This window comes from Terribacillus sp. DMT04 (assembly GCF_019056395.1).
Lineage (GTDB): Bacteria > Bacillota > Bacilli > Bacillales > Amphibacillaceae > Terribacillus > Terribacillus aidingensis_A.
Window position 1 is genome coordinate 1 of sequence record NZ_CP077640.1, and the last position, 57,671, is coordinate 57,671.

Annotated in this window: 59 protein-coding genes and 1 pseudogene (1 of these 60 running past the window's edge); 28 read left to right on the top strand and 32 right to left on the bottom strand. The window is 35.8% G+C overall.

Annotation, left to right across the window (positions count from 1 at the left end; all coding sequences use genetic code 11):
• From KS242_RS17400 to KS242_RS17420, 5 genes are all read left to right on the top strand, one after another.
• Positions 1-570, top strand: a complete 570-nt coding sequence (locus KS242_RS17400) for a hypothetical protein (RefSeq protein ID WP_217324269.1) — start codon at positions 1-3, stop codon at positions 568-570.
• Between the two features lie 67 nt (positions 571-637).
• Positions 638-1,066, top strand: a complete 429-nt coding sequence (locus KS242_RS17405; protein WP_217324270.1) for a hypothetical protein — start codon at positions 638-640, stop codon at positions 1,064-1,066.
• A gap of 43 nt (positions 1,067-1,109) precedes the next feature.
• Positions 1,110-1,406 carry a DUF2325 domain-containing protein gene (locus KS242_RS17410; RefSeq protein ID WP_217324271.1) on the top strand — a complete coding sequence of 99 codons (297 nt, stop codon included), beginning with the start codon at positions 1,110-1,112 and terminating at the stop codon, positions 1,404-1,406.
• A 12-nt stretch (positions 1,407-1,418) separates the two neighbouring features.
• Positions 1,419-2,180, top strand: coding sequence for a hypothetical protein (locus tag KS242_RS17415; protein WP_217324272.1), 762 nt, complete (start codon positions 1,419-1,421; stop codon positions 2,178-2,180).
• Positions 2,181-2,272: 92 nt separating this feature from the next.
• Entirely contained in the window at positions 2,273-2,536 is a 264-nt protein-coding gene (locus KS242_RS17420) for a hypothetical protein (RefSeq protein ID WP_217324273.1), read from the top strand.
• A 303-nt stretch (positions 2,537-2,839) separates the two neighbouring features.
• On the opposite strand, the gene KS242_RS17425 is transcribed toward KS242_RS17420, so the two are convergent.
• Positions 2,840-3,469, bottom strand: coding sequence for a hypothetical protein (locus tag KS242_RS17425; protein ID WP_217324274.1), 630 nt, complete (start codon positions 3,467-3,469; stop codon positions 2,840-2,842).
• A 92-nt stretch (positions 3,470-3,561) separates the two neighbouring features.
• Here KS242_RS17425 and KS242_RS17430 point away from each other — a divergent pair, with 92 nt between their 5' ends.
• Positions 3,562-3,720 (top strand): hypothetical protein, encoded by a 159-nt coding sequence (locus KS242_RS17430; protein WP_217324275.1) that lies wholly within the window; start codon positions 3,562-3,564, stop codon positions 3,718-3,720.
• A 149-nt stretch (positions 3,721-3,869) separates the two neighbouring features.
• Positions 3,870-4,337, top strand: a complete 468-nt coding sequence (locus tag KS242_RS17435; RefSeq protein ID WP_217324276.1) for a hypothetical protein — start codon at positions 3,870-3,872, stop codon at positions 4,335-4,337.
• A 176-nt stretch (positions 4,338-4,513) separates the two neighbouring features.
• Here KS242_RS17435 and KS242_RS17440 read toward each other — a convergent pair whose 3' ends face one another.
• Positions 4,514-5,008, bottom strand: coding sequence for a hypothetical protein (locus tag KS242_RS17440; protein WP_217324277.1), 495 nt, complete (start codon positions 5,006-5,008; stop codon positions 4,514-4,516).
• An 831-nt stretch (positions 5,009-5,839) separates the two neighbouring features.
• Between KS242_RS17440 and KS242_RS17445 the strand changes: the two genes are divergently transcribed.
• Positions 5,840-6,322, top strand: a complete 483-nt coding sequence (locus KS242_RS17445) for a hypothetical protein (RefSeq protein ID WP_217324278.1) — start codon at positions 5,840-5,842, stop codon at positions 6,320-6,322.
• Between the two features lie 69 nt (positions 6,323-6,391).
• On the opposite strand, the gene KS242_RS17450 is transcribed toward KS242_RS17445, so the two are convergent.
• Positions 6,392-6,913, bottom strand: a complete 522-nt coding sequence (locus KS242_RS17450) for a hypothetical protein (protein WP_093880079.1) — start codon at positions 6,911-6,913, stop codon at positions 6,392-6,394.
• A 210-nt stretch (positions 6,914-7,123) separates the two neighbouring features.
• Between KS242_RS17450 and KS242_RS17455 the strand changes: the two are divergent.
• Positions 7,124-7,355 (top strand): annotated as a pseudogene (locus KS242_RS17455) (ferredoxin family protein).
• Between the two features lie 591 nt (positions 7,356-7,946).
• Here the strand turns inward: KS242_RS17455 and KS242_RS17460 are convergent.
• Positions 7,947-8,741 carry an STAS domain-containing protein gene (locus tag KS242_RS17460; protein ID WP_217324279.1) on the bottom strand — a complete coding sequence of 265 codons (795 nt, stop codon included), beginning with the start codon at positions 8,739-8,741 and terminating at the stop codon, positions 7,947-7,949.
• Between the two features lie 481 nt (positions 8,742-9,222).
• The gene (locus KS242_RS17465; RefSeq protein ID WP_246823412.1) at positions 9,223-9,312 is read right to left on the bottom strand and encodes a YjcZ family sporulation protein; all 90 of its coding nucleotides are present in this window, start codon (positions 9,310-9,312) and stop codon (positions 9,223-9,225) included.
• Between the two features lie 609 nt (positions 9,313-9,921).
• On the opposite strand from KS242_RS17465, the gene KS242_RS17470 reads away from it, so the two are divergent.
• Positions 9,922-10,815, top strand: a complete 894-nt coding sequence (locus tag KS242_RS17470) for a cation diffusion facilitator family transporter (protein WP_217324280.1) — start codon at positions 9,922-9,924, stop codon at positions 10,813-10,815.
• Positions 10,816-10,899: 84 nt separating this feature from the next.
• The gene (locus tag KS242_RS17475; RefSeq protein ID WP_093880075.1) at positions 10,900-11,451 is read left to right on the top strand and encodes a cupin domain-containing protein; all 552 of its coding nucleotides are present in this window, start codon (positions 10,900-10,902) and stop codon (positions 11,449-11,451) included.
• A gap of 136 nt (positions 11,452-11,587) precedes the next feature.
• Here KS242_RS17475 and KS242_RS17480 read toward each other — a convergent pair whose 3' ends face one another.
• Positions 11,588-12,796, bottom strand: a complete 1,209-nt coding sequence (locus tag KS242_RS17480; RefSeq protein ID WP_371747650.1) for a Ger(x)C family spore germination protein — start codon at positions 12,794-12,796, stop codon at positions 11,588-11,590.
• A gap of 71 nt (positions 12,797-12,867) precedes the next feature.
• Between KS242_RS17480 and KS242_RS17485 the strand changes: the two genes are divergently transcribed.
• Positions 12,868-13,596 (top strand): polysaccharide deacetylase family protein, encoded by a 729-nt coding sequence (locus tag KS242_RS17485; protein WP_217324282.1) that lies wholly within the window; start codon positions 12,868-12,870, stop codon positions 13,594-13,596.
• Between the two features lie 61 nt (positions 13,597-13,657).
• Here KS242_RS17485 and KS242_RS17490 read toward each other — a convergent pair whose 3' ends face one another.
• The 5 genes from KS242_RS17490 to KS242_RS17510 form a co-directional block, all read right to left on the bottom strand.
• Entirely contained in the window at positions 13,658-13,807 is a 150-nt protein-coding gene (locus KS242_RS17490) for a hypothetical protein (RefSeq protein WP_164493409.1), read from the bottom strand.
• A 276-nt stretch (positions 13,808-14,083) separates the two neighbouring features.
• Positions 14,084-14,395 carry a hypothetical protein gene (locus KS242_RS18140; protein ID WP_371747653.1) on the bottom strand — a complete coding sequence of 104 codons (312 nt, stop codon included), beginning with the start codon at positions 14,393-14,395 and terminating at the stop codon, positions 14,084-14,086.
• A 301-nt stretch (positions 14,396-14,696) separates the two neighbouring features.
• Positions 14,697-15,440, bottom strand: a complete 744-nt coding sequence (locus tag KS242_RS18145; protein ID WP_371747654.1) for an NO-inducible flavohemoprotein — start codon at positions 15,438-15,440, stop codon at positions 14,697-14,699.
• Positions 15,441-15,461: 21 nt separating this feature from the next.
• The gene (locus KS242_RS18150) at positions 15,462-15,719 is read right to left on the bottom strand and encodes a globin domain-containing protein (protein ID WP_254391900.1); all 258 of its coding nucleotides are present in this window, start codon (positions 15,717-15,719) and stop codon (positions 15,462-15,464) included.
• Between the two features lie 1,162 nt (positions 15,720-16,881).
• A complete protein-coding gene (locus KS242_RS17510) occupies positions 16,882-17,298 on the bottom strand; it encodes a DUF421 domain-containing protein (protein ID WP_217324283.1) in 417 nt (138 codons plus the stop codon).
• 250 nt (positions 17,299-17,548) lie between these two features.
• Between KS242_RS17510 and KS242_RS17515 the strand changes: the two genes are divergently transcribed.
• Positions 17,549-18,253: a DUF421 domain-containing protein gene (locus tag KS242_RS17515; RefSeq protein WP_170061622.1), complete on the top strand. Its 705-nt coding sequence runs from the start codon at positions 17,549-17,551 to the stop codon at positions 18,251-18,253.
• A 167-nt stretch (positions 18,254-18,420) separates the two neighbouring features.
• On the opposite strand, the gene KS242_RS17520 is transcribed toward KS242_RS17515, so the two are convergent.
• Positions 18,421-18,714 carry a hypothetical protein gene (locus KS242_RS17520; RefSeq protein ID WP_093880069.1) on the bottom strand — a complete coding sequence of 98 codons (294 nt, stop codon included), beginning with the start codon at positions 18,712-18,714 and terminating at the stop codon, positions 18,421-18,423.
• Positions 18,715-18,853: 139 nt separating this feature from the next.
• Between KS242_RS17520 and KS242_RS18160 the strand changes: the two genes are divergently transcribed.
• Both KS242_RS18160 and KS242_RS17525 read left to right on the top strand, forming a co-directional pair.
• Positions 18,854-19,174: a hypothetical protein gene (locus KS242_RS18160; protein WP_093880068.1), complete on the top strand. Its 321-nt coding sequence runs from the start codon at positions 18,854-18,856 to the stop codon at positions 19,172-19,174.
• A gap of 613 nt (positions 19,175-19,787) precedes the next feature.
• A complete protein-coding gene (locus KS242_RS17525; protein ID WP_217324284.1) occupies positions 19,788-20,327 on the top strand; it encodes a DUF421 domain-containing protein in 540 nt (179 codons plus the stop codon).
• Positions 20,328-20,712: 385 nt separating this feature from the next.
• Here the strand turns inward: KS242_RS17525 and KS242_RS17530 are convergent, their stop codons facing one another.
• The 3 genes from KS242_RS17530 to KS242_RS17540 form a co-directional block, all read right to left on the bottom strand.
• Positions 20,713-21,699, bottom strand: coding sequence for a polysaccharide biosynthesis protein (locus KS242_RS17530; protein ID WP_217324285.1), 987 nt, complete (start codon positions 21,697-21,699; stop codon positions 20,713-20,715).
• A gap of 326 nt (positions 21,700-22,025) precedes the next feature.
• A complete protein-coding gene (wecB, locus tag KS242_RS17535) occupies positions 22,026-23,123 on the bottom strand; it encodes a non-hydrolyzing UDP-N-acetylglucosamine 2-epimerase (protein ID WP_217324286.1) in 1,098 nt (365 codons plus the stop codon).
• Between the two features lie 16 nt (positions 23,124-23,139).
• Entirely contained in the window at positions 23,140-24,639 is a 1,500-nt protein-coding gene (locus tag KS242_RS17540) for a glycosyltransferase family 2 protein (protein WP_217324287.1), read from the bottom strand.
• Between the two features lie 118 nt (positions 24,640-24,757).
• On the opposite strand from KS242_RS17540, the gene KS242_RS17545 reads away from it, so the two are divergent.
• On the top strand, positions 24,758-25,444 hold the full coding sequence (locus KS242_RS17545) for a DUF1796 family putative cysteine peptidase (protein ID WP_217324288.1): 687 nt from the start codon (positions 24,758-24,760) through the stop codon (positions 25,442-25,444).
• Between the two features lie 772 nt (positions 25,445-26,216).
• Here the strand turns inward: KS242_RS17545 and KS242_RS17550 are convergent.
• The 3 genes from KS242_RS17550 to KS242_RS17555 all read right to left on the bottom strand — a co-directional run bounded on the left by KS242_RS17550 (position 26,217) and on the right by KS242_RS17555 (position 28,192).
• On the bottom strand, positions 26,217-26,861 hold the full coding sequence (locus KS242_RS17550) for an ATP-dependent DNA ligase (RefSeq protein ID WP_254391901.1): 645 nt from the start codon (positions 26,859-26,861) through the stop codon (positions 26,217-26,219).
• A 108-nt stretch (positions 26,862-26,969) separates the two neighbouring features.
• Positions 26,970-27,104, bottom strand: coding sequence for a hypothetical protein (locus KS242_RS18230; RefSeq protein WP_256444553.1), 135 nt, complete (start codon positions 27,102-27,104; stop codon positions 26,970-26,972).
• Positions 27,105-27,121: 17 nt separating this feature from the next.
• Positions 27,122-28,192, bottom strand: coding sequence for a tetratricopeptide repeat protein (locus KS242_RS17555; protein ID WP_217324289.1), 1,071 nt, complete (start codon positions 28,190-28,192; stop codon positions 27,122-27,124).
• Positions 28,193-28,407: 215 nt separating this feature from the next.
• Here KS242_RS17555 and KS242_RS17560 point away from each other — a divergent pair, with 215 nt between their 5' ends.
• Both KS242_RS17560 and KS242_RS17565 read left to right on the top strand, forming a co-directional pair.
• Positions 28,408-28,548 carry a hypothetical protein gene (locus KS242_RS17560; protein WP_217324290.1) on the top strand — a complete coding sequence of 47 codons (141 nt, stop codon included), beginning with the start codon at positions 28,408-28,410 and terminating at the stop codon, positions 28,546-28,548.
• 176 nt (positions 28,549-28,724) lie between these two features.
• Complete coding sequence (locus KS242_RS17565) at positions 28,725-30,410, top strand: IS1182 family transposase (RefSeq protein ID WP_217324291.1); 1,686 nt, start codon at positions 28,725-28,727, stop codon at positions 30,408-30,410.
• A 173-nt stretch (positions 30,411-30,583) separates the two neighbouring features.
• Here the strand turns inward: KS242_RS17565 and KS242_RS17570 are convergent, their stop codons facing one another.
• Positions 30,584-31,345: a hypothetical protein gene (locus KS242_RS17570; protein WP_217324292.1), complete on the bottom strand. Its 762-nt coding sequence runs from the start codon at positions 31,343-31,345 to the stop codon at positions 30,584-30,586.
• A gap of 409 nt (positions 31,346-31,754) precedes the next feature.
• Between KS242_RS17570 and KS242_RS17575 the strand changes: the two genes are divergently transcribed.
• From KS242_RS17575 to KS242_RS17595, 5 genes are all read left to right on the top strand, one after another.
• Entirely contained in the window at positions 31,755-32,090 is a 336-nt protein-coding gene (locus KS242_RS17575) for a DUF4257 domain-containing protein (protein ID WP_217324293.1), read from the top strand.
• 505 nt (positions 32,091-32,595) lie between these two features.
• Positions 32,596-33,078, top strand: coding sequence for a hypothetical protein (locus KS242_RS17580; protein ID WP_217324294.1), 483 nt, complete (start codon positions 32,596-32,598; stop codon positions 33,076-33,078).
• Between the two features lie 101 nt (positions 33,079-33,179).
• On the top strand, positions 33,180-33,851 hold the full coding sequence (locus tag KS242_RS17585) for a response regulator transcription factor (protein WP_217324295.1): 672 nt from the start codon (positions 33,180-33,182) through the stop codon (positions 33,849-33,851).
• A gap of 90 nt (positions 33,852-33,941) precedes the next feature.
• The gene (locus KS242_RS17590) at positions 33,942-34,145 is read left to right on the top strand and encodes a hypothetical protein (RefSeq protein ID WP_217324296.1); all 204 of its coding nucleotides are present in this window, start codon (positions 33,942-33,944) and stop codon (positions 34,143-34,145) included.
• Complete coding sequence (locus tag KS242_RS17595; RefSeq protein WP_217324297.1) at positions 34,138-35,448, top strand: hypothetical protein; 1,311 nt, start codon at positions 34,138-34,140, stop codon at positions 35,446-35,448. Before KS242_RS17590 ends, KS242_RS17595 begins: the two co-directional genes overlap by 8 nt.
• Before the next feature lie 268 nt (positions 35,449-35,716).
• On the opposite strand, the gene KS242_RS17600 is transcribed toward KS242_RS17595, so the two are convergent.
• Positions 35,717-35,992: a hypothetical protein gene (locus KS242_RS17600; RefSeq protein WP_217324298.1), complete on the bottom strand. Its 276-nt coding sequence runs from the start codon at positions 35,990-35,992 to the stop codon at positions 35,717-35,719.
• A 26-nt stretch (positions 35,993-36,018) separates the two neighbouring features.
• Complete coding sequence (locus tag KS242_RS17605; protein ID WP_217324299.1) at positions 36,019-36,804, bottom strand: hypothetical protein; 786 nt, start codon at positions 36,802-36,804, stop codon at positions 36,019-36,021.
• A gap of 86 nt (positions 36,805-36,890) precedes the next feature.
• Between KS242_RS17605 and KS242_RS17610 the strand changes: the two genes are divergently transcribed.
• Together KS242_RS17610 and KS242_RS17615 are read left to right on the top strand one after the other, a co-directional pair.
• A complete protein-coding gene (locus KS242_RS17610) occupies positions 36,891-37,922 on the top strand; it encodes a hypothetical protein (RefSeq protein WP_217324300.1) in 1,032 nt (343 codons plus the stop codon).
• A gap of 27 nt (positions 37,923-37,949) precedes the next feature.
• A complete protein-coding gene (locus KS242_RS17615; protein WP_217324301.1) occupies positions 37,950-38,702 on the top strand; it encodes a hypothetical protein in 753 nt (250 codons plus the stop codon).
• Here the strand turns inward: KS242_RS17615 and KS242_RS17620 are convergent.
• The 7 genes from KS242_RS17620 to KS242_RS17650 form a co-directional block, all read right to left on the bottom strand.
• On the bottom strand, positions 38,699-39,337 hold the full coding sequence (locus KS242_RS17620) for a hypothetical protein (protein WP_217324302.1): 639 nt from the start codon (positions 39,335-39,337) through the stop codon (positions 38,699-38,701). The genes KS242_RS17615 and KS242_RS17620 overlap by 4 nt on opposite strands.
• Before the next feature lie 9 nt (positions 39,338-39,346).
• Positions 39,347-41,371 (bottom strand): peptidoglycan DD-metalloendopeptidase family protein, encoded by a 2,025-nt coding sequence (locus KS242_RS18265; protein WP_217324303.1) that lies wholly within the window; start codon positions 41,369-41,371, stop codon positions 39,347-39,349.
• Positions 41,371-45,234: a TrbL/VirB6 family protein gene (locus KS242_RS17630; protein ID WP_217324304.1), complete on the bottom strand. Its 3,864-nt coding sequence runs from the start codon at positions 45,232-45,234 to the stop codon at positions 41,371-41,373. The genes KS242_RS18265 and KS242_RS17630 overlap by 1 nt, the downstream gene beginning before the upstream one ends.
• Position 45,235: 1 nt before the next feature.
• On the bottom strand, positions 45,236-47,329 hold the full coding sequence (locus KS242_RS17635; protein ID WP_217324305.1) for a VirB4 family type IV secretion system protein: 2,094 nt from the start codon (positions 47,327-47,329) through the stop codon (positions 45,236-45,238).
• Entirely contained in the window at positions 47,280-48,182 is a 903-nt protein-coding gene (locus KS242_RS17640; RefSeq protein ID WP_217324306.1) for a TraC-like domain-containing protein, read from the bottom strand. The genes KS242_RS17635 and KS242_RS17640 overlap by 50 nt, the downstream gene beginning before the upstream one ends.
• A 12-nt stretch (positions 48,183-48,194) precedes the next feature.
• Complete coding sequence (locus tag KS242_RS17645; protein WP_217324307.1) at positions 48,195-48,515, bottom strand: PrgI family protein; 321 nt, start codon at positions 48,513-48,515, stop codon at positions 48,195-48,197.
• A gap of 66 nt (positions 48,516-48,581) precedes the next feature.
• Positions 48,582-48,968 carry a hypothetical protein gene (locus KS242_RS17650; protein ID WP_254391902.1) on the bottom strand — a complete coding sequence of 129 codons (387 nt, stop codon included), beginning with the start codon at positions 48,966-48,968 and terminating at the stop codon, positions 48,582-48,584.
• 259 nt (positions 48,969-49,227) lie between these two features.
• Between KS242_RS17650 and KS242_RS17655 the strand changes: the two genes are divergently transcribed.
• From KS242_RS17655 to KS242_RS17665, 3 genes are all read left to right on the top strand, one after another.
• Entirely contained in the window at positions 49,228-50,751 is a 1,524-nt protein-coding gene (locus KS242_RS17655; RefSeq protein ID WP_217324308.1) for a hypothetical protein, read from the top strand.
• A 100-nt stretch (positions 50,752-50,851) separates the two neighbouring features.
• On the top strand, positions 50,852-51,655 hold the full coding sequence (locus KS242_RS17660) for a hypothetical protein (protein ID WP_217324309.1): 804 nt from the start codon (positions 50,852-50,854) through the stop codon (positions 51,653-51,655).
• Between the two features lie 708 nt (positions 51,656-52,363).
• The gene (locus tag KS242_RS17665; RefSeq protein WP_217324310.1) at positions 52,364-53,467 is read left to right on the top strand and encodes a hypothetical protein; all 1,104 of its coding nucleotides are present in this window, start codon (positions 52,364-52,366) and stop codon (positions 53,465-53,467) included.
• 575 nt (positions 53,468-54,042) lie between these two features.
• On the opposite strand, the gene KS242_RS17670 is transcribed toward KS242_RS17665, so the two are convergent.
• From KS242_RS17670 to KS242_RS17685, 4 genes are all read right to left on the bottom strand, one after another.
• Complete coding sequence (locus tag KS242_RS17670; protein WP_217324311.1) at positions 54,043-54,201, bottom strand: hypothetical protein; 159 nt, start codon at positions 54,199-54,201, stop codon at positions 54,043-54,045.
• Positions 54,198-55,205, bottom strand: a complete 1,008-nt coding sequence (locus KS242_RS17675) for a TIR domain-containing protein (RefSeq protein WP_217324312.1) — start codon at positions 55,203-55,205, stop codon at positions 54,198-54,200. The genes KS242_RS17670 and KS242_RS17675 overlap by 4 nt, the downstream gene beginning before the upstream one ends.
• Positions 55,206-55,231: 26 nt before the next feature.
• Positions 55,232-56,515: a DUF3854 domain-containing protein gene (locus KS242_RS17680; protein WP_217324313.1), complete on the bottom strand. Its 1,284-nt coding sequence runs from the start codon at positions 56,513-56,515 to the stop codon at positions 55,232-55,234.
• Positions 56,516-56,741: 226 nt separating this feature from the next.
• Positions 56,742-57,671: the 3' portion of a CpaE/TadZ family protein gene (locus tag KS242_RS17685; RefSeq protein WP_217324314.1), read on the bottom strand. Its footprint extends 426 nt past the window's final position; the window shows 930 of its 1,356 coding nt (coding positions 427-1,356); its start codon lies beyond the right edge, outside the window; it ends in the stop codon at positions 56,742-56,744.

The window sequence follows — 57,671 nt, forward strand, 5'->3', positions numbered from 1 at the left end:
ATGGTACTTAAATTAGTTGTAGACAATACGAAACAAGATCATATTTCATGCAGAAACAGCTGCGAGTTATTTGATCCGGTGACCGCTTCTTGTGGGTTAGGCAAGGATGCTAACCCGTTCAACGATGATGCTTCCAGATGCAGAGATATCTTCTGGACAAAATCTAAGGATATTAAAATTAGGGGCAGATTAATTGAAGATGACTTTGAAGTAAATATTGATCATATCGATGATTTAACAACAATGATTAATCCTTCTAATATTTCGGAAAGTAATTATCCTTTTGTTCCAGGAATTAAGCCTGAACTACCTGGAGCTTATTGGTTTATATCTAATGATAGAGAATATGGCTGCTGGATTATCAATAATTCTAAGCAGCGGCTCAGATTAGTACAAGATATTGAAAATCCAACTGGAAAGACTATCTACAAGAGCCCTGTACCATTACACAACCATAATGCATCTAAAGCAATAGTTAACAGGATGGCTTGGATTGTAGATGCTGAGGGTTATGGCCAATATGGCTTTTTAATTAACGGTAGCATCTCATTTTTAAATAAAAATGACTAGGGACACCCCAAAAGAAGTGCATTGCACTATCTTTTGGGGTTTTTATATTTAAAGGAGCTAATTAATATTGAACATTTATCACCTAGATTCTCAATCTAGTTATAGAGAAGGAATCAAGAACATCTTGGAGATACACTTTACAGGTATTAAGGTAAAATCATTCGACATTTATAATTTTAAAGAACTGGAACCCAACAGTACTGACTTGTTAATAGTGGAGCCCTTCGGAAATCCGGAAATAGCTCAAATTGTAATCGATCGACACTTGAATAAAGAGGGTAAAGTATTCATCTTATCATCTGAACTTCATAAAAAGACAGCACTAGAATATTTAAAGATGGATGTAAAAGGCTATGCAACTAAAAACATCCTTACAATGGATCTAGTCCGAGCAGTTCAAGATATCATTGAGGGAAAGAGATTTTATGTCTCGTCTGTAGCTAGTTACCTACATGAGCAATATTTAGAAAATCCTCCAATAGATACTTGCAATTAGTTCTTTTTATGATATATTTGTTTTATAAATAGGAGGTTTTCTTATGAATAAAACAATTGCAGTTTTCGGTGGATCTCATGAATCTACACTAAAAAAATTAGCTAAACAGCACGGATGTAGTGTCCTTTTCCATAATGGTAAGACGAGAAATGGAGGTAATAAGAAGGAATTTAAGAACATCATTAAAAAATCCGATATTGTTGTCTGCCTCTATGGAGCTTGCGGTCATGTAAGTATGGATTGCGTGAAAGAGGTTTGTAAGAGATTAAATAAAAAACTTCTCTTTCATAAGATGGGGGCTTCTGGAGCAATAAGCTTATGCATTGAAGAATTGAGTTAGGAGATGAATAGTATGAAAACGGCGTACTTAAATAATGGTGAAGTAATAGATGCTCTAGAATATATTGAAAGCATACACGGCAGCGAAGTATATTGTATTGATCGATCTTGTAAAGCACCGGTGATTTATGTATCCGGAACAGAAACAAAATCCCCTTATTTTAAAACCTCAGGAAAACATAATTCAAAGCATAGTCATGATTGCGGCTTTTTTAGAACACTTGATTTTAAGGAATCACTTCTAAAGATAGAAGACTATCAAAAAGATCTCATAGGTACCGGCTTTAAAGAAAACATCATTAGATTAAACTTCAATAAGATGGATCCCGATTACATAAGTAAATCAACTGAGCGAGCAGCAGAAGATAAAAGTAGAGCTGTAGAAAGAGTAAAAGTAAAACCTGATAGCAGCACACCACAAACAGTTACTTCTTTAAAATCAGTATATAAATTATTTATCTCTAATGACCTAGACATTCTAAGCTCAATTATAATTAGTGTTAAGGGATTTAAGATCCCAATATCTGAATTAATCCTTGGCCAAAAGTCTTTACACCACAAGCTTTGGAATGATGAGTTGATCCCACGCATGCCTTATTTTGTTTACGGAAAGATAGAATTTGCTGTAAAAAGAGAAAAGGTCATGTACATAAATTTTGAGAAGATAGATGATACAAAGATAACAGTTGTCCTATTCGATAAATACTTCAAGTACTTCTCCTATGAACCCGAGTCATTAATTTGGAAAAGACGTAATAGTGTGGGGGGATGTTAGAAAAAACAGCTTTAGAGATGTCCATTCTACAGAAGTAATAATAAAATCCGATAAATATATTGAGTTTATTAATTATAAGGGGGATTAATTTTATGAGTAAACAAGTAGTATTTGTATTCAACAACAATGAAAGAAGACTATTCGATTGGGATGGTTCATTACATGGGGATATAACTAAGACATATCAATACAATGAGGGCAAGAGCAGCGAAGAACTAAGGAATGATGTTCTTAAAATAATCAACGATAACACTTATATCTATTTTGATTTTGTTAAGGAAAGAACATATACGACTAATTCCATTCTGAGAATCGAACTAGTAAGTCCACGTCAAAATTGTACGATTTCCTCATAATAGCACCTCAACTCGAATTATCTTTAGAACAGCGTCCTAGTGTCCCAGACTTAATCAGAGGGAGGGAGCCTTTTAAGGCTAACATATAGCTTCGCCACCCTATATTGGAATGTTTTATAAAGAGGGACAAACTCTTTAGAGTTTGTCCTCTTCTCTGTGCACTGGATACTACACGCGACCTTTTCCTGATATTCTCTCATTAACCACTCCTATCCAACCATAACCTTCAGTCATTTCATTTAGCCATATCTTTATTCTTTAGTCCATAAGGGTAGGTATGAAGTTAGTTGTAGCTACCGCTTTTTATTTATGTCTATCAATCCAAGAGGATATTTTAAGCTTAAGGTTCATTGTATTATCCTTTACTTCATCCATGATTAGCGATATTAGGTTCATCCATGAAAGTTCTTCGTTGTATGGATTATTTTCATTTATATATTTAAGTACTTGTTTAAGTTCATTCATTCTACTATTGTCCAACTGTTCGCTTAAATGCAGCTTAATAATGCTATCGGATAGGCTCGTATTTTTCACACTAGCATCTAGCAAGAATGAAGTAGCTTTTGATGGAGTAACATCTAAGGCATAGGCCAAGGCTGTGATGTAATTGTAGGTATCCTGAGGAAATCGTGTTGTTATACGCTCATTTCTTCCAGACTGATATTTCCCTTGCAACGATGCCCCTTCATACTGTCCTAAGTAAAGTGTACTTTTAAACTCATAATCTCTTCTAAAGAACTGAGCTAAATAATCGATTACTTTCCTTGATTGTAATCCCTTGGTACACAGAATTTCAGCTATATCTTTGACGGGTATGTTTGTAATATATGAAAGGCGGTAAATGCAATTCTTCAGATCAAGGGAGATAGTCGGCTTGATATCTCTTTTCTTATCTGATCTGATTTTTCTTTTTTTAACCTCTTCTCCATTCATCTTTGGGGTCCCTCCACTCGAATTAACGTTAGGACAGTGTCTTAGTGTCCCAAACTTAATCTAAATATATGGGGGAGAGAGGGGAGTTATGTATGAGATTAATGAAATTTGGTCATACTTCATGTAAAAGGAATATGGAGTTGTTACCCATCAAAATGACAAAAGAACAAGCAGCAGATATTGCAAAGAAATGTATCGAAAATAGCAAAAAGTACGGCCTACCTTTGAAAACAAAAAAGAAAAGTAAATAATTTAGAGAGACTTATCTTTGTATGGAATTATCAATTCTGCTTATGCTACTCCAAAATGAGTAGCTTTTTTTATCCCTGAATTTGTATTATACTTTAGATAAATACAATCGCACGTTCGCATCACTTAAACCTTTAGGGGGAGAGTACTAATGAAAGATCCTCATACGATTAAATATGTCCTCCGGTATATTGGATTAAGTCTTGCATACAAAAACTGTGAGATTGATCTTAAACTGCTAGGTAAGATGAATCAAGAATCTGGTGATTTTTTACCTTGGCTTATTGATGAGGTAACAGAGATCTTACAGAAGGATATAAAAGCATACAATACCATTAATAATTCTGTAGGATTTGAATCAAAGACAACTAGCAGCTTTTTACTATTGCTTATCGAGGGAGTAATGGATATCCTGCTGGAAGATATGAAAATGTACCGCGGCATAAATATTACAATGAAGCGTGAATCAGTTACTACTAGGGTTTTTCATTGGAGATATAGATCAAACAAAGGTAGTATCCGATTAAGCACGGATCAGCTGCTTAAGCTGACTACTGAAACCTGCAGCAAATATTTCTCCGATCATAGAGTTGAGGTAAAAAGTAAAGCATGGTACTGATTGAATTAAAATTAGATTTTTCTATCGTAAAAAAGGACTTCCTTGTGTTGCTAGGAAGCCCTGTGACGCATTTATAAGTACGTCTAAACATAGTTATTAAGTTATTGTCCAATATATAACATCTACTGTTGGATATTATCTGAAGAAGCTGCAAGTAGCAGCTCCGTATCTATTTATTATTTAATGAGTTCTGATATAGATATCTTTATTTCGTCGTCATCCAAATACGAATCACTGTTATCATCTGTAATGTTAATTAAATATTGCTTTTCATCGTAATTGAAAGTTGCCCTCTTCTCAAGTCCAGCCTCTACTACCTGTAATTCATACCCTGGGGCATCCACAACAAACTCAGCATCATCCATGTTATACGCGCTTTTAACTTTAATAGATACTTGTCCCTCTACCACTGTAAACGTGTCTCCAACCTTATGCCAGGTTTCCTCATAGACAATTAGTTTACCAAGTTCCACTTGTTCTTCATATTCCTCTATCTTTTTTTCTAACTCAACTATTTTTTCTTTCTTTTGATCTAAATCTCCTTGTATAGGATTAACTCTTATATTCTCAGAGACTAACCAGGTAGCTACAACCGAAGCAACAGCTACTCCAACAATGACTATTAAAGCATGGTTCTCTAATGTCTCTCTAAATCTACCCAAATCTTGCACCATCGCCTTCATTTATTTATGAACTACTTATTTATTGTAAACTAAATTACAATCGAATATATCCACTTTAAATAATAAACCTTCATTTGTTTAACTAGCTCTTATTGATGTTTTCAAATACACGTTCAGAAAAGTACACTTTTGTGGATAGTAAAAAGGATTGAATAGTTAACGAGACTAAAGATTAATGGATGTATCTTATGAAGGAGATTGTTCATATAGTGCCACTTGCGTACACCTTAACTTATATTTATTATGTTATCCGTTGTAAACTTCGCATCACATCCTACTCCTTGTAGAAAGGTCGAACCCCTTCTATACTGCCAAAGTGAGGCGATAAAGTAGAGGCCTTTACAAGTACTGATTCCATCTTTTGAAAATTGGATTGCCTAATCCCCTTTTAGGGGAATTTTTGCTTTTATATGTGCCAAAAATGACTTTCCTGAGTTGCTAGAAAGCCCTGAGACGCAATTATTATTAGCATTACCCATTCCATTACTAAATGTAATTGCACCACGTCCTATACTCTCCATATTTTTCATGAAGACTGTTAATGAATTTTGCTATTCCATCAGCATCCAATGGTTTCGTTAAAATCAGGAAAATAGATTTTACTATTTGTAGCTACAATCTAATCACCAGTTCATTATTTGCACTTATTCGTGCTGAAAACTAAGGAATAGTTAAGTATCGAGACCTAAATAGCAAAGGTTACTGTTTTATAATTTTCTATTCATAATGCCTACATTAATTTAAAATTAATTCCAAATAAGGAAGGTTTTTGTAATTATATGTAGAATAAATTTTGTAACCCATATAGGAGGTTTCTTAATGAAGAAATTTTTTGTTAGTGTTTTAGTTTTAATGATGGTCTTGATAGCTTTTATGCCTAGTCATTCACATGCCGAATCAAACGCAGAACATACAGAACATAGTCATTCTCATGAAGAATCAAACACAGAGCATTCAGAACATAGCCATTCTGAAGCCAATGAAGGTGAGGGGGAGTTTACTGTACAGTATATTCCATGCCCTAGGGGTGGAAAGCATACAATGACACCACATTCCCTAGGTGAAATTCGACAAAATGGGAAAGTAATTCTTAAAGTGGGATATGCATTTCAATGTAGCAAATGCTTGGAGACAATGGTAGTTCAGCATAACCCTTCTTGGGGGGCGACTAAACTTGGTACATATGGAACAGATACTCCTGGATTCCGACTTCGTACAGGTTATGTCATGAAATATCCAGATTACGTAGGATACAATTCTTCTTTACGAAATCGTGGATGGGATTCATACATTTGGTATTAATAATTAATACAACTTAACTCATCTTATCAAAAGAACTCTCCTTAACAAGGGAGAGTTCTTTTAATTACTTTACATATTAGGCTGACTTAATTCTGTCATTAGTTTGTCTACTCTAATTAACATGTATTCAAGCAGGTGATCTTCATTCAAATCAGCCTGTCCTGTAATTGTTTCTTCACCTGATGAATCTCCGTCTATATTTTTGTACTCAATTTTCATTGTAAAATCATATACGTTATCTTCTGATTCCGTACTCTCTACCTCTATGTCTGTAACATTTAATTCATAATTATTTCTTACTGGCTCAATCCATAACAATGATCCGTAAGTAGACGTGTATTCTTTATAAAATTCGTCACTTGCAAAATAATCTTTTAATAGTTCTTCTTCGTATTGGACTATTCCCTCAATATTAACGTCATTCATCATTTCTCTTACTTCTTCTTCAGGGCCATTAAAGTTGTTCTCTAGTACTGTTTGGACAACATCTGCATCTTTTTCTTGTATTTTTGATGCTTCTGAACTACAACCAACAACAAAGAGCAGTGTAGTTGTTAAGAAAATTGGAAAAAGTAATTTTTTTAACTTCATATATTTTACACTCCTTCATAACTATACGAATCCTCAAAATAATCATTTCAATTTTTTAACAGTTCTGTTTATTCTAACATGAAAGATTGGGATTTTCATTAATCATTAAGTATTTTAGCCTTGGGAAAGTTACTATATGAGATGGTACAGAAAGTCTAAAAAATGAACGTTATATGTATTTACACATCTAAATCAATAGGAGAGATTATTATGGCTTTTGTTATTACATCACCTTGTAAGATAGAGAAGGCCGGAGAATGTGTAGAAGTATGTCCAGTAGATTGTATAGAAGAAGGCAGGGACATTTTATATAAACTCTGAAATATGTATAGATTGTGGAGCATGTGAAACAGTGTGCCCTGTTGAAGCAATTTATCACGAAGAAGATATCCCAATCCAGGAATTGCAATATATTGAGATTAATAGAAAGTTCTTTTTATAATATCTCATACAAACCAAAATATCCTATATCGTCCTTTTTACACATTCAGTTTATATGATAATAAAAGCCACCTCGAAGGTGGCTTTTATTTATTGATCTAGTTTTGTATTCGTGATTTCTGCATAACTACTCCCAGCTCCTATCCAGTTAACTGATGCACAAATTTTTGAATTTTCGTGACTACAATGAACAATTTATAGCTAATAAGAAAAACATCTCAAAATAAGAGATGTTTTGAAATAGATTTCACTGTGTATTGCTTATTATTCCGAAGTTAGGGAAATGGAAGGGCAAGGGGTGATAGTAATTGCAGCAGTCTGAAATCGTGTTGTTAGAAAGAGAGATAGAACGTATTCAAGAAGACGCAGCCAACTGTCCAAACTCAGCATTAAGGAACTACATGCTATATGAAATTATATTATTATGCTATGTTGTAAAGAAATATCGACCTGCTGATAATAGAATACAAAAGAAACGATTGTAATTTCAGCGTTTCTATCACTACTATTTCTATCTTAAATACAAAAAAGCTTTCCTGTGTTTTAAGAAAGCTCTGTCGCGCATTTGTAGAAGGTAGTAACCTGTTTTAAATTAAGAAAATATCCTACCTTGGCTGATTGCTAAATGTAATGAACTTTTCGATTCTGTTGAACCATTGAGACCCATATACATAGCAGATTTTGCAATATCCGGATGTACTCCAGATATGACTATTTTTGTACCCATTATTTTCAGTGTTTCTGTAAGATTAGATATAAATCGGGAGGCGTCCTTGTTTAAGCTCTTCAATCCAGTTAAATCGACAAATATGTTGTCTAATTGTAGTTCGCCTACTTCGTGTGTAATAGAGGTAATAATCTTCTCAGCACGAGCATTATTAATATGACCGAACAGAGGAACTAAGGCTGAATTTATACTTAAACGTATCAGTGGAGAACCTAGCGATTCGATTACCTTCTCTTGCTCAAGCATGAAATCATTATATGCCTTAAAAGCACTAGTTGTGAGTCTACTAATAAATTGATCGAAAAAGAGAGTGATTAAATTGCATATTCTAAGTCCTTGGTGAAAGCTCAATGCGTTTTCAGTGCAGAAAGATTCTACCAGATTTATATACAACCATTTTACTTCGCTTAGCTTACTTACAATTTCTTCAATAGGAAAGTTAAAGTAATATAGGTCATTTAAATCTTTTGCCCTATCTTCAAGTATCTTAGTTGTAAGATCCTCTTCAGTATTAAATACATCACAGAATCTATCGTTAAAGTTTGATGGTTGTGTTTTATCCTTGATAAACAAATATTGGTCGATATCTTTAAACTTATTATTTACGTTAAAGTTGGTATTTTGAACTAGATAGTTTCTGAAATGGGTGTAATGAACCATATAAACTCCTATAATAATATGACATAGTATTCCCTCTACCCTATTTTGCATGCGAAGTAACTTGTTTAATGATCTTTATATTAATAATACAAAAAAAGACACCTACTTTACTGAGTGTAAACGGTAATGGACAGGTTACAATCGCAGAAGCAAAAACTGCAGGGTTCAGTATGCCCAATAACAAGTGAACATTGGTTGTACAAGTATATGAGGGATAATGATCACGACGGTATGGTAGGCGAGTAAACCGCTATTTAATAGAGATAACAAAAAGGACTAATCACTGCTTCAGCGATTAGTCCTTTTTACTTCTTTAAAGCCCACATTTTGATCAGTCGCTAAATGGGTTTGCGACCCCTCCTTATAACCTGTCAGTAGGGGTAACGGCTCCAAGCGCGTTTTTTTTGCTCTATCATCTAGAACGAGGCACCATTAATTAGTGTAAGGTGCGAGCTCATCTGGAAAGGAATTTTGAATAGAATTAGTAACCATATCCGCCGCCAACATAAGAAGTACCTACAATAATAAGTAGGATGAAAAGTACAACAAGCAATGCAAATCCTGCACTCATACCGTATCCACCTTCGTAGCTGCTCATATAAACCCTCCTTATATTTTATGCATTAATATTATTACTTGCCATGGACAAGCGTGGAATTAATCAACAAAAGAAATTTCGCCTATGATGTACTACTTCCGTTCTGTAAATGGGTTTCACAATGTATCTTGGTACATCTATTACATTTATTCGTCTAACGTGGACAACTGGGCGAATGATTGGTTGGACTCGTTTAACATATTCATTTCTAACACGATTTTCTGGAGGACAAAAATTGGTCTTCTTGTGTGAAACACTTTTAATTCACCCCCTTAATACTTATATTAGATGGATAATATGTACATTTTGAAACGAACAAATGGTGATTCTACTTGAATAATAGGTTTATTAACTAGAATTAAGGCAAAAAAATAATAAGATGCTTTCTTTAGTAAAATAAATCACACAAGGTAATTAGGAAGATAAAGAGGGTAAAATAACCTAGTTATATGCGAATAATTTCGCCGGATGCAAAATTATTTAGAAGGTCTTAGTTTGCTGTATATGCATAAAAAGGTTTGTATAGACCCACTCGATTTAGCCTTGTTAAGCTATCTAGGTACTTAACAAGGAGGAACAATAATGGTTGTAGATGAAAAAGTAAGAAACCTGAAATTAGGTGAAAGGGCAGCCTATCTGAGCATTGTTGCCTATATATTTATGTCAGTTTTGAAATTGTATATTGGTTACACAAGTGACTCACAAGCTCTGCGAGCAGACGGATTGAACAACACCACTGATATTATTGCCTCAATTGCAGTATTAGTCGGGTTGAAAATTGCCCAACGACCGGTAGACAAAAATCACCCTTATGGACATTGGCGTGCTGAAACTGTTGCTTCTATGGTTGCGTCATTTATTATGATGGCTGTGGGACTGCAAGTATTGTTCGAGGCGGTGACTTCCATATTTGAACCACATCAAGAAGCTCCGGACTTAATCGCAGGTTATACAGGAATTTTTGGTGCGATCTTCATGGGAGGGGTTTATTGGTACAATAATCGACTTTTTAAGAAAATCAACAGTCAGGCTGTCCGAGCAGCTGCAAAAGATAACTTGTCTGATGCACTAGTAAGTATCGGAACAGTAGTCGGTATTTTTGGCTCCCAATTAAATATGCCATGGCTAGATCCAGTGGCAGCTGTAATGGTAGGGATTATGATATGTAAAACTGCTTGGGATATTTTCCGGGATGCTTCTCATCAGCTAACAGACGGGATAGATGAAGGTTTATTAATGGATTACACGGCTACTATCGAAAGTACTAGGGTTGTAAAATCAATTAAGACTTTAAAAGCCCGAACATATGGCAATAATGTTGTGATAGATACGGAAATCAGAGTGTCACCTGATCTTGATATCTATAATGCACACGAAATTGCAGATAGAGTAGAATCTGAGTTAATTAAAAAACATGAGGTGTACAACGTTCATGTACATGTAGAACCTGATGAACAACTGAGCAGAATGGAATAATTCTAAGAACCTGATTGAAGAGTGGGCAATAACACTTTTCTTTTCCTTGCATAAAATGCTACGGAAAGAAAGGGAGGGTAAAGTATGTTTAATCAACCTTATAACCATTTAGGTCCATATTTTAATGGATATAACCATAATGAAACACAACAGGATTACAGGTATTTTCAAAATCAAGTGATACCTCAAGAGGGAAACAACCATCCTCATTATACACGCGAACAGATGTATTTTCGCGATCACGGCGGACAACCATTTGTAGTCGATATCAATGTAGCTTCGAAACGCAACAATAATTATAGAAATGCTATATGGACAGGGGAACATTTACAAGTGACTCTTATGAGCATAAATCCAGGAGAAGATATAGGACTTGAAGTTCATCCCAATGTGGATCAGTTTCTCCGTATTGAACAAGGTCAAGGCTTTGTTCAAATGGGGAGTAGCAGAAACAATCTTAACTTCCAAAGAAATGCTAAGGACGACGACGCAATTATAGTCCCAGCCGGTACGTGGCATAATGTAACTAACACTGGAAGTATACCATTAAAACTGTATTCTATTTACGCTCCACCAAATCACCCATTCGGTACTGTACATCACACCAAAGCACAAGCAATGCACATGGAAAGATGAATCAAGTCATTTAAGCTTAAACCAGCATTAGGTTTTTCTAGTGCTGGTTTTTAGTATTAACTATACCTAACGAAGGAAAGCCAACAATTCAGTAGCCTTAATAATATAGATACATAAAAAGATTCCAGCATTAATTTTATTTTTTGTAAATACCTCTCGTTCTAACTTTCACTTCTATATCAGCGTGCATCTGAACTTTACGGAAATCTTCTTTCCAATTTAATTGTTTCCATATGTCATTATGAAAAGCGTGTAAAGTCCTTCCCACGCCAAAAATATCTCCATTGGCTTCTTTAGTTAGTTCAAAAATTTCCTCGGCTTGATGTGTGAGACTTTCTTCAAGCTCTTTTTTAACCTTTGGGATATCATCTAATGTAAAGTCATCAGCAGGATATTCCTCAATATCTACAATCAACTTTGTATTGAAGTAAACATGAATATTTTTTCCATTCGGTGGTACTTTCATAGAGGCCTTTAATTTTTCAACAAATATTGTTGTGTAGTTTTTAGGGTTTTGAGATTCGTTATCCCTTATCTTAGCGGTAATTAGAGCTCTATCTCCTTTTATTCCCCGCATTAATAAAGAAAGCGTACAAAGTCTCGGGGGAATATCGACACCAGAATATTTATTATCTGAAAATATAGCCATGCCTTCATAAGAAACTTCATCATTTTTCTCCGTTTTTTTAAGTATTGGAGTAACAAAATCAATACCTGATTCGTAAATATACTTATTTATTGTATCTACATTTACTTCCTCCAATTCAGTGGTATTTACTAATGACTCCAAAATGCCCTCAACATACTCTGATTTTTCTACTTCGGATTTTGGTGCAGTGCTTATTAGTTTGGCAGCATCCCCTCTAACTAATCCAAGTACTGCATCTAAATGCATGCGTGGATCTCGATAGAATGCATCAAGGTAAGGATATATATTTTGTTTAGCTAACTTCTCACTAAACAGAACAACATCTAATTGAGATGGACCATATGTATTCCTTAATTTATTATCCAGATTTTTTCTTGCCTCGGATGGTGTGTTTCCGTTAGCTGAATAGATAAATGCTGGTGAAGGTTGTGTGGGTCCCGAACCACTTTTTTGTATGTTAGGAATTAAAATGGAATTTTTGTATCTACCATGAACTATGTCGTATGCAGCTAAAATGCCAAGTTGAACATCTTTCATTGGTCTGGCATCCCAGCAACCACACAACATTACTAGAAGTATAAAAATTATGATTACCTTCTGCATTTGTATCCCTCTTTTTAGAAATGAGTTGCTCACAAGTAGTGTATACAGGTAGTATGCGCAAAGCTTGAAAGACATATAAAAGAAAATAATCATCCTTATTTGGGAAAGACTAAACAAGATATTTGCTTAGGAAAGTAAGGATTAAGTAAGAAGGGTGAGTAGGTGTGAAGTTGGCGTATCTTAGTAAATCAGTAATTATGTCAATAACAGTAGTGATTTTATTAGGGTTTCAACATGGACAGCTAAATAAAGAGGAATATGAAAAGTCAGGGGAAATCACCTGGGAAGTGCAGACAAAGAAAAAAGTTATTGCATTGACATTTGACGATGGTCCGAATGGGACCTACACTAATCAAGTATTGGATGTGTTAAAAGAGAACAATGCGAAAGCCACTTTTTTTGTGATCGGGGAAAATGTTAAGAGAGACTCCAGAACGTTGATAAGAACACATACTGAAGGACATGAAATTGGGAATCACACATTCACACATCCAAAATTACAGAATATTGACTTGATTAGTGTAGAAAAAGAAATAAAACAAACTGACGATATTGTGATGAAATATATAGCACAAAAACCTCTATACTTTCGTCCAGTTGGAGGATATTACAATGAAGAAATTGTAAAAGCAGCAGTAGATACGAATCATAAGATAATACTGTGGTCACAGGACACAAGAGACTGGAATCACGAATCGGCGGATCATATTTACAAGCAGGTAATGGATAATATTCACCCAGGAGTTATTATTCTTTTACATGATGGTGGTGGAGATAGAACCGAGACAGTTCAAGCGATCAAAAGGTTAATTCCGGCTTTAAAAAAGAAAGGATACGCATTATTAACGATTTCAGAATTGAAAAATCTAGCCAATGATAAGAGCCCTTCATAATGAAGGGCTCTTATCATTTCTGGAATATTTGCGTCAATTGTAAACAATAATCGCGTACTCATTATACAACTTCATCAGGATCTACAAAAGCGTAGTTGTTATATGCAAAATAAAATGCGAGTATTGCCCCACCAAATAAAATGCCGGTTCCAATTAATGAAAGTATACTTAAAAGCAAGCTTCTTTGCTCTGATGTTAACTCTCCGCCCATTTATAATTACCTCCATTATCATGCTTTAATAGTACCCGTACCACATATAATGAGAAGGGTATCCAGCACCATATGGAGTATAGTTAGTTTCATATTGATTATACGGTTGGGAATAGCTCGAGCCAAATTGATTATAGTGAAATAGGTGATTTGGGAAGAAGGCGCCTGCACTTCCGGATAGAACCGGAATGATTATTGCATCCCTGTGTTCAAAAGGATTCAGATATTGATTATAGGCATTAACATAAGGGTGATGATCGATCATCGATTCTCACCTTAGTATGGATAGCCGTAGCCGTAGCCGTAGCCGTAAGGATACCCGTACCCATAAGGATATCCATACCCACCATAGTAAGGACTATACAGGGTGCTTGCTAATGCGCCGCCTATTAATCCACCCACAAAAGGTGCACCGAACCCATACCCGCCATAAAACGGTCTACCAAACCCAAATCCAGGTCGCCCGAAACCAAATCCTGGCCTTCCAAATCCAAATCCTGGTCGTCCAAAACCAGGTCGCCCGAATCCAAATCCAGGTCTACCAAACCCACCGAATCCAATGCGTCGTACATCTTCAGGCTCTACCACTTGATGGGTCTGATCGTATCCATAGGTTTCTGGATTATTTAACACCTCTGACTGGTTATTCCACGTTTGATATTCATAATGCTCAGGACTATTTGATACCTCTGCCAGATCATTCCATGTTTGATATTCATAATTGGTCATTTTTAATCCCCTTTCCTTTATGGTTTAATGTATGCCTAATGAATATTGGGGATTGAACACATGCCTATTTATCATTAAAAATACGCCTATTTTAGGCGTATTTTGATTAATGGATAAGAAATAAGTGGTGCTCTTAATTGAACAACTTATTCCATAACACTTATTCATCTAGAATGGCGATGGGATTGAATACTTCGTAGTTAATTTGTTCTGCTGGTATACTTAGTTGTTCTAAGATATGGTTAATAGCTTGCATAAATGGTATCGAACTACAAAAATAAATCTCAGTATCCTTTAAATAAGGGATAGACTTAAGCAAATCTGTGTCAATAAACCCTTCTTTTTCTAAGTTGTGCTCGAATTGATCTTGTTGCGACGGCATGCTGTAACATATAACCTTATCAACGTTTGAATTTTGGGTTGCTATCTCCTCGATGTGATCCTTGAATGCTTGTATTTTACTATTAGCAGCAGCATGAACGAAGGTAACCTGACGATGATCCTTATTTTTAATTAAGCTATTAAGCATGCTCATAATTGGAGTAATACCGTTTCCTCCGCTAATGAATACAGTGGAACGATCATTCTCCTTCAGTACAAAGTCACCCGCCGGTGCTGAAAAAAACAAGGTAACATCTTTAGAAGATTCTTTATGGAGATAATTAGATACGATTCCAGGGGGACCATCTTCATTTGAATCCACGCGTTTTACACTTATGTGATAATATTTACTATTCGGAGCATCAGAAATATTGCAATGCCGAACATGGGTATATTGTTCTCCCGGGATTTTAGCTTTTATCGTTAAATACTGTCCCGGCTTATACGTGGCTATCTCTTTCCCGTCTTTTGGTTTTAAGTAGAATGAAGTGACTTTTTCGGTTTCTTTTACACTTTTATCTATGTAGAATTCTCTATAACCGCTCTATCCTCCAATTTGCTTCACTGTTTCATCATATAACTTCTTTTCTAAGCTGATTAATGTATTTGATATATATCCGTACGCTTTTCCCCAAGCATCAATGATTTCATCTGTAGCTGCATGACCCAAAACTTCTTTTACTGCTTGGAGAAGAGTTTCTCCAACAACAGGGTATTGATCAGGCATGATACCGATTGCTCGATGTTTATGACATATTCTTTCAATTACTGGATTAAGTTCACTAAGATCTGTAATATGCATACTGCATATCCTAACGCTTCCTGTTGAAGATCTCTTTTTTGATTAGTCTGATTAAAGATGTTATATAATTCAGGAGCCTTATCAAATAAGAGTCTATAAAACGTTACTCCTATCTGTTTGCTGTTTTCTTTTAATACGGGAGCTGTAGTTTTAACAATTTTGATGGTTTCATTGTCTAAAATAAGTATTTACTCCTCGTTTCTTAAAATGTACATTAAGTTTTCCAAATAGTATAAACGTATACAAGGGAATCCACATAGGAGAATTGAAGGATTAAATATCTAAAAATGCGCCCTATATTAGGCGCACTTTTCTGTAGTATTTTGAAAGGAAAGGTAAGGTATCATATGCAACATTTATGTGAGGAGTTAACGATTAAATCAATACCTTATTGTTATAGACAAAATTCAAGTAAAGGACTAAAATATTTCAATCCTATAGAGGCATATACCCTGTCCGAGATTGAAAATCAGCATATAGTATCTTATATCCATCGAGAATCACAGTTATGTTTCTCTGGGTACCCCTTTTCAAGCTTTATTATTGGTCATGATAAAGCTAGGACTCCTCCAGTTATGGAAAGGAGTCCTTTACAATTCGAATAAACAGTAATCTATATATTTATTTTTTAATAATGGTGATAGCCTTGAGAGTAATTATGTCCGTAGTGTGGCTGGCCGTACCCATAATGCGGTTGACCGTACCCGTAATGTGGCTGATCGTACCCGTAGTGTGGCTGCCCATATCCGTAGTGTGGATACCCATATCCGTAATGTGGATACCCACCATAGAATGGAGGTCTTCCATAACCAAATCCCGGTCTGATATTTCTTTCATCCTCGTGCTGACTACTGTAGCAATTTTCGTTTTGCATTTACAAACCCCTTTCCTTTATATGGTGCAGTGTATGCCCATACTTTGGTTATGACTGAGCTAATACCCAGAAAAGAATAAGCATTGATTTTGTTATACAAAAAAACCTCCTCATAAGTGAGGAGGGAATAGGGATATTATATAGGTGAGGGAGTATGACCACTCCGCTACAAAAGTATATGTAGAGCCGTCTTAGTGGGTTACATATCTAAAAGTAAAAGAAGTCCTTAATATATGCTTCTCAATACATATTACTATTAGATTTACATTCGTGAAGCTTGAGAAGTCACTAATTGTTTTCTTTATCGTTTTGAGTCTGCACAAGAGAATGAGAAATTTTAGTTAAATCAGCCATGGTAATCGGTTGATGAATTTTCTTTTTTTCATAAGATAACTGTCCGCTGGGCTCGAGATAAGCCGTTTCGATTTCATTAATGTCAAAAACGCTGTGTTCCCGAAAGCGTTGCTGAAGATCGGCCATTGTTATTTTCATTCTTCTCATATTCTCTTCGTTTAATTTCCCCTTCTCCATAATGATAGTTGGAGTACCAGATAAATACTTCTTTATTTTTCTATTTTTAAAAGTAAGTAGGAGCAACAAGTAAAATGTTATAACAAGGGCGATAAAGACAATTAAAGAGTGCCTGAACGTAACAGAAGGGTCAATTGCCATATTTGCAATAACTGAGCCAATTACAATAGACAATGCAAAGCTGAAATGGTTCTTATTGGAGTTAATGTGTTTGCCTATAAGACCAGTAATTACAAGAAGTAATAAGAAAACTAAATACTGCCTTAAGTGTTATATAAATATAGACATTCATGTTGGTCATTCCTTACCAAAGCTATTTTCAACCTAGGACATAACGTTCCCTAATCGGTTAAAAGGCATTCAATAATAAATTTTAAGAACTTTGTTCAAACTACATATAAACCTCATGGAAAGAGTGGGTTATATGGATTTGTTAATGAACCCTTTCATTATTTTTATATTTGGGTTCCTGTTTTTACGCTTTACTGGAAAAAAGGCTGTATCTCAAATGCATACATTTGATGTTCTTTACGTTATTGTAATTGGTAATGCAATCAGCCAACCAATACAGAAAAACAATATTTGGTTAGCACTACTGTGTACAGGAATCTTTGTATTACTTTATAAAATATTCATGCGTCTATCACTTCATAATAAGTTACGTTGGATTCTTTATGAGAGTCCGACTGTTCTCATTAGAAATGGTGATATTGACCGAAAAGGTTTGAAGAAGGTTAGGCTACCTGTTGATGAATTTCTCGCACAGTTGCGAATTCAAGGTATCACCGATACTACCACAGTTGAAATGGCTACGCTTGAAGATTCTGGTGTATTAAGTGTGATACCTAAAGCTGAGTATAGACCTGTCCAACCTGCAGATATGGATATCAATGTCAAAAGAGAATACATACCTATACCTCTGATAATGGATGGCCAAATAATCAACCACAATCTTAAGTATTTGAACCTTACAAAGGAATGGGTTTTGCAACAGTTAGAGTTAAAACATATAGGGATTGATGATATAATCCTTGGAACTTACACAGAGAATAAGAAATTACGAGTGGATACAAATGTTGAAAAAGGTCAGTCTGGAATGTATTTCTACCAACCAGGTCAACATAATTAATGAAAGTATTCCAATAGGTCAAATAACGTAGTTTAATACACCATCTGAAAACGGAAACGCAGATAACTAAAGGCGCCTCATTGCACCTTTAGTTATCTGCGTTTCCTGATGAAAGGATACTATAATAAGCCGATTTGCATACAACCTAAGTTCATCTTAATTTCAGCTTATTGTATCCTTCGAAGAATTGCAGCAAGAACATCGTCCATAGACATATCATCATTAGCGTCAAGGAAATCAGTTAATTGGTTATTGTTATTTGTATCTGAAGGTACTTCTCCAATTAAAGTGATATTGGACAGGTCCGTATTACGATCAGTCTCAATCAAATCAACACTAAGCTTTCCATTCAATAATAAGACAGCTGTTAAGATGTCTAAATCACTTACAACATAGTCATTCTTGGAAAGTTGGATCTGAAGGTTATTATTTTGCACTTTAGATTTGTTTAATTGTCTCATCGCAATTCCCCCTTTATGATAGGTTATTCTCATCTTAATAGTTCGTGCTTTTAATTTCTCTATAGGGTTCTTGTAAATAGTAAGTTTTTAGTTATTTGGAGACAGTATTTATATATAACTTAGAGAGGATGAGAATAGAATGAGTTTTCCTATAATACATACGAATTTTTGGGACTCTACGATAGGTATACCTGTGGTTTTAATACTGACGCAATGTATTAAGTGGTTTACACCTATAAGTAGAAAGTACATACCTACTGTCGCAGTAATATTAGGGTTAATGGTATCTATATTTTATAGTCACCCACATGACCTTGTGGCAGGTATATTTATGGGATATTTCTATGGGTATGCTGCTATTGGCAGCTACGCAGCAACCAAAACCTCTTGGCAAGCATTTAGAGAAGAGAAGCGTACTTTTACACAGTATCAATTGAAAAGTAAAAAGCCTCCTTACTAGTGTAAGGAAGCAAGTTGGGAGATTAATTAAAAACAAAGTCGTACTAATGTAGTATATGGTCAACTGCATAAGAGTGTGAAAAGATTCGTCAGTACTGGAAGAGAAAATTAGTGTTAATGTAACTCATCCAGTTGCTCATTATCCACTTCTATCATACGTTGAATAATTCGCTTGTGTGCCATTAATTCGATTCTAGTTGTACGACTCAATAAAGTATCTTGGAGCTGATGGTCTATATAAGCTATTGCTTGAAATAGATCCTCATGTTCTTGTTCGATATCATCACCCACTTAAATAATAATAGTAATCATCTGATTCATTATTATTATCTCCTAGTGTGTAGGCTGCATTCATCTAACTGAAAGCAATGCATTAACTAATGAATTATTAAATTCAATACATAGATAACCTGTAAGTTCATAACCTGTCGTAATACTGCGGAAATATCACAATCATGTAGTTCTCAACAAATAGGTGGTTAAGGAATTAATGAGCTTTGCAGGAGTAACAATAAGATGTGTATTCAGTTTTACTATTTTGTATATCGTCTCAAGAATTATAGGTAAGAAGCTCATTCCAAATCACCTTCTTCGACTTCATTTCAGGTATTTCATTGGGTGCAATAGCTTCTATAATGATTCTGGAGAGTAGGGTACCTCTGTTAAAAGGAGGATACGTTGTTATATTATTTGGAGCACTAACATGGTTTCTCGGTGTTTCAGCTATAAAATCCTTTACAGCAAGAAAAGTGTTGGATGATGAACCTTTATTAGTCATCAAAGATGGAAAAATACACGAACAAGGGATGAAACACGCTAGGCTTACAAAGGATAGCTTACTTCCTCTTTTAAGGCAGAAAGATATTTTTTACTTGGGTGAAGTAGAGTTTGCCTTCTTTGAAACTGATGGGTCTCTTTCACCTTATAAAAAACCAAATCAAAAATCTGATCAAGCTACTGTAAGAGGTGTACCACAGACCTTTATCATGGATGGAAAGATTCTAGAGGATTCTCTTCAAGCTACGGGGAAAAATAAAGACTGGGTAGCTCACATTTTAAAAACACGTCAAATTAATCTAAGAGACGTGTTTGTCGCACAACTAGACGAAAGAGGAGAGCTGTATGTCGACATGCGGAATGACAAGCATTTTTAATAATTGTGCTTAATTTAGTTTGGAGTCGGGAGTTCTTCTGTAACAGAAAACATTGGAGAACAAATATTAATGATGTAATGTTAATCAAGATTACAGAAGGAAGGGTTATATGAAATCGACAATATTTACATATACAATTTTTGTAACATGCTTTATTTTTTTAGTATTGTACTATTTTTTACTGTTTAGCTATCATGAATTCCAAGACAACATACACAACTTTGATGCATTTATAAAAGTGGACGAAAAGAAATAAAAAGCCCCTTAATAGGGACTTGTGTAGGGAGATTGCATTATTCGCAAGAATTTCTTGCAAAACCAGTATATGTTCAATGGTAAGTTAATGTTACTCATAGTAGATTTTTATAATGTCTTAAAATCGTACTTATATAAAACCCCCTCTAACAAGAATACCTTTTATTTCATTTACTTTAAGCAAGTTTTGGCTTGAGCTATAATTTGTTATTTCAACTTTATTAAAATTTCTATAATGCTCTTTAATCTTTTCAGATACCACAACTGGAAGAATAACAAAATAACTATCATCATAGATAATTGCTGATAGGCTTTCTGTATCACTTAAAAGTACTTCATGAATCTTCTCGCCAGGTCGTATACCTATGATTTCGAAATCATTATCTATTTTATGCTCTTTCATTAATACAGTGGCCAGTTCAGTAATCTTAATTGCCGGCATCTTCATAATGAAGATCTCTCCGCCCAATGCATCAAATGTGGCCTTCAATACTAGCTGTATGGCGTCTTCAACTGTCATAAAGAAACGTGTCATCTCCAAATTAGTTATTTTTAACTTTTCCTTTTTTGAAATTGATTCATCAAACAAGTGAATAACACTGCCATTTGTACCAAGTACATTACCACCACGAATACAAATGAACTTAGTTTTAACATTCTCATTTGTATTTGCATGCACTATCAAGCGTTCTCCCATAGCTTTGGTTAAGCCGTAGAAATTGGAAGGATCAGCAGCTTTATCAGTTGATATATATATGACTTTATCTATATTGTGACGAATGGCAGTATCAATGACGTGTTGAGTACCTATTACGTTTGTCTTTAATGCTTCTAATGGTTGTTCTTCGCATACTGGCACATGTTTAAGTGCAGCTAAATGAAATAAATAATTAACTCCGTTAGTAGCATCGAATAAAGCTTCCTGATCCCGTATATCTCCAATTATAAATTTTAATGTTGGATTGTTATTAAAATCGTGCTTCATCTGAAACTGGCGCGATTCGTTTCTAGAGAATATGCGAATCTCTGTAGGTTGATAAGCAAGTAATTGCCTTACTAGCTCATATCCCCAAGAACCAGTACCTCCTGTAATACAGATGACCTTATTCTTAAACAATCTCCAAACCTCCTAATGAGATGACTTCTTAATTAAAATCACTTGATTAAAGGCGACATCTAGGACAACCATTACTTCACGAACCCTCAATTTAGTATATGAATATTGTTAAATAGTGATTGGATAAAACCGCGAATAGATTACCGCGTTAATTCTTAAATACAAAAAAAGACCCCTTATCAAAAAAGGAGTCACGAGGGGGAGGGTCCTCATATACCCGCCCTGTTGCGGTTACCGATATATATTGTATGTCAGAAGTATAATATAGTTCTTAATTCAAAAAAGAAATACAAGCTTCAGATACATAACATCAGTACTTTTCAGTATTAATTATACTTTTCAATCCAATTAACGATACGGGTACTTGTTTGTCCATCCCCGTAGGGATTCTTTGCTTTTGCAGTTTGATTATAGAGTGAGGGGTCGATTAGTTGTTTATGTATTGCATCTATAATGGGTGCACTTTCTGTACCAGCAAGAATCAAAGTTCCAGCTTCCATGCCTTCAGTTCGTTCTGTAGAATTTCTTACTACGATAACAGGGATATCAAAAGCAGGTGCTTCTTCTTGTATTCCGCCAGAGTCCGTGACAACCATATATGACTGCTTCATCAAAACGGAAAATGATACATAATCCATTGGTTCTACCACATGTACTTGTTTGTGATTTAATAGTCTTTTTATTTGACGCTGGACATTTGGATTGGGATGAGCTGGAAAAACAACCTCAACATCCTTATGCAGATTTACAATTTCTAAGATTGCATTATAAATCTTATTCATATGCTCGAAGTTTTCTCTTCTATGGGTAGTCAACAACAATATCTTCTTTTTGAAGTTCAGATAGGGGTGAATTTCATATACAGAACTATTTGTTTGTTGCTGAATGTAATGTAATGCATCAATGACAGGGTTTCCTACAACTTGGATCTTACTTTCCAATATGTTCTCTGCGAGTAAGTTTTCTTTATTTTTTTGCGTGGGTGCAAAATGGTAAGTTGCCAAGCGTGTAACTAGTTGGCGATATGCTTCCTCAGGGAAAGGAGAATAGATATCATTAGTACGTAGCCCGGCCTCAATATGAACTATAGGAACCTTGTGGTGAAATGAAGAAAAGGCAGCAGCAAAAGTAGATGCAGTATCCCCAACTATAAAAACAAGGTCGGGCTTGATGCTATCTAAGGTCTGTGAAATCGCCGAAATTGCTTTACTAACAAATTGATCGGCACGTTGATTTTTGGACATAAGCTTTAAATTATAATCAGATTCTAAAGAAAATAATTGTAGTGTATCATTTATAAGCTTTTCGTGTTGTCCTGTATTTATTAATACAGTTTCATGCTTAGTTTCTTTTCTAATAGCTTGAATAACGGGGGCGAGTTTAATGCCTTCCGGACGAGTACCAAGTATAAAAGCAATTTTCATAGTTAGTCACCTCTTCCTACATAAGTTCTAAGCCTATAATATTACCGTTACTTTCAATAAATCTTACGACCATTGAGTTGTTACCCCATTCTTGTAACTGGTTTTGAACAACTGCTTTAAATTGATAATTAAGTGTTTGTTGATCAGTAGAGGTAATGTTATTACTATGTCTTCTTTGATGGTATAAGGGAACATCAATCCAAGAAAATTCACAGACGGAAGCTAATTTTAAAAACATCATGTAATCATCAGCCAGTAAAGGCTCACCGTTTAGTTCCGCCTTCCAACCACCTAACTGTTCCAAAGTAGACATTCTATACATACGAGGACAATGTGTCGCAAATTTCTCCATGACATCGTATTTATCCTTATACTTTATACCTTTAACAATAGGGCCTTCCTCTAACCCCGATTCTGTTTGATACCATAATTTACGATTTGCATAAAGTAAACCAACGTTTTGATTTATAGAATTAAATTGTTGATGCATAATTTCGACAGCTTTATTGTCTAGCCAATCGTCACCATCTAACTCCAAGACATATTTACCAAGAACATATTCAAGTCCTATGTTAAGTGCCTCGGCCTTCACTCTAGCAGATACATGTATTGGTATAATACGAGAATCACTGAAGCTTGTAATTTTCTGAAGTGTACCATCTGTTGATCCTACGTCTATAACAACAATATGGATGTTTTGATGCGATTGATTTAAGACACTCTGAATACATTGTTCTATATATTCTTCATGGTTTTTGGCAGTAATGATTACTGTAACATCCGGAATATCTTGTTTGAGACGCCGATGGTGTAGACTTGCTTTCATGGCCTGTAAGTATAGGTCTTGTTGACCTGTCAGAGTAGTTAGAGAGAATTTCCCATTGAGACGATACTCCATTAGGGATTTCGGAATAAGTTGAATTTCACCTTGATCTAAAAGTCTAATCCAAAATTCATAGTCTGATACAACACCAAATTGAGTACTGTATCCACCAGCTCTCTCGTATGCATCTCTCTTAAAAATAAAAGATGCTCCTATAAAAGAGAGAGAGAGAATTGAACTTTTCTCCTTATTCATTAGTTTTTCCATGATAGTGTACCAGTTATCTTCATCAACAAATTTGATCCCGTCTTGATTTATGGGCAAGTAATAGGAATAAAGCAGAACCACATCTTCAGTTGTTTTCTGAATATACTCAGAAAAAGTGCTTAGAAAACTAGGGTCTTGTCGATTATCTATTGAAATCCAAGTAAGATATGGGCAGTCCGTCAAATAAGAAAAACCTTCATCTAATGAGAATGCTATTCCCATGTTTTTCTCTCTATTTATTATTCGATAAGGAATAGTTAAAATATCTACAGCTTTATAAACATGCTCGACAGTTTGTTGATTAGCGCCATCAAGTACAATAATCAATTTGAAATCACGGTGGATTTGTTGTTCAATGGCCTGCATACATTCGTAAATGTATAATACTTCAACATTATATACAGGTAAAACTACACCTATAGTCATTAACTCCCTCCTCCTAAATAGCAATATATGATTGAATTTTAAATTTATGTATCAATCCAATTAAAGGCATTTTAGAGTGGAAACTAAAATAATAATAAATAGAAGGAGGGGGAATTGGATGAAGCTTACAGAGATACAAAAGACCTATGATCATGTCATTAGCCTAGGTTACTGGTGCGATGGCGCATCTCAATTAAGAAATAAAAATCTAAGAAGAGAAGCATTTCCTTTTGATTGGATGTTAACACCCTCATTAGGGAGTATATCTTCCTTAATAAGGACTGACTTTAAGGACTACATGACTATGGAGAACCTTATTGCAATTGGTCAGAGTAATATCTTAGTGGATATGGATGTTATCGACGAAAAAAATATCACACAAGTAGTCTATGACAAGAAGTATCATATTGCTTCCGTTCACGATATTCCACTAGCATCAGAGGAAGAGTGGCCATATCTTTACAAGGAATACATACTAAAAGTTCAAAGGAGAGTTGATCGATTCACGCGTGTCTTATCATCCAACGATACAATTCTTTTTATTCGAGTTAGTGGAAACACAGGTGAAGTTGCCAGACTAATACAAGCACTTGATGACAAATCAAAAGGGCCATATACACTACTAATTATTAACCCAACTGATGAAGTGGAAACTATTTTCGAGGAGAATATACCTGAACTCAAAAATGTATGTTTCGTAAATGTGCCTTTAAAGTACAATGATACTTTCCTAGATATTCTTACAATCAAAAGAATAGATCAGACTTATTGGGACTCCATTTTAAATGGTATAACCCTATCCTAAATAAGCTGAAGTAATGGGTTAGGAGCTTTAGTAACATGGGTTGCTTTAGTCTTATCACTTTTTAGAGCGTGGGGATCTAGCGAACTATGACTGAGCAAACTAAGTAAAAAGAAGCCCTCTGGGGGCTTTAGTTGAATAATTAAATTAAATTGGACCACACATATTAGACATATATAATATGTGTGGTCCTTTTAATATCAACTGTTTCACTTATCCAACCTAAATATAACATTGGTTGTACAAGTATATGCAAGATAATGATAACGACGGTATGGTAGGCGAGTAAGCCGCTAGATTTAATAGAGATAACAAAAAGGACTAATCACTGCTTCAGCGATTAGTCCTTTTTGTTATTTCCTGCCCACATTTTAATGAGTCGCTTAATGGGTTTGCGACCCCTCTTTATAACCCGTCAATAGTGGTGACGGCTCCTGTCTTATAACCCCGCTTCAGGAACTAGCGGCACTCTTTAAGTTGGCATACACTTAGAAACAAGCTAACACTAGGTTTTTCAAGGAACACAAACTTACGCAGAAAGTTTCTATAAAGCAGTGTACTGTATTTTGAGTATATTTTCCAGTTATTTATCCACTTTTCAGGTTATCCCAACAAACAAATGAAGGTATTCGTAAATATCCTTTGCTGGTTAGATTACGGTACTTTACAGTTGCCTGCAGCACCGGATCCAGTTGGATGAAATCTTTTGTATCCTTAACAATGTACTTCTGATATTCTTCGTATAATCTTTTCTTATCATTCGTACTCATGAATTCTAAAATCCCAGCTGAAGTTCCATCTTTAAGGACATTAGGACACCAAATTTCCCTTTGCGAAGTCCTGTAAAATAAACCTCTTCAAATTGATAATTTATCACCTTTAACCAATTAGGTGATCTTGTGCCAGGCTTATATATAGAATCAGCCTTTTTTAAAACGATACCTTCAAGCGCTTGAGATTTTATTAACTTGAACAACTCAGCACCTAGACCTTCAAAATGCTGGACATATACAAACCTGTCATCTGCCGGCAGCACTTCCTGCAGCAACATCTTCCGATCGAACAAAGGCTTAAACATTACATTGGTTCCTTTATAGTAAAGAATATCAAATACACAGTACTGCACGTGATAATCTGTCTTACTAGAAAGAAAACGGGCCATCATTGCTTCAAAATTCGGCTTATCTTCTTCTCCTGGAACAATAATCTCCCCATCCAGGACAGTACCATCTGGGATATCTATATCCAGCACCTCTTTGAAGCGGCTGGTTACTTCATTATTGTGTCGCGTATAGAGTTTTACGACCCCATTCCATTTGGAAAGGGTTAAGCGTATACCGTCATATTTTAATTCGCTTAGGTATTCACCATCTGAGAATGCTTCGTCTGCTTTGTGCAATAACATCGGTGAAATGTACATATACAAAACCCCCCATTATATTCTAATAGGGGGTGAGCTTAATGTATCTAGTTGGTTAAAGGTAAATCAGGAAAATATGAGTACAAATGCTGGTCAGTCTAGATCTTATTAGAGATCTGTTAATTTGATAGAGTGCGGTGTAATGCCTTTATCATAGGCAGTTTCTTTGCTGCTAACCATACCAAGTGCACCGCTAACTAAGATTGTGGTAATCAATGCTACAACAAACAATTTCTCTTTCAAAAGAATCACCTCATTGTTTAATTTTTCTTCTCCATTATAGCAAGGGCGATTTTATTATAGTAATTTGCATCCTCAAAATTTGAAATACTTTCATAATGATTGGCCAACAATTTTGCGTAAACCGGAATATCATGATCCTTTTTATTATCCAGGAAGTAATGAACCGCTTGAGAGAGTATTTCCTCAAATTCACCAACTTCAAAGTGTGTGACTAATAATACGTTATAACGATGAATGAAGTCTTGGTTTTGTAGCTTTGTAGCCAACTGAAGACCCTCAGCTACATGATTGCTTGCTTCTTGCAGTTTACCGTTTTGAATGAGACTTTCGGTGAGATGGTAAAGAGACTCCAGCAGAAATGGCGGTTCTGCCGCAATTACCTGGTTAAAATATCGAATAGCAGCTTCATACATTCTCTGCTTTTTGTATAATAACGCGAGGTTATGATAAGCAATATGCTGATACGTATCCAGCTTTAACTCCATATAATGCTTCAAGCCGCTATGGATATATTCTTCAGCTAGTTCATAAAATCCAATGTCTGTATAATTAAGTCCTAATGAAATCTCTGCATGGGCCAGCTGCTCCTTGAATACAGGCAGCTCTTTATAAAGATGATAAGCTTTTTCCAAATGGAAGAGGGACTTAGAGTTTAGGTCCATATGGTAATAGACAGTTCCCATCTCATACCGGTAGTCAGCTTCATCTGCTTGATCGGTGAAGTGTCTACTCAACTCTTCAGCAAGTTCATATTCCTTTAAGGCAGCAGAGAATTCATGCTTTCTATCATAGTACATACCTAAGAAGTAGTGGAAGTAAAATCGGAGCGGATCTGCGGCATTATCTATATCCTTCCGCAGCTCTTTCAATATGCTGAAAGCAGTTTCCCTTTCATTGCATAATAAATGATAGCGGCTGCGCATTAGGTTATAAAAGATATTATCCGGCTTATCTAACCCTGTCACCAAGTCTTCCAGCTCAACTAAAAATGCCTTGGAAGCATCTTTTTTCTTTTGTTTGATAAGCATGTGCCAAATGTGAACGCGTTCTTGGAATTCTTCTGTAGTGATAGTGTTTATCTCTTTCATATTATACTCCTCTTATAAGAATCGACATTGAAAGCATAATTTTATGATACCACTTATAAATTAGGCAAAAGTTGGGAAAGTGTAGTACTATAAGCGACGTTAATGTGGTAATTACACACCTGAATTTCTAAATTAAAGATACCGCGTATAGCTTTGGCTATTCATACAATCATGGTATGATAAATTACAATTACAAGCGGAACGGAGAGATCAGTATGGAGCGTATGAACGCTACTCAATTAGAGCAATATCAGTCGTTGAAGAACTCCTTGCTGGAGGCAACAAGTCAATCAGAGGTCAGATACTTTGAGAAGAAAATTCATGTATTATTAGATCAGTTAGGTGTTCCTAAATAAAAAGAGAGCGGGACAAAACCCCAAAAAATGAGAAATTAAAATGAGGCAGGCGTCTCCGAGAATTCGGAGATGCCTGCCTCATCTTTTTATCGTTAATTTACTGTTTATAGAAGCAAAAAAAGGACCCCTCTGATAGAATTAAGTTACGACACAAAACACAAAAGAGGAGGGTCCTTATGTTTAAACATTATACCATGTGTGAAGTCGTTTTACCTCTAGATTTGGAAAGAAAATTACCTGAAAATGATATTGCTTTTACCGTTAACCATTTAGTAGAAAGTATTCCAGACGAAGCTTTTGACGGTTTCCGTCGGGAAACCGGACACCCTGCTTATCACCCTCGCATGATGATGAAGATTATTTTATGTGCCTATACGCAATCCGTTTTCTCGGGCCGTAAAATTGAGTCATTACTTCAAGACAGCGTACGCATGATGTGGCTTGCCCAAGATTATCAGCCCAGCTATCGCACCATCAACCGATTCCGTGTGAACCCTCACGTAAAAGAACTCTTACGCCAGTGCTTTGTCCAATTTCGCAGCCAGCTGGTTCAAGAAAAAGTCATTGAAGAAGAAGCCATTTTTATTGATGGCACCAAAATCGAAGCAAATGCCAACAAGTTTACTTTTGTATGGCGGAAGTCCACTGAGAAATACAGTACGCAATTGGTGGAAAGATCGGCTCAGATGTATGAAGAACTGTTGGAGCAGGAAATTATCCCCGCAATCGAGCTGGAGAACCCCGAAGCCCTATCGGGCGAAGAGTTAACAAAAGTAGCAGAAAAACTGGACGAAAAGGTGCAGGAATACGATCGCCGCATAGAAGCAAGTGATGATACTGCCGAACGCAAGCAGCTTCGTTCCGAACGTAAAGCACCAAAACAGTACCGAAAGCAAGTCAATGATTTCATTAAACGGAAATCAAAATATCAGGTCGACATGGAAATCTTCGGAGACAGAAATAGCTACTCCAAAACTGACCATGGTGCCACTTTTATGCGCATGAAAGATGATTATATGAAAAATGGCCAACTTAAACCTGGGTACAATGTGCAGCTGGCTACTGAAGGTCAATATGCCCTGGCCTATGATGTGTTCCCGAATCCTACGGATACGCGAACTTTCATCCCTTTCCTTGATAAGATTGAACGGGACTTTTTTGAGCTGCCCGACTATATTGTCGCGGATGCCGGATATGGCAGTGAGCAAAATTATGATGATGTGGTAAATAATCGGAAGCGCATCCCTCTCATCACCTATAATCACTACCGAAAAGAAAAGCAAAAGAAATATAAACAAGATCCTTACCAAGTAGCTCACTGGGATTATGATGCCGAAGGCGACTTTTTCACTTGCCCGAATAACCGGAAATTAGCGTTTCGGTACCTATCCGAAAGATGCGACAAATTTGGATTCAAGCGTCATTATCGCGTGTATGAATGTGACGATTGTACTGCTTGTCCCTTACGTGCAGAATGTACGAAAGCGAAAGAAGGAAACAACCGGAAAATCTATTACAACGAAAGATGGGAAAAACAAAAAGCATATACCCAGCAATTACTCAGCGAAAAAGAAACAGGGAAAATTTACGGAAAACGTAAAATAGATGTCGAGCCAGTCTTCGGATTTCTGAAGGCTCATTTGTGTTTCACTCGTTTCTCGGTACGAAGTAAAGAGAAAGTGGAAAACGAATTAGGATTCGCCTTCATGGCGGTGAACATCAGGAAGTTCACCGCCAGATCAGCAAGTATAGTAAGGAATTCAAAAAATATCAGATCAAAAAAGATCTCGGTCACCATTTTCCTGGTGACCGAGATCTTTTTTGTGTCAGAGAGGAGTTATGTCCCGCTCTCTTTTTATTAATGTTTGGGGTCTTCTTTTGAGTGATTGGGCCTTATAACTATAGCAAGAATAAAGAATGCTATAGCAATGCCAAATCCAATTAGATACTCCCGCATAACGATTCCAATGAACAAGATACTGAGCGCCATTAATACAAATGAAAGCTTACTAATTATGTTCCTCATAATTCTATTCTAACATTCTTCAAGGCAATCAAACACGGCATTTGCTCCTATTATTCCGGCTGAATTTACACAAGCATAACATGCAGTTCCCGCTGTCGCTGGTACTCCTGCAGTACAGGATACACCGCACAGGATGCCTAATGCAGTTAGAGCCCATTTGCTAATCTCTTTTTCAGCGAGACAATCATTCATACATCCTGTCCATCCTTGTGTTGACATAGTAGGTTCTTCTTCTGTTGATAAATTACTGATATCAATAACTTCGTCCTTATCAAGTTGACCATCAACCCATGATTTTGCAATACCACGATCTCCGCTTGCATTCTTATGAAGATCTACTTCATAAGTCTTAAAAACGGAGTCTTTATCACTATTGAAGACTACATTTAGCATACTTACTTCTTCCATACTTTCTTCATCAGCATATGTGAATGCAACGCTATACTGGATTGTCCCATCACTATACTCAATACCTCTTACTCTCGGATTATCAAATATCTTATCGTTTCCGGAATGATGTTTGACTTCACCAGATTCAATTAGTTTCTTAGCTTTATCCAAAAGCGATTTCTCATCTTCTTCTGATACATCAAAGCTTTGCTCGTTGATGTATTCTGCCATATCACGGACTTCTTCTTTAGCAGCATCTGCATTAGGAGTTGCAGTTGTAGGAGTCGCTGCTTGAACACCTGATACTGATGCGAAGTTAAAAATCAACAAGGCTGCAATGGCGACGAGCATCAGTACATGTCGGGACGTAAAGTTCTTCAAAAAAATTCTCCTCTCATGATTGGGTTCCACTAAACCCTACAACAAATCCCAATAAAAGTCATAAAAAATCAAAAAAATGGTAAATAATGAACCTTTATGTAAATTATCGTCGGTATTTTAGTCTCACATTAATTATATATACTAGTCTTTTCTATATAGTCGCTTTTGCTTATAAATGACTACAAATAACTATCTCTTTAATATTTAAGGAGTAAAGTCTTTCGAAATTAGTAAAATACTAGTAAAATAAAAATTGTAAGTTTAATTATTCTCTTTTTTTGCAACCGCGTTATATGGTTAGCTGTATACAAAACAAATTTCAAGCGATCTTTGGATCGATGTTTAAGCTTTTTTGCTTATGCATCCTTCTAGATCGCTTTTTTTGTTTTGCAGAAAGGAGGGGGCTTAAATGATCAAATTAGTACTAATGGCAGGAATTATAGGCGGTGTAACCGGTGTTATATCTCATCTATTGAGAAACGGTAGAGTCCTAATTTATCCAAAAAGAAAACAGAGACCGAAAGGATTATATCTCGGGTTTATTGCTGATTTTCTGTTTGGATCCGCTGCAGCTATTTTTGCTGTAACATACCTGGTTTCTGACTCATTTGATGTAAAAACTATAGTAGGCATTTCTATCTTAGCTGGACTTAGTGCGGAGAATATCCTTTTACAAAAGGAATTGGACACCGAGCGGACAAAGATAGAGAGTATGGACAGGATTAACGATCGATTAAGTAAATAAAGGGAGAGTTGAACATTGGTGAATAAAGATCTTAATCGACGCGATAAGCAGAAGTTAAGAGAGTTAATGGAGAAACTTCGGAACGCAAGTACTGTAAGGGAAATTGTTCAGTATGAGAATCAAATTAACAGTCTGCTGGACCAATCAAGTACTAGGAAATTCAGAGTTAGAAAGGCTTACTTTGAAACTCCTACATACAACAAGGTTAAAATTAATAACAATCTTGAAAGAGTTTAAGAAGAAGGCGGCTACTTGTTAGCTGCTTTTTTTTTATTGAGAAGATGAAAGCATAAGTGAGCGCCATATAATCTCTTTTAATCTGTCAATTGAAGGAATAACATAAGGTATGATTTCTAAGTTAATTCTCTTTTTATACAAATTACATACAATACCAAATCAAAATATAGTATAATCCTAGTAAATACATATGTTAGGGAAAAGCCCGATTATTGCATTATATTTAATGCATTAATCGGGCTTTTTTCTATCTGTTAGGAGAGAAATAATGAAAAAGCTGAAAGTTATAGTTATGATTCTGATGGCAAGTGTCCTATGCGTAGCGTGTTCTTCTAAAGAGAAGGAGGAACAAACTGCAGAAGCGGCTGCCGGCCAAGCGGAGGTTGAGTATGGAAAACACCTTGGACAGGTATTTACGACCTCAGAGAAGCTGCTATCTTCTCTTAATAGTGCTTTAGATGGCCTTTATAAGGGAACCACTTCAGAAGCGCAGCTAAAGAAGATATTATCCGATAATGTGATTGATGATTCTAGGGAACTTGTAAAAACCGTTGAATCTTTCGACGTCGACCCAAGTTTCTATGCGGTGGATCAGCTTGTAAGTGAATATATCAATATGCAGCATTATTTATTCCAGGACGCAATGGAAATGGTCAATCAAGAGAAACTGGATAAGGATAAGATACGTAAGAGTGTAGAGGAACTGAAAGCTAAGCAATCCGAGATTAATAATCAATGGCAGCAGTTATAATCCAAAAGTCACCCTTATATGGGTGATTTTTCATGATTAAAACTTACAAATAATAGTATATATTTAGTAATATTAAACTATCGTAAGAAGGGGGCACATTAGTGAGCAGGGAAGAGATAGAGATTTTTATAGTAGACCCACAACCATTATATAGAGAGGGGATAAAGTTAATATTATCTAATTGCAAAAACATAGTCATTAAAGCAGAGGGAGAGAGTATAAGGGACATAGAAGAAATAATAGATTATAGCGGCTCTCCAATAATCTTATTTGCTACTAACCATTCACGCGATCTCCAGGACATCGAAGTTATTAAGAGATATAATCCACACTTTCGGATCGTTTCGTTGTCGGAGTACATTGATGAGAATATTGTTACAGAAGCAATTAAGAAGGGTGCGGATGGATTTATCGTTAAGGATAAGGCCGGTTCGGAAGATCTTATTGCAGCAATATATTCCTTACATAATGAAGGGTGTTATTTACATCCTTGTATTACAAAGTTTGTTATAGATGAGTACAAAAAGCTTTTATTTAATACTGATAAGCATCGCTACGTTAATAGTGGTTTGTGGTCCTATCCTAACTTGACTAAAAGAGAGGAAGAGACACTCAAACTTATAGCAGAGGGGCTATCTAACAAAGATATTGGCAATAAACTGCATATTAGCGAAAAGACAGTAAAAAACCATGTAAGCAATTTAATGAGAAAATTGAATGTAAGCGATCGTACTCAAGCAATTATTCTTGCATTCAAGAATGGCTGGCTATAATAGGTTGGGTTGGTAATTAATCCTACAAAGGTAATATTAATCGTGATAAAATTAACGATAATAAATAATGAACTTAAGAGGTGACATTATATGAGTGAGCCTATCATCATAGCTATTATAGGGGCAGTTGCTACCGTGACCGCAGCTTTAATAACAAAATCAGCTGTAACCAGAAAGAAAAACAAGATTAATAAAAACACAGGAACTTTTATTGATCAGTCCGGAAATAATAATGTTGCTCACTCAGGTACTACTATCAATTACCATGGTACTGAAGGCAAGAATCGTGAATAAGAATACTATCAAACAACCTGGTAATGGAAATGTTGCTTTTCAAAATACAACAGTAAATATTTATCAATCACCAACAAAAAGACAACAACTCGAGGTAGCAAAAAGGAAAGGGGATCAAAAGGAAGTTTACGAAATTGCTAAAGAAATGTACAAAGAAGTTGATGACGCTCATCCTTTTTATCCACATTACAGATATAGATTTGATGGGGAAAAACTTAGACATGAAGCGACTAGTAGGGAAGCAGCACTAAAACACCCATTAACTTATCGGGGTAACTTCAACATCTCAAGGGATCAAATGAGAGGATTTACAAATCTGGATGACTTGTTTAATGATGCAGCATATAAGGAGTACGGTATTAAAATATCTGTATCTGAACTCAACGCCTTCATTGACGGTACAGAAGTAATAAACGACAGAGAAATTGATGAACAATGGGAATTAAAAGTTGAATCTAATTTGCCTAAAGTTAAAACTAAATTGTATTTCCTTAATGAAGATATTGAGAAATCAATACTAGACTACCTTGAAATTACTGTTGAGCATTACAATCGTAAATCCAATGTTTTAACACTCAGTAACAGAAAACAGAAAAAGATTCCAATCACTCTAACTATTACGATTTATTTAGATAATCAAATAGTACAAGGAGAACTTGTCGCAATACAAAAATGCAATCTAAAAGTAGACTTAAGAAAAGAAAATCAAGGGAATATAGCTGATACACTTCAATTTCTCAGGGTTCTTGAGAGTCTCAAAACTCAAAAGGAAATTATTTTCAAAAACTTAGAAACTAATAGCATATTTTATAAATGTGACGTACATTTTCATGGACCGTTAGAAGAGTTAAGAGAACGAATTACAGCGTTGAATAGGCTAATTGAGATCGAGAGATATTACAATGTGAGCTTTGATTTACCTGATAAGGTAAGCGAATCAGAGGAAGAAGCTATTGAAATCTTAGAAAAAAGCATGCAAAAGAAATCTATATACAAAACCATTAAAACTGTTCGATGGAAAGGAATTAATAAAGAGACAGTAGGCAATCTGATAAATGAGTGTAAGAATAAGAAAGTTTATTCTGTAGCAGAAGTTTATACAGGCCCTGAAGGAAGAATAGAACTATTTGGTGCTACAATAAAGATAAAAGAACGTATTATTTTTTATGAAAGTCTGAAGATAAAAGATTATGATAGAGTTTCAAAAAAGCTAGAGTTAATGGATGAAGAAGATACACTAACTGTGAACTTTTTGCCAGGTGATAGCAATGTCTGTAAAGACACATTCACTTTTGATGTATAATGAATTTTGTTTTGGTAGAGGAATAGACCAGAAAAATATCTGGTCTTTCATTCCACCTTAAATGTAAACCGATAAAACATCCTAGTTTACATAAGATATATTATAGGAAGTTAGTGGTTATTATTACAAAATATCTCATTAGGTTTAGTATTCTTGTATTTTGAGACAAAATCTCAAAATCAAATGTTAATAGTAATTGATTACGATTAACACAATAAAAAAGACTGCCTTTGCAGTCTTTAGATTTTAAATAATTGGCTGCTCTTTTTTATCGCTGCGTAAGCCTACCATACACAGTTCTAATAACAAATAGTGGCCAAAGTGTACCTATAACAGCAAAAGCCATAGGAACGATAATCTTATTTAACTTATTCACATTTGCCAATGAACTAATAAATTCACTTTCTTCACGTTCAAGTTCTTCTCCTTCTTCGTGCTTACCTACTACGCCATCAGCTATGCGCATTGACCATGAAGCATATAAAATTCCACATAAGATGTATATACCAATTCCTATAAGTATCCAAGATGTTATATTAGACATTCGATTTTCCGCCTTAAGATTTATTTCTATATTTTGCTCGTTTTTATACCTGGATCTATTTTTTTAATCCGTTTGTCTTTTATATTAATCAGCGTGCCTATAAATTGATGTGTACGCATCAGATGATAATAAGGATGAAATACAATTACTAGTCCTTTAAGTAGGTACAATAAATGAAGTTTACTATTTATTGACCAATCAAATTCTGTTTCAATCTCTCCTGTTACAAGGATATCCCCTCTATAAGCAACATTATTATTACTTGGCCTAATATAGACATTATCGCGATTAAGTTCTTTTGGATTTATTGTAATTTTGTATTTCCTAGGTCTCATTTCGTGCAAATGATTGAATAGGAGTGAATCTCTTGAGGGCTGCTCACCTTTTTTACATAAGTGGAACCATATAAAAGGTTCCCTTTTCAGATCAAAATCTGCTACGTAATTTGTTGCTGCGTTTTCTACTCCTTTAATTCGAATGTAGCCACTTTTTCTATATAATTCTAAATCATCTTCGGATATGTTATTTGTGTACCGGATGATTACAGAATCCTCTAATTTATCCTTATAACCTCTCGAGACTCTCTTCAGATAAAAATTTCCTATAGTTCTTGCCCAAAGGTCTGGAATTAGCAAATAGCCTAGCAAACCTATAGCTAGATCAAACAGAGGGTTATATACCTCAAAAACTAATCTATTCATTAATAAAATAACACTTATATACAGAATGAAGAATATAAATAAAGCAACTGGATCTATTATCTTAAATAATAGGAGATTCTTATTTTTTCTTTTATGATGCTTAACTTTCATTTTATCTCTCCTTCACCAATAATGATTGGTGCATTATTTAGTATTTAATGTTATAATAATCTTACTAATAATAGGAGATGATGTCAATGAATACATTGCTACACTTAGGTGATATCGCTTTACAATACTATAGAGGTCGTAAAACGGGATTAGTCGGTTTAGCTGCAATATTTATCACTATAATTATAGTGGCAGCATGGGACTATATATCACCAATTTTTAGATTAACCGGTATAAGTAGCGCCTTAACGAATATAGGTTTAGTCACTCCAGGAGATGCCGCGCTATCCGGATACAAGATCCTCTTTGCTATAGTAGCGGTATACTTCTTGCTAATTCTCATTACATTCCCTGCTCTTGTATTCTTCGCTATACTGCATCGTCTTGTTTCAAGTAAGCTAGGTACATATGGAATGACTGCAATGCTTGGGGTTTTACTATCACCATTAATTATTTTGAACTTCTTTTTGAAGTTGTTTATCCCGAATATCAAAAAAACGGAATTGGCACCAACAACTATAGTAGATGAGCTTCTGACTTATAAGTGTGCTGAGGGTGAAGATAATGCAATTACCTTTGAAGAAGCTAAATCATACTTGAACCGTCTCCCTACTATAAGTGATAATTTCTTTCTATTAGGTGTTACTCATGAAGAAGATTTATATGCATTATTGCCCCGGCCATTTGACGTTTCTATCTACGGTGATGTTCATAACAAACTTTTTTGTAAACGACTGAATGTACACAGATATAACCATGTGAATGACAAGATACCATCTTATGCTCGGGTTCCTGATGCCTTTGTAGCGGAAATAGAAGTCAATTCAAGGATTAATGATATTGATGTAGAGAAATTTGCTTCCAATCGCTTTAAAGACTTTGTAAAAGCTAGTAATATCCCCGATTTAATGAACGCTTTCTCTATTTACATGGAAAATGAACAGTACAAAAGTTATGTTAAAGTAGTACAAAATAACTTCTATAAGGGCATGGATAAAATTAAATATGAATTAGGAAATGGATTAGATCAACAGTCTTTCAATACCTTAAAAGAAGAACTAAAGCATTACGAAAAAGTACCTAACCAGAGCATTATAAGATTCGTCTGGGAAGGGTGAAAAATTAGAGAACATTGAGGGATATTAATGGAATCGGAAAGACAAAAAAAAATAATCAAACAAGTGAAAGACTCTAATATTAGAGTCGGTACTGTAAGGGATTGGAACGCATCTGCTAAGGAACTAGATTTACCATCTAGTTCGACGATTATAAATGAATTTGGCTCCTGGAAAGACTTTAAGGGAGCTTGTGGTGTTAGTCTGGAGTATGGATACACTTACAATGACTTGTTAGGCATAGCACAATTGCACAAGGAACATCTCACTTCACGTAGAAAATGGGATGATTTTGCTTCTAAAAATTCCCTTCCGCGATCACAAATATTTATAGATAAATTCAGTAGTTGGAATAATCTAAAGCATGAATTAAACTTGCCAATCTTAACAAAGCGATCGGACCTCTATACAAAGGAAGACATAGTAAGAATACTAAAACAGCATGGAGCTAACCTTGAGTCCCGCCAACAATGGGACGTATACGCCCATGATAATAATCTACCTGCGTATAAAACTTTGCGGAAACACTTTACATGGGAAGAGATATTAAAATTGGCCAATAGGAATAAGATTAGTCACCTGACGAGAGATGATCTTATAGAAATTAGCATCAAGCATTATAAAGTATTTAGCTCAGCATCTATCGCGGCTTGGAACAAATATGCTAGGGATAATAAAGTCCCTAGCAGCTATAGCTTCATAAGAAACTTTGGAAGTTGGAAAAAAGCTAAAGTTGAAATCACTAAATTAAAAAATGCTTTAAAAAAGACACCAACTAATTAGTTGGTGTCTTTTTCGATTTGAGCAACTATTTCAGAAGGTGCTGTAGAAACTAGATATGTCGAGAGATCATCACCATGATTATTTGAACTGTAGTGTTTAAAAGTCAAATTTATCTCAGCTTCAGAATGATCACTGTATACCACTTTAACAGCCGCCTCATCTTTAAGAGTACCCAGGACTCCTTCTTTCTGAATGAAGTTAATATCAGTTATTTCTTGCTCCTTCGAAATAGCCTGGATAAAATCCATGATTACCTCACTGTTATCTACAGAGTCGCCATTGAATATATCCTTAGAAAGACTCTCTGGCTCGAATGCTTGAATAAAGAGATCCTCATCTTTTAATGTAACAGCAGAAAACAAGAATGTAATGGCCCCTTCTACTGTATTATACTTCTCTGCTACTTCATCATTGTGTAAATGAATGTGGCCGCCGTCTCCAATCTTTTCTTCGTCAGCCCACTTATACAATTCTTCTTCCTGCCCCATAACCGATTGCATATCTTCTAGTGTGTCAGCAGACGCTTGCTTAATATTTATCCTGTCTTCTTCTTCATCTAAATTGAAGTATATAAGAAGCCCTATCATAATAAGCATCCAGGCAGCGATAGAAGCTAAAGCAAGCTTTCTTTTCATGATTACCTCCTAGAATTGCACATATTTTGCAGGATCTAATTTACCAGACTTGGTGGAATTCCATGCTGGCGAATGTAGTTCAAAATGTAGATGCATTCCTGTCGATTGTCCAGTGTTACCCATGTAACCTATAAACTGTCCTTTTTTTACATTAGCTCCTGCTGATACCTTCCTCGAAGCTAGGTGAGCATATAGAGTTTCATACTGTTTTCCTTCTATATTGTGCCGGATGATAATTGTATTTCCGTATGAACTTGAAAGATATGACTTAACAACTACGCCATCTGCAGATGCCACTACTTGTACATTTGATCTACCGCCGCCACCAATATCTATCCCATTGTGGTAAGTTCCCCAACGAGGACCAAAAGTAGAAGTGATATCACCTGTTGCCGGCCTCATAAAGGTTCCAGAGGTTACTTGTGGTACATCTCCACCACCATTAGGGGTGTAAGTTGCTTGTGATTTGAATTTATTAGCGTTTTTAAGAACTTTATCGACATACCAGTTAGCATGATTGTAATTGTAGATAGCTCCTCTTTGATCGGTTGCATAATTACTTCCCGCCAAGTAATTGGCAGCAGTATGTATTGCATCTTCAATCTGCCAAGGATCAGCCTTTCCATCACCATTACCATCTACACCATATCCGCCGCCAGCTTTAATTACACTTAAACTGGTTATGTCTGTACCCGCGCTCACAAGACCGCCACCTATATTATATTTCCAACCGACCCATGTTGCAGGCATGAACTGGAGATGCCCAACAGCTCCGACTGAAGATACCATAGTGGGATGTGTACTAAACCCTGTCTCAACAAAGTGAATGGCAGCTAGAGTATACCAATCTACACCGTATTTCTTTTCTGCAGCAAGATATATAGGCATGTACTCTGCTGGGACTCCTTCTCCTGGAACAATTGTCCCGTCGTAAGATATCCCGGAACCAAAACCAGCGCTAGTATCTGATTCGAGCCATTCTAAGTAGCTAATATCAAATCCTTGAAATTCATAGTTAGCTGAGATCAGACGCTTATCATTAATCCCTAACCCATATGAATTTAAGATACTATCAAAGTTTGAGTAATCATGAGTCGTGGTTTCTGTGGTATTAAAGCGCTGTTTTCTAGTCATCGTTGTGGTTTTTACTGTTATATCGCGGACTTTTTCAACTGGAACCCTTTCTTCTACAGTTTCCTTTACAACTTTGTGCTTAGTAACATACTCTTCTTTCCAAGTCCCGTCTTTTTGCTGAACATATTCTTTTTCTCTATAGGGCACTTTCGTTGAAACCGTCTTAGTAACAGTCTCATACTCGATATATTCTTCTTGCTCTGTCTTATATACAACATCACTCTTCCAATCAGTAATATAATCATCATGGTCAAAGTGAGTTCCACCTTCCCAATGCTCTACACCGGTTAACTTAGTAACCCATTTGTCTTCCCTATCTACATCACTCCATTTTTCGCACTTGTCATTTCTACAGACTTGTGTCTTACTTTCTGACCATTCATTATATTCATTGTAAGAGAACGAAGGAGCTAAACTTTCCGTAAACTTGTTTACAAGCTCGTAATAATCTTCTCCTGCCATTCCATCAATTTGGATTACTGCGGATAGTAACTCAATAGGCAATTTATAAGGTGCCTGTAAAGGATCAGACATATCAACTGTCTCTTCTGTTTTCTGAACCATATATTCATGGAGATCCTTTTCTTCAGAATTTAAACTGTCTCCAGAACCGAGGAAGAATGATAGAGAAAGAGAAACAACTATTACCAAGAATATAACTATTACAACTACAATGAGTGCCGGAGCACCAATTGTCCCTAAGAAAGTCAATAGCATTTTCGCTAGTACTAGAGCTCCTTTCTTTATTGCTTTAGCTGCTAATTTAGCGAGTTTTTTTGCAATTTTTTTTGCAACTTTTTTTCCTGCTTTTTTTGCCTTACCCTTTGCGTATCCTTTTGCTAAATCTATAGCGCCTGAATTCTGTTCTGAATTCTTATCTTGTTTAACAGGAAGAACCATTAGATGGCTCCTCCCATACTTTGATGACGCAATGTTTCATAATCCCTTCTTTTCTGTAATCGATTGTTCACTACAGGAGGAAGAAGTTCTTCCGGTTTTATAAGGTCTTCTGGTCTTGCTGAAGTAAAGTATTTTTGACTGGAAGCATTTAAATCCCTGACCAGCCTCTTATTTTCAACTGAATAGTTTATTTGTACAGTTTCATCAGCATCTAATCTTCCATCGCCTTTACCATAAGGTGATACTCTAAATTCTTGGCCACTATTATCCTTGGCGACCATATAGCTTCTGCCCTTAGATACGACCATACGAATGTCTTTAGTGTTTTGCACAACATCAGCATAAGAAAGTTCACCGCTATCGACTTGCTGATTAATCGCAGGTACTTCTTGGAAGGATGGTTGCTTACTAGAATTCGTACCTGCTCTGTTTGCTAACAAGCTTGCAGGCTTGACGTTAATTGGTCTCCCTGTTTCTATTCTGCCACCAGTACTATCCAATTTATATGGAGTAGAATCATGTACAAGAGCTCCATTAGAAACATTAAGGTCTTGATATACGACTTCACCTTTCTTAAGTGAACTATCTCCTGAACCATAACGAGATACTACTTGTTTCTGACCATGTATATCCTTAACTTGAACAAATGATTTGTTACCTGTTGTGACTAGTTGTACTGCACCCTTCGCAATTTCTTTATTGCCGCTAGGTGTTTGGGTTTTCTGGGCCATATGTTCAACCTCAGATACTTCCATTACTTTCTGATTAACATCTGCATTATAAGGGTTTGTACGAACTCCTAGTTTACTTGCGGCTTGGTAGCCTCTAACACCACCTACAACACCACCTACAAAGGAAACTGCATTTGTATAATTTGCTTGTCTTTGTTGAAGGTTTTGCGGAATATGAGTGTTACCAATTTCCGTCTTAGCAGCGGCTATCCCACCACTTATTCCATTCGAAACAGCTGAAAACGTGTTAGTAATTGGACTTGTAGCCAAATTAGGATTGTTTACAGCCTCTTGATAAGCTAAGCCAGCGCCTTGTATGCCCGATGATACGACCTTCCCTAGCTTTGTATCCTTGGCAAAAGTCGCCATATCTTTCACACCAGTTGCAGCTCCGACACCACTAAGTACCCCTGAACCGATGGCTGCGGCACCATTAATTGCCTTAACATTACTGAAAGCACCATTAATCGGTATTTGAGAAGGTATTTGTTGTGATACTTCTTTAAGGTTCTGCTTATATGCATTTGGCTCTTGTGCTTGCCAGGCTTGTTCAGCAGCTTCTGTTGTGACTCCCTGCTTCTCTTGTTGCTTGATAAAACTAGCCTTAGCTTCACCAGTTTTAATTGAAGCCATTTGAGAAGCTAAGTAATCTGTGTTTACTTGATTTCCAGAATATAAGGTTCCTGATTTAACAGAATCAGCTGCTCCTCTAGCCATTTGGAAATAACCACGAGAAGATCCATTATGTTCTTTGAAAGCAATTTCAACATCCTCCTCGGATGCACCTGGATTACTTGCCTTATAATTCTTTTTGAATTCTGCTTGATCAGCATTAAATACCTCTTCACTAACGCCGTTAGCAAAATTGTTCTTGTCAATTAATGAGGAGTTTCCTAGATTTGCACTTGTCATGTTAGCCGCCACGGAGGTTGCCATAGATTTAATGCTTCCGGATTTGGCTGTAACAGCATTATTCCATGCAGCATCTCTTTGTTGTGTGCGTGTAGCCTTCTCTTGTTCTGTCATATTCTCTGTGATAGGATTTTCCCTATCGTAATTGTCCATGAATGCTTGTTTATTATTAGCCGCCCAGTTATTAGTCAACTTGGCCGTAGTTGCATTTACCAGATCGTCGGCATTTGCCACTTTTGACTGTCTAGCAATGTTCTTACCGGCAGTAAGACCACTTACAGCTGCTAAAGCGACCTGTGCATAAGAAGACTTATCGCCATTTATTGATTGGAATGCCTCTTCTGCTTGCTCATCTGTTGCAGCAGGGTTATTTTTCATAAACCTGTCTTTAAATTCACTCTTATTCATGTCTGATACTTGATCACTTACCGCTTTAGCGTAATCCGATTTGTTAATAAAAGCTTGTTCAGCGGGTAGGCCGTTACTCATTTGACCAGCAGTTGATTTCGAAATGCCTGCTATCTGTTCACGTTTATTTGCAACAGCATTATTCCACTCAAGTTCCTTTTTCTCTTCCCTATCTGCTAGATCTTTCGAAGACATTCCAGGAACTACAGGATTATTCTTATCGAAATCTTCTGCAAACTGTTCTCTATTCTTACTTGCCCAGTCCTGGCTTAATTGATCAGTGGTAGCTGCAGAAAGAGAATTAGCATTAGCATATTTACCATCATTTGCTCTAATCTTACCAACTTGTTCTCTTGCACTAGCTAGATGTTCTGCTTTTTTCTCACCCAGTTTTTCATCCCAGCGCTGATTTAGACTAGACTCATGAGAATCCGGAAACTTTTCTTTCAGGTCATTCATAAATTGTTCTTTATTAGCATTTGCCCATTTAGTAGTATCATTTTCTGCTATTGCTTCAGCAAGCTGTTCGTCCGACTTGGAGGGATCCATTTTGTCCTTAGCGGTTTGCAGACCCTCTTGCCATCCTTTTTTCAACCTAGAGCCAACGGCCATAGCGCCAGCTGCCCCTGATCTACCTACAAGGCCCCCGGCAAGACCACCCGCTTCATACCCAATTGTAGAACCCAAGATACTACCTGAAGGTCCCATGGTAGAACCAGCAATGGAACCAGCCGCTCCAAATACTGCTTTACCACCGCGGGACATCAAATCTCCTGCTTTGAGCATTTTTTCAGCTCTGGTAGTACTTCCAGAATCGGTTCCAGTGTTTGCTGCAAGAGTACTAGGATCTGTTTCTCCATTTTCGCCTTTAGACTTACCAATCTTATCTTTTGCACCTTGATATGCACCTTTTAATGCACCAGTTACAGATTTACCTTCTAAAGCTCCTTTGGTTGCTCCATACATTCCTGCAAGACCAGACATACCAAACATTGCTCCAGCTTTACTCATAGCTGAGTTCATGCCGCCACCTAATCCTAATAATGAACGTAGGGACTCCGAAACAGGGATAAAGATTACATACAATATTATTGTTTCTAGACCGTTATTGGCTGCAGCCAGTAACGCAATAATCCAGTACAAAGCAGCATGTATAGACTGCACAAACACTGTTCCTACAAACTCCGAAAACCATGCCATTGTCATTTTTTTCGTTTGTGGTATTAAATATAGTACAACCATTAAGGGTCCAATTATCATAAAGATGATAAGTGTAAGCTTTCGCATCATATAGTAGAAATTCGCCCAAATACTAAGGCCAATCAAACATAAACCAATAATGATTTGTCCTATTATATCTTCCCCAGCCTCAACACTTTCTTTTACTTTCATTATTTCTTCGTTGCTACCGCCACCAGAGAACAATTCAACTATAGTATAGTTAACACCAAATATTATCATGTATATTGTTGATAGATTAAAGAACACGATTCCTACAACCGCTAGGTCCTTCATAAATTCAATCGCATAGGTACGATTTGAAGGGTTGATACCAGAAGATGATATTTTCATGCCTCCAAGTGCTATTGCAATAAGTAATGCGCTAACAGCAAGAACGACAAACATATTCATACCGGGGGTGTAAATGTTTGTCAATTCTTCCTCTTTAAAGATGCCAAATGCTAGATCCACATCACCATCTCTTCCGTAAATTAAACCTTTAATGGTACGTAGCTCTAAGAACGGTGCGATGGTCCAAGTGTACATAGTGGCAAAAAGACTTTTAAAAATATCTACAATCCCATCAAGCACTTTACATCACCTGACCATTCCTGGAATTAAGTTTTCTTCTTTTTTTCAATAACTGCTCGAGAACGGCTGTATTCGACTCAATAAATGTCAGCTCTTCTTCACTTGGATTAGTCTTCAGCCACACCGAACTTTTTCCACTTCTTAAAATACCTTCACCCTTGTCCGGATTACCAAAGAGTATTCCAATCTCTCCATCACTTAGGTCGAAATTCTCTTTAACTTTTTCGAGATCAATTTTGTTCTGTTGCATGAACAAAATTGTGAATGTAGAGGAAAGTATACCCCTTGCTTTTGGGTTTTCTAAGATCCGAACAAAATCCTGAGTTGCCCAGCATAATCCACAGTTCCTCTTCCGGGCGCGCCTTGCAACTTTCTCAAAGAACGAAACCGTTTGTTCATTATCAATAAACTGCCAAAGTTCATCCGCGTATATGTATTTCTTCTTCGTAGCATTTTCACTGTTCTTGGCAAAGTACTCCCAAAGATAGTTTAGAATTACATGGTAAGCGATTGGACGTAAGAATCCTTCTTCCATCTGGCTAATGTTAAAGTTGATTAATCTAGACGTGTTTAATGTCTGTGTTACACCTTTACCAAGATACGTTTGACCATCGAAAATTGGTTTTGACCCTGTACGTAGGAAAGGACGAATAGCAGCAATGAGCCGCCCTGCTTTCCTATCTTTAGCGTACTTAGTAGTAAGGTAGTTATAAACATCTGATATGGTAGGTTCAGGCTTTCTAACCTTTGACTGTGTAAGAATACCGTCAATCTCTTTAACATCATCTGTGTATAGAGAAGCAGGGTGAGATGTAATTTCTAATTGCTCTTCGAATACATATTTAATGGATTCTTCAAGAAAGTTTCTTTCAAAAACATCTAATCCACCTTCTTCTCCATTCTTACCGCGAACGATAATATCAAAAAAGCTTAGAATTTCATTCTGTTTCTCTCGCAAAGGTACAAAACGAATAAAGGTCTTCTCGCCTTTTTGGACTATCTCCCGATCATCAGCTGTCTCCAACCAATCTAATTCTTCATCATCATCTTCCATCGGTATATCTGTAAAGTTAATTGAACATGGGTTAATACAAATATCTGCTTCTTCATTGACATTGAGGTTAATACCACCCAATCTTTTGGTTAGCATGGTAAATTCGCCTTCAGGATCGATGATTGTAGACCATACATTTGCTCCACTCATTTCTCTAGCAATTTTCAATTTCATTGCCAAAGATTTTCCGGAGCCTGGGATACCAGTTATACCTACGTTATAGTTTTGGGGGCGGTCTTCTTCTGTTCCAAAACTGTTGATGAATTCAAGCTGATCAGTAATTTGATTTTTACCTAGCGGAACCCCGCCGTTGTATCTTCCACTCCCACTAATAAAAGGAGAGAAAGTAGAAAGTGCTCTTCTATCAACGTTTCTCATTGAGTCAGGAATCTCATTCTTACCTATAGGTAAAACACTATAGAATCCTTTCTTTACTCGACTCCACGTAGTAGTCATTTTTATGAAATTGCCGGAGAGTTCATCTTCAAGTGTTTCACTATAGTTATTTAATTCTTTTTCACTATTGGCGTATAACACACCCATAGTTGAAACATAGAACAGATCATTCTCAGAGAATTGAATCTCTCCCATAAGAACATCAGTATCGTGCATCTTTGTCTCTAAGTCCTTGATTTGGTCGATGTTGCCCCTTTTCATCTGGAATGAATAGTTGGACTGCAACATTGTCATTTGGATTTGTAGCATTCTCATCGCATCTGTTTTTGATATTTTGTGAATATCAAGCATTGTATCTGCCTCACCGCTTGATGTGATAGAATACAACCAGTTTGTTGCAAGTTTACGAGGATATCCATCTCGTGGTACATACCAAGGTCTAAAATAAGTTTTAGTACCCATTGATTGCTTGATGACACCATAGTCTTCTGCATTTATCGTCATTCCATCCGGAGCAATGATGTCCCATAAAGTCGGCTTCTGATCGACTTGGGTCTGTGTGTTCTCCTCAGTCGAGTTCTTTTTTTGTTTAGGATTAGCTTGCTTTGTCTTCTTCATCACGTTCTTCTTCTGAAACAGCTTCATCTTCTAGTCCCTCCTTTACAAGGTTTACACGTATGTCATCTTGATCTGATGTGACGAATAGTGACAGCATCTCATTAGGTCCAAAATCCTTAAATCTTGATTTGACTGCCCTTTTCCTATTAAATGCATGATAGAGAACTTCTGTAATTCCTTCACTAGTTAGTAGTTGTACGTCTATTCGTGCTTTTCTAAGTTGGTTTCTAGCAGCAAAATATCTACGCGAAAGTTCTGAAAACGCCTTATCTACTATCTTTTGCTCCAACTCATCTTTGTTATCAGCAGAAATGTCATTTGACTTCACTTGATATATGTTTAATAGATACCTTTTAGTTTCGAAGCGTGGCGCTATGCGTTGCCACTCTGTTAAATCCTCAACCATAGTTTTGGCGTATTCTCTGGCGTTTTCACTTAAATCTTCCGCATCCTCCATACTTTTCCGCATTGATTCAATCTGATCTGATAAATCTACATACCTGTTTTGCAAATATATTTGGAACCGATAATTTGTTTGAGCTAACCATCGCTCGAAAACTACATCAATGGCTTCCTGCTCTGCCTGGCTTAACAAGAAGTAATTTACTGGCTCTACTTCTGCTATCATGACAAAGGTGTCATCTGTGTAGCGAAGCATGTGGCCTTGTATTCCTTCTAAATCTTTAAAGAGATCTTTAAATGGTTGCGGCTCTTCGTCCAAGTCAATATTGCTCTTATTATTAGGGGTTTTTTTCTTTTTGAACCTGTTATTCTCACGAGTTTTTTTTTCACCCCAAGGAATTATGGGTTCTTTCATAGCAATTCTGTAGAATATCCATAGCCCTATTCCAAACCCAATGAATACTAGCACGTCTCGCATTTTCTTCCTCCTTTATTTAGGTCCTTTGCGCCAAACACCAAGTTGCTTTTTATACGCTATCCTGACAATTAAATAAAAGTCGTAATTCATTCCATATTTCTTATTTTTGTAAAATCCCAAAAGAAACACCAATGCCGCAGTAGGTATTAATGACATTAAGCACATAATTACACCAACTATCATATTAGGTGCTAGATTATATACAGGTGCTATGTATGAATAAATTACAATAGCTCCAACGATCATATAAATTAATTGTCTTTTAGTTATAAGACTCAGGATTTCTTTTTGTTCACTGGCCATATCAATTGGAACCGTCACTTTTCGACTCATACAAATCTCCTTCTATAAATACACCCCTCTCGGATATAAGAGGGGTGTATTTCTTTGTTATGAAATTTAAGCTCCGAATCCTGCGATCCACCCAGCTAAGTCATACGCTTTGTAGATTACAAGTCCTCCAACAGCAGCAAAAGCTAAACCTATCATTCCAGCAGTACGGTTTTGTGGATTTCCTTGTGAACTGGAAAGTTTCATACCCGCGAAAATCAAGCAAAGTAATACCCAGAACCCACCAAAAACTATAACTATAGTTACAAGACTGCTAAGATCGTCATAAACTCCACTGCTTTCTACGTCACCATCTGGTGTGATACCAGCTTTCTCCCATGCATTAGCGGAAGCAATATCTGGGTTAATTGACATTAAGGCAAAAACAGCTGCCACCATAACCAAAGCAACAAGCGCTCTAGTTAGCATAGGTTTTTTTGAAGTTAGACTGTTCATCTCTTAATCACCTCCATCTTTCGGAAACAAAAAAACCCCGCAACTATAAGAAATGATTAATTCATCTCTTAATAGTGCGGGGTGTCCCGTTTATATGTAGTTATTGCTTTGTCTAACTAATAGTAATGTTATAAGATATTTTGGCAAAAAGCAACGTTAATTCGCCTTTTTTGTAAAATTGTGGTTTTCTACAATATCCTATGTTATAAGTGGTTTCCTTGCTATAATTAAGTGTAGATAAATAAAGGAGTGATGTTTAATGGTAGAACTTCCTTATCTGATATATCAGGGCATAAACACGTCTCCTAAGTACGCACTTCTTAAAGATAAACTTGTACAACTTTTCGGGGAAGATGAAGAATTTGTTGTAAAGAGGATATTTGAAGATTACTTCGATAATAAGGATCCGGATTCAGTTGTTTATTATCATAAACATAACAAACTTATAAAACGGAAGAAAAGTTGGACCGATAGAGTGAGATCCGGTTATGACCAATATCGGAGCGGCAGCAACAATCCTGGAAAGGGATTTGCGCGGCACTTAGCAGATATTTATAAGATGATGAAAGATTACGAGGATGATAAGGGTAAATCCGGATTTGAGATGATGTTCAAAGAACCGAGTGCTGATGCGGCCATTATTAAGTATATTAATGAACTAGATAACTGGTACCGTAATAAAGAAAGCATGTTAGTTGAATATCCTTTCTTCAGTGACTTAACTAGTAATCAAAAAACCGCATCTGTAGAGATTGATTTAATCTTAATCATTGGTCAGTGGTTAAAAGAAAATCTCCATTCATTGTCTCCTACCGGCATTGAGGATGGTCTTTTAGTATTTGATGAAGAAGAATATAAGGAATCAATGAAGTTTGTTGAACAGGCCCCTACTTCTGCATTAGAACATCCATACTGGGGGGTTGCTAAGAAAGGAAAATCACCTTTAAATACTGAAACAACCCTATCAGAAGATGGCAGAACCCTATTTGAAGTACACAAGAAAAAAGCATTTGAGCTCGACGATTCCTACAATTTAGTTGTAGATGCAGAAATGATTGAAAGTTTTAATAAACATATTAAAACTCCAGATATGTTCGATTCTAAAATCTTCATTGATTTGATCAATAGAAGAGATAAGAACTTCCAAAAGAATCGCCGCATTAGAGTTTATCTCTCGGAACTATTGGATACCCATTTTAATGATAAAAGCCAAAAATCATATAAAGAGTTAACGGAGAGGCTGCTAAGACTAGGCTATTTTAGAATAGCTCAACGCGAGGGAGATTCTGTTAGGTTGCGGTCCCTATTCTCTGAAATGACAATTGAAAGGGAACAAGGTAACAACGACCGATGGTATCTAATGGCTTATGTAAGCGATAGTGTTTACGATAATATTCTTAAAGAGCAATACGTCAGCATCTACAATAAAAAGATACAAGAATTAAAGAATGATTTAGCTTATCACCTCTCCTTTATCATTCAAAAAGAGCGTATCTTAAGCTATAAATCTGATTCTGAAGATATTTCCTTTGAGTTAAGTTGGAACGATCTCAGCTCTTCGATTCGGTTTAATAAGAGAAGTAAAAAAGAAAACTTCGATGAGATTGAGGCTGCTCTAGTAGAAATTGAACACAAAGACTTTATTATTAAGGATTTCAAGCGATATACAAACACGTCATTTTTTGTTACATGCCACCCACTTAACAAAAGAGAACTACAAGATATGAATAGCAAGCGGCTCGATTTAAATTCTTCCAGTGAGGCAATGATATTAGGAAGATAATGGGGTTAGGATTGATCGCATAAGATCAATCCTATTTTGTTTAAATTATCATTCGATTGAGTGGTAAAATGTAGAATATATAATAAATGGAGGTAAATGAATGAGTCGTGAATATGATTCGAATCAACCAAGTCTTATAAACTCCGTTGTATGCTTTATGGATATCTTAGGATATAAATCATTAGGTAAGAATGCGTTAAAAGAAAATAATGGAGATACCGCGGAAGATTTTTTGAGAAATCTCCATAATTCACTTAGAAAAGCTAAAAGATCAATTACGCCGGACCCGTCCTTACCAGCTAAAGTAAAAGTATTTACAGATAATATTGTAATAGGCTGGCCTATCTTAGAAGATGGGGAAACTGAGTTAGGCACGACATTTGTAAACATAGCAAATTATCAGCTTCAACTTGCTTTAGATGGTTTCTTTATCAGGGGGGGCATAAGTAATGGTAAACATTTTATGGATGAAGAGACTGTCTTTGGGCCCGAACTGTTTGAGACTTATACTCTTGAATCAGAAGTAGCTGTTTTCCCCAGAGTTGTTTTAAGTAACAAGAGTAAGGAATTAATTAAGCGCTTTAATACAGAGTACTATGGAGGAGTTGGTTCACCCTTCTATGAAGAAATTCTTGAAGATATGGACGGAGAATGGTTTCTTAACTATTTAATTGCTACGAAGGACGAGGATCGGGGAGTCTTTAATCTAAGGCTTATCGAAATACATAAACAAAAAGTGGCAGCTGCTCTTTCAGATTACTCTAGTAACTATAAACTTTTAAAAAAGTATGCTTGGATAGCAAACTATCATAACTTTTTCTGCGATAAGTTCTTAATAGACGCGGAAGAGTATAAAATAGACACACCTATTCAGATGTCAGATCCGAGACAAATATCCACATAAAATATAAGGCCAATTAATGAGATGAGGATCCAGGATAATTCATTTATTAACAGCATAAATTAAAAACAGCTACCGCATTTGGGAGCTGTTTTATTAAGATTTAATAATATCTTCTAGATGTAATCGGGTATTTCTGCATGTAGTAAAAATAACCTTAGAAACTTCTATTATTCTTCGGGTATTTATACATAAGTTCTATTAATGTTCGGGTATTTCTGCAGTTTCTCTATCATATATCGGGACTTTCTGTATTAATTCTACTTTCTTTCGGGTAATTCAACACTTTATTATATTTCACAAAAGATTATTGTTCTGATTCACAAGAAGATGTGTAAGCTTTTTCGATAATTTATCGGGAGTTTCTGCAAATTTAGCATGTATTCTATATAATCTTGCTTCTCATATTAGAGTTTGTTTCTATTTCTTCATAAATCTCTGTAAATCTTCGGGTATTTCTACACCTTTATAAACTGAAATTTTTTTCAAGTCTGCAACCATGCGCACTCTTAAAAATCTCTATTTTCTTTCGGGAAATTCTACACTGCTTTTCACTCTATTTTATGCTTTTATAAAAGTCTTTTCTACAAAGTTTCTGCTTTTAATCGGGAGTTTCTGCAATTTTGACCTCAAGATTGAATTCTATTATAAATGGTTAATAGAGGTAACTATACTACTACATTTTACTAATTATCCAAGGAGGCGGCTGCTTTGAAACTAGAATTCAGAAATCATACACCTATAGCAAATAAGTGGTTAATCGTCTTCTCCGGTATTAATAAGAATGCAGTAGACAAGAACGGTAAGAAGATTTACGAGCAACACGCATTTCATATCCCAAAGAGATGGATCTCTGTTAAATGGAGCCGCAGTATGATCAAGCAAATGTTAGCATACATGGCCTTATCTGATAGTGAAGGTAATGCTGGAGTTATCCATCTTGATACATTGGCTACATACATAGGATGTTCTACAAAAACCGTTCAGAATAATAACAGAACTTTTGAAGCGCTGCAGCTCATTGAACGAACTGAGCTATGGTCTAATTTAGTATGCATTAAGCTTTCTAAGTATCGTGAAAACTTTTTGGATCTCTATACCTCCCCTGTAAAAGGAGGCTCTTTGACAAGCGTTAATCCTGGTTCTGAAAGTGAAGAAACTAAATATTACTCCCGAACTGGTTACACCACTATCAAAAGAGAAGCTATGATAGAACTTCTTGGACTTTTAAACGTAAATGAGCTGCGCATTGCTTGCAGATCTTTTTATTTGTTTGAAAAAGAAGTAAATGTCGGCAAAAACTCAAAAGCTTATCTTACATATAATGACCTTAAGGGTATTTTACCAAAATACTATGTATTCAAAGCTAATATTAAAAAGACATTCAAGTATTTAAGTACTCTGTTCAGTTTTAAGACATTAGAAGAGAAAGAGATCGTAGAATCATTAAGTAAAAGCACTGAGTCGATTCCAACGCAACTTCAGAAGCTAAAAAGTAGATTCATTGTATCTTTCCAGCTACATAAACAGAAAAACAGCCGCCTTACACTCCAAGAAGAAATTAAAGAAGCAGATTCTGCATTTGATCTTTTCTTCTTGGAGACGAAAATAAGGCCTATTTCTAATGAACAGAAAAGCTCACTCATTTCTGAATTTGGTCTGGCCAAACTAAGCCAGGCTCTTGATGAAATAATAACTATAATTAAAGGTAACTACTCTCAAACCAGATCTATGCTATTAGATGAATTAGAAAGTACACCTGTCAATTCCATAAAACATTTCATTACTAGTGAAAAGGTGCAATTGAGTAAATAAGGGCCTTTATTTGTCATGCTTAAATTTTGTATTATTCGCTACTCCAATAATAATTTAATAAGAAGAAGGAACTAATAATGATTCTGCAGTGACAAGAAATCAACTTTAGTTCCTTTTTTTGGAACTTCAAGAAATAAATCAAAAGAGATAGCAGTTTATCAAATATAAAGAAAATAATTCAGAATATATATAAATTAATAGTAACTATAGACAAAAAAACAATAGAAATATATTTTTTCATAACAACTAAGTAATATTTCATTTGTACAATAGCCACCGAAACCCTTCTATAAAAGGCTTTTTAATGATTTTCATTTCACAATTTCTTTTAATGTCCTTTAATTTCTTTAAATCTTATATAAGTATATTATTCATATTCGATATTTTTATATCTTTTTTTTCAACCGTTATAAGTGCGGAAGTACTATGTGCGTAATAAGGAGTCTTAAATTAGAAGTATTGAAGAGTAATTAGAAGAAGGATTGCCACTATTGATTCTACTACGTCATAGATAATGTTTACTGATAGAGTAATTTAAAAAAGCTGCAGATAAAGTAATCTGCAGCTTCTATATATTATGCTCTCTTCAACCGATCTAGAGGATGAATGTATTCAGCTTTCTTAGAGTAAACAAGAACACCAACGTTTTTATCGTCTTTTTTGTTTTTCGCTTCTTCAGGTGTAACAGCAGCACTATACAGTTTTTTTGGTTCAAACTTTTTAATTGTGCTCATTGTTCTCCACCTCCACTTTCATTTAATAATCTCTGAACAATTGCAATTACATCATTATTGTAGTCTGTTAAACTGTCAAGATGTTCTTGGCTTAGTTCTTTACTTCCCGATATATGGACCGTCAAAACGAACTTCTTAGCTACATGATAGCATATTAGGTACGTCTTAGTAAGACCTGAGTCCTTATACAAAGTATATTTTTCTTTCTTATCCTTAAAGCATTCAATAACCATGATTTGACTTTGATAATCTACATCAAAATCATAGTGACCACCTATACCCACGTTACCTGCAACTTGAGAAATACCTTCTGGGCTTGCTTCCCAAATGCTTGTACCATCTAGGCTATAATGCATTTTCGTTAATTCATCAGGTATTTTATAGTTATGGTTAAACGATGTAGAAAGTATATCCATCTTATCTTGCTCACCTTTAAATAACTTATCCGTTAAATGAGTATAAAACAATGTTGCTTTAATAAATGGATCAGTATCTGCTTTAATTCTTTCCAGCTCTTCCATAAGTTCCACTTCCGGCTTTTTTATCTTACCTAATTCAACAATTTTCTCATTTATATAACCGCAATGTTTTGATACTGCTGCTTTTATGTTATCGTCTTCTCTATTTTTATATGCCATTGTAGTTAGACCTGTAAAATCAGAAGGCAACTTATAATCACTTTCAGCAGTTGAATCTGGATGTAAAAAGAATACTCGTTCCCTTCCAAGTTTGCCCCAAAACAATCCTAATTCAAACATTGAGTTATCACGAGTCTTTTTATAATTAACATTGCGCATGTTTACAATATCATCTGGAGATAATATAAACACTGCAAAATCATTAGTTTCTAACTGTTTCTCTAAGTCATCCATTGGATATTTCTGAAAATCAAAAGCACTATTCCAAGGGGTCACTTCAGCTGTATGTTCCAGATGATCTTGTACTGCAGTCACATATTTTAAAGATTCCGCTGCAGAACCAATAAATACTCTAGGATTATTCATATTTGTTCCTCCTACAAATTTCTTTTTTAGAATAAGGCATTAATATTCGGCTTCTTACGTCCAATAAATAGATCATCTATGCCTTTACCGTCCTCTGCGTTCCATATAACCATATTAACATGGTAACCCCTGATTTTAAGCTCTTTTACGCATTTCATAAGATTAAGTCTAACGTATGGATTATTTACTACGTCCGCGTCAAAAGCCAAATTTATTACCTCTACACGCATGTCCTCTAATAGCGGTAAAACCATTTGCCATGCGTTAACTCCAGGAAGCCCTAAAAAGATATTGCCGTATTCTTTAAGCTCACTTTCTGTAAGAATCTCCTGTATTTTATCTGAAGCAATATCAATCTTGAGAGGACCTTCGGATAGCCAAACAGATTTTGCTTGAATTCCGTTTTCTCCTCTTTTCCGGATACCTGTAGGTAGTGATACGTGAATAGGTGGTGGGTCACCAGAACCTGTTCCTTTTGGTTTATTAGCAGAACTAAGCCAGTAATATCTGTTACCTTTTTTCAATGTTACTGACCCAAGAATATCCTTTATCTTTAAATCCTTTTCAGAAATATTGTCATAGATAAAAACACCCTTATCCAGTTCAAATGTCTTTTCATAAAGGAGTTCATTATCTTTATAAATACGCACAACATTCGGCTGCTCTATGACTTCAGCTGTTAAGCCAGGATACCTTTGATCCACTTTCACGTCATTAGGTGGATTATCTAATCGATATTGAAATCCCACTATCTGTTGCCGAGTATTTCTAAAAGGAATCAATATTCCTGATCTGCCGCTAATTGTCCAATAGCTGCTACCATACTTACCTTGTGCTTCGTAAAAGCCAGGCACACCTTTGAAGTCGTCTATACCTAATCTTTTCTGAACCTCTTTAACAACGACCCAAGGCTTGTCCGGAAATGAGCGGTATTCTCTTTCCTGTACCTGATTGAGACTTAACCCTCTTTCAGGAGAGGTAAGGTGCTGTATGTGTTCATTTGTTAAGGTTAGACAATTGATTAGCTCTGAATATACGCGGTGAAGAGTATCTTCATCAGCTTTTGGTTCACTCACCTCGATAACCTGCTTATCGTCGATTTTTTGTCTTCGTTGATCTTCATTAAGATAATGAAGGTACGAAGGTAATGAAGAATTTTTACTGAAGTATTTATTACTTTCAACTCTTATACAAGCGACCATATTTCCATCTTTATGTTGCATACATGCACCTGTTTTACCACATACCGGGCAAGCAATCTTAGTGAACTCGTACCACCCTTTTATTCTTGTTCTCCGTAATTCTTTCATTTGTACACTCCTCACTTTGTTTGATAAAAGCTATCTTTCTATCACCGTTGTTCTCCATAAACACAAAAAAAGTGGTCCTAAGAATAGAGAACAACACATTAATGTGTTAATCACTAGTCCAAGGACCACTTGATAAGTTTAGTTTAAAGAACCTGCAAGCTAACTGCTGCAAACGAAAATAAAAAGATAAGTTTCAAGATAATCATACCTTTAAAATTTTCGCTTATCAAGAGCCACTAGGCTGCAGAAAAGACTGAAGGCGTTTGAATAGTCCTGGTTTTTTGTTCTTAGCGTAGTCATCTCCAAGTAAGTCAGATGCTAATATATGAAAAATTGGATTTAGTTCATTTTGTACCTGCTGTACTTCTATTAAAGGCTTTTTGTCGAGATAATTTTTATATATCTCTTCCGTCAAATCCGGAACTGCTGTAAGTAAAGGGATGCCTAATTGCTTGGCCAAATCATCACTACGTACGAATGGGAAGTCCTTTATAAAGATGAGTTTGGCATCTAGGTTATAGGTACTTATGGTATTTTTGATGTAGTTCTTCCAAGCAAGAATCTGTTGATAGGAACCATCGACAAGAATCCAAATCTCATCAAGGTATTCTAATGTATCAAGCGTATGATTAGCCATTTCACCAGTAGGTAAATCTACTATAGTGACATCAAAGTACTTCGGAGTATTAATGTATTGTTTTATATGCTCTTTACTCCATGAAGTTGATTTTGCATCCTCATCATCTAGTGGGAGCCAATGTACTCCTTTAAATTGCCACTCCACGGAGCTTGGGTGCTTCTCTGGATGATTTAGTACTTGTATAAATGAATTCCAGTTATCCGGGGTCTTTGTATATCTCATTAGCATGCTCTTCAATAATTGCTTTTGAGTAAGCCCTTCAATCACAGCGCAAGGAATATTGTACATGCCCAAATAAATAGAGAAATTAACTGCTAAAGTTGTTACACCGATACGGTGTAGAGGAGACCAAATACCAATGGTTTTATTTCTATCCCAATTTCCATTGTTAAAGGCTTTTCTCCTTATCAGTAATGAGCGTTCAGATAATAAATCAATCTCTTCTTCTTCAGTTGTCGTATCATTGTTTTCTTGAATTAATTTCTTACCCTCTTCTTCTATCATTCTAGACATACT

Coding starts and splice junctions, on each gene's coding strand:
- KS242_RS17645 (WP_217324307.1), bottom strand. CDS start 48,515: ATGAGTCGAAAAGTGACGGTTCCAATTGATATGGCCAGTGAACAAAAA.
- KS242_RS17415 (WP_217324272.1), top strand. CDS start 1,419: ATGAAAACGGCGTACTTAAATAATGGTGAAGTAATAGATGCTCTAGAA.
- KS242_RS17475 (WP_093880075.1), top strand. CDS start 10,900: ATGTTTAATCAACCTTATAACCATTTAGGTCCATATTTTAATGGATAT.
- KS242_RS17470 (WP_217324280.1), top strand. CDS start 9,922: ATGGTTGTAGATGAAAAAGTAAGAAACCTGAAATTAGGTGAAAGGGCA.
- wecB (WP_217324286.1), bottom strand. CDS start 23,123: ATGAAAATTGCTTTTATACTTGGTACTCGTCCGGAAGGCATTAAACTC.
- KS242_RS17615 (WP_217324301.1), top strand. CDS start 37,950: ATGGAATCGGAAAGACAAAAAAAAATAATCAAACAAGTGAAAGACTCT.
- KS242_RS17575 (WP_217324293.1), top strand. CDS start 31,755: ATGATCAAATTAGTACTAATGGCAGGAATTATAGGCGGTGTAACCGGT.
- KS242_RS17435 (WP_217324276.1), top strand. CDS start 3,870: ATGAAAGATCCTCATACGATTAAATATGTCCTCCGGTATATTGGATTA.
- KS242_RS17540 (WP_217324287.1), bottom strand. CDS start 24,639: ATGACTATAGGTGTAGTTTTACCTGTATATAATGTTGAAGTATTATAC.
- KS242_RS17680 (WP_217324313.1), bottom strand. CDS start 56,515: ATGAAAGAATTACGGAGAACAAGAATAAAAGGGTGGTACGAGTTCACT.
- KS242_RS17545 (WP_217324288.1), top strand. CDS start 24,758: ATGAAGCTTACAGAGATACAAAAGACCTATGATCATGTCATTAGCCTA.
- KS242_RS17580 (WP_217324294.1), top strand. CDS start 32,596: ATGAAAAAGCTGAAAGTTATAGTTATGATTCTGATGGCAAGTGTCCTA.
- KS242_RS18265 (WP_217324303.1), bottom strand. CDS start 41,371: ATGGTTCTTCCTGTTAAACAAGATAAGAATTCAGAACAGAATTCAGGC.
- KS242_RS17400 (WP_217324269.1), top strand. CDS start 1: ATGGTACTTAAATTAGTTGTAGACAATACGAAACAAGATCATATTTCA.
- KS242_RS17550 (WP_254391901.1), bottom strand. CDS start 26,861: ATGTACATTTCACCGATGTTATTGCACAAAGCAGACGAAGCATTCTCA.
- KS242_RS17640 (WP_217324306.1), bottom strand. CDS start 48,182: ATGCGAGACGTGCTAGTATTCATTGGGTTTGGAATAGGGCTATGGATA.
- KS242_RS18160 (WP_093880068.1), top strand. CDS start 18,854: ATGAGTTTTCCTATAATACATACGAATTTTTGGGACTCTACGATAGGT.
- KS242_RS17450 (WP_093880079.1), bottom strand. CDS start 6,913: ATGAAGTTAAAAAAATTACTTTTTCCAATTTTCTTAACAACTACACTG.
- KS242_RS17445 (WP_217324278.1), top strand. CDS start 5,840: ATGAAGAAATTTTTTGTTAGTGTTTTAGTTTTAATGATGGTCTTGATA.
- KS242_RS17650 (WP_254391902.1), bottom strand. CDS start 48,968: ATGAACAGTCTAACTTCAAAAAAACCTATGCTAACTAGAGCGCTTGTT.
- KS242_RS18150 (WP_254391900.1), bottom strand. CDS start 15,719: ATGCATATTACAGATCTTAGTGAACTTAATCCAGTAATTGAAAGAATA.
- KS242_RS17420 (WP_217324273.1), top strand. CDS start 2,273: ATGAGTAAACAAGTAGTATTTGTATTCAACAACAATGAAAGAAGACTA.
- KS242_RS17430 (WP_217324275.1), top strand. CDS start 3,562: ATGAGATTAATGAAATTTGGTCATACTTCATGTAAAAGGAATATGGAG.
- KS242_RS17565 (WP_217324291.1), top strand. CDS start 28,725: ATGTTTAAACATTATACCATGTGTGAAGTCGTTTTACCTCTAGATTTG.
- KS242_RS17675 (WP_217324312.1), bottom strand. CDS start 55,205: ATGAATAATCCTAGAGTATTTATTGGTTCTGCAGCGGAATCTTTAAAA.
- KS242_RS17620 (WP_217324302.1), bottom strand. CDS start 39,337: ATGAAAAGAAAGCTTGCTTTAGCTTCTATCGCTGCCTGGATGCTTATT.
- KS242_RS17555 (WP_217324289.1), bottom strand. CDS start 28,192: ATGAAAGAGATAAACACTATCACTACAGAAGAATTCCAAGAACGCGTT.
- KS242_RS17490 (WP_164493409.1), bottom strand. CDS start 13,807: ATGGGCGGAGAGTTAACATCAGAGCAAAGAAGCTTGCTTTTAAGTATA.
- KS242_RS17560 (WP_217324290.1), top strand. CDS start 28,408: ATGGAGCGTATGAACGCTACTCAATTAGAGCAATATCAGTCGTTGAAG.
- KS242_RS17410 (WP_217324271.1), top strand. CDS start 1,110: ATGAATAAAACAATTGCAGTTTTCGGTGGATCTCATGAATCTACACTA.
- KS242_RS17660 (WP_217324309.1), top strand. CDS start 50,852: ATGAGTCGTGAATATGATTCGAATCAACCAAGTCTTATAAACTCCGTT.
- KS242_RS17670 (WP_217324311.1), bottom strand. CDS start 54,201: ATGAGCACAATTAAAAAGTTTGAACCAAAAAAACTGTATAGTGCTGCT.
- KS242_RS17465 (WP_246823412.1), bottom strand. CDS start 9,312: ATGAGTGCAGGATTTGCATTGCTTGTTGTACTTTTCATCCTACTTATT.
- KS242_RS17460 (WP_217324279.1), bottom strand. CDS start 8,741: ATGGTTCATTACACCCATTTCAGAAACTATCTAGTTCAAAATACCAAC.
- KS242_RS17605 (WP_217324299.1), bottom strand. CDS start 36,804: ATGAAAGTTAAGCATCATAAAAGAAAAAATAAGAATCTCCTATTATTT.
- KS242_RS17515 (WP_170061622.1), top strand. CDS start 17,549: ATGGATTTGTTAATGAACCCTTTCATTATTTTTATATTTGGGTTCCTG.
- KS242_RS17520 (WP_093880069.1), bottom strand. CDS start 18,714: ATGAGACAATTAAACAAATCTAAAGTGCAAAATAATAACCTTCAGATC.
- KS242_RS17610 (WP_217324300.1), top strand. CDS start 36,891: ATGAATACATTGCTACACTTAGGTGATATCGCTTTACAATACTATAGA.
- KS242_RS17600 (WP_217324298.1), bottom strand. CDS start 35,992: ATGTCTAATATAACATCTTGGATACTTATAGGAATTGGTATATACATC.
- KS242_RS17590 (WP_217324296.1), top strand. CDS start 33,942: ATGAGTGAGCCTATCATCATAGCTATTATAGGGGCAGTTGCTACCGTG.
- KS242_RS17655 (WP_217324308.1), top strand. CDS start 49,228: ATGGTAGAACTTCCTTATCTGATATATCAGGGCATAAACACGTCTCCT.
- KS242_RS17425 (WP_217324274.1), bottom strand. CDS start 3,469: ATGAATGGAGAAGAGGTTAAAAAAAGAAAAATCAGATCAGATAAGAAA.
- KS242_RS17480 (WP_371747650.1), bottom strand. CDS start 12,796: ATGATTATTTTCTTTTATATGTCTTTCAAGCTTTGCGCATACTACCTG.
- KS242_RS17635 (WP_217324305.1), bottom strand. CDS start 47,329: ATGAAGCTGTTTCAGAAGAAGAACGTGATGAAGAAGACAAAGCAAGCT.